Origin of the sequence: Candidatus Pelagibacter sp. HIMB1782 (genome assembly GCF_052047475.1) — a bacterium.
Taxonomy (GTDB): Bacteria; Pseudomonadota; Alphaproteobacteria; order Pelagibacterales; family Pelagibacteraceae; genus Pelagibacter.
Genome location: NZ_JBNAKE010000001.1, coordinates 171,172 through 226,957 on the forward strand (window position 1 = coordinate 171,172; position 55,786 = coordinate 226,957).

At 27.1% G+C, this 55,786-nt stretch carries 65 protein-coding genes and 1 riboswitch (2 of these 66 running past the window's edge); of the genes, 34 read left to right on the top strand and 31 right to left on the bottom strand.

Going from position 1 to position 55,786, the window contains the following annotated elements; translation table 11 throughout:
• Window positions 1-44 carry the 5' portion of a myo-inosose-2 dehydratase gene (iolE, locus tag ACTTAO_RS00930; RefSeq protein WP_440690439.1) on the bottom strand. Its footprint begins 859 nt before the window's first position, so only the first 44 of its 903 coding nucleotides appear in the window; it begins with the start codon at window positions 42-44; the stop codon falls past the left edge of the window.
• A 129-nt stretch (window positions 45-173) separates the two neighbouring features.
• Between iolE and iolG the strand changes: the two genes are divergently transcribed.
• Genes iolG through ACTTAO_RS00945 form a run of 3 tightly spaced genes read left to right on the top strand, consistent with a single transcriptional unit; the run spans window position 174 to window position 3,009 of the window.
• Window positions 174-1,175 (top strand): inositol 2-dehydrogenase, encoded by a 1,002-nt coding sequence (iolG, locus tag ACTTAO_RS00935; RefSeq protein ID WP_440690441.1) that lies wholly within the window; start codon window positions 174-176, stop codon window positions 1,173-1,175.
• Window positions 1,175-2,029, top strand: a complete 855-nt coding sequence (locus tag ACTTAO_RS00940) for an SDR family oxidoreductase (RefSeq protein ID WP_440690443.1) — start codon at window positions 1,175-1,177, stop codon at window positions 2,027-2,029. The genes iolG and ACTTAO_RS00940 overlap by 1 nt, the downstream gene beginning before the upstream one ends.
• A gap of 17 nt (window positions 2,030-2,046) precedes the next feature.
• Window positions 2,047-3,009 carry an aldo/keto reductase gene (locus ACTTAO_RS00945; protein ID WP_440690445.1) on the top strand — a complete coding sequence of 321 codons (963 nt, stop codon included), beginning with the start codon at window positions 2,047-2,049 and terminating at the stop codon, window positions 3,007-3,009.
• Window positions 3,010-3,044: 35 nt separating this feature from the next.
• On the opposite strand, the gene ACTTAO_RS00950 is transcribed toward ACTTAO_RS00945, so the two are convergent.
• Complete coding sequence (locus tag ACTTAO_RS00950) at window positions 3,045-3,884, bottom strand: phytanoyl-CoA dioxygenase family protein (protein ID WP_440690447.1); 840 nt, start codon at window positions 3,882-3,884, stop codon at window positions 3,045-3,047.
• Window positions 3,885-3,917: 33 nt separating this feature from the next.
• Here ACTTAO_RS00950 and moaA point away from each other — a divergent pair, with 33 nt between their 5' ends.
• From moaA to ACTTAO_RS00990, 8 genes are read left to right on the top strand one after another with little or no spacing between them, the layout of a single operon-like run.
• Window positions 3,918-4,910: a GTP 3',8-cyclase MoaA gene (moaA, locus tag ACTTAO_RS00955; protein WP_440690449.1), complete on the top strand. Its 993-nt coding sequence runs from the start codon at window positions 3,918-3,920 to the stop codon at window positions 4,908-4,910.
• Between the two features lies 1 nt (window position 4,911).
• Window positions 4,912-5,457, top strand: a complete 546-nt coding sequence (moaC, locus tag ACTTAO_RS00960) for a cyclic pyranopterin monophosphate synthase MoaC (RefSeq protein WP_440690451.1) — start codon at window positions 4,912-4,914, stop codon at window positions 5,455-5,457.
• A 5-nt stretch (window positions 5,458-5,462) separates the two neighbouring features.
• On the top strand, window positions 5,463-5,732 hold the full coding sequence (locus ACTTAO_RS00965) for a molybdopterin biosynthesis protein MoeD (protein WP_440690453.1): 270 nt from the start codon (window positions 5,463-5,465) through the stop codon (window positions 5,730-5,732).
• Entirely contained in the window at window positions 5,732-6,184 is a 453-nt protein-coding gene (locus tag ACTTAO_RS00970; RefSeq protein ID WP_440690455.1) for a molybdopterin synthase catalytic subunit, read from the top strand. The genes ACTTAO_RS00965 and ACTTAO_RS00970 overlap by 1 nt, the downstream gene beginning before the upstream one ends.
• Window positions 6,171-7,076: a protein-methionine-sulfoxide reductase catalytic subunit MsrP gene (gene msrP / locus ACTTAO_RS00975; protein WP_440690457.1), complete on the top strand. Its 906-nt coding sequence runs from the start codon at window positions 6,171-6,173 to the stop codon at window positions 7,074-7,076. The genes ACTTAO_RS00970 and msrP overlap by 14 nt, the downstream gene beginning before the upstream one ends.
• Window positions 7,076-7,660, top strand: coding sequence for a sulfite oxidase heme-binding subunit YedZ (locus ACTTAO_RS00980; protein WP_075506534.1), 585 nt, complete (start codon window positions 7,076-7,078; stop codon window positions 7,658-7,660). The genes msrP and ACTTAO_RS00980 overlap by 1 nt, the downstream gene beginning before the upstream one ends.
• Window positions 7,653-7,898 (top strand): DUF1244 domain-containing protein, encoded by a 246-nt coding sequence (locus ACTTAO_RS00985; RefSeq protein WP_440690459.1) that lies wholly within the window; start codon window positions 7,653-7,655, stop codon window positions 7,896-7,898. Before ACTTAO_RS00980 ends, ACTTAO_RS00985 begins: the two co-directional genes overlap by 8 nt.
• Before the next feature lie 21 nt (window positions 7,899-7,919).
• Window positions 7,920-8,336, top strand: a complete 417-nt coding sequence (locus ACTTAO_RS00990; RefSeq protein ID WP_440690461.1) for a YqaA family protein — start codon at window positions 7,920-7,922, stop codon at window positions 8,334-8,336.
• Here ACTTAO_RS00990 and ACTTAO_RS00995 read toward each other — a convergent pair.
• On the bottom strand, window positions 8,317-8,817 hold the full coding sequence (locus tag ACTTAO_RS00995; RefSeq protein ID WP_440690463.1) for a molybdenum cofactor synthesis domain-containing protein: 501 nt from the start codon (window positions 8,815-8,817) through the stop codon (window positions 8,317-8,319). The genes ACTTAO_RS00990 and ACTTAO_RS00995 overlap by 20 nt on opposite strands.
• 15 nt (window positions 8,818-8,832) lie before the next feature.
• On the opposite strand from ACTTAO_RS00995, the gene ACTTAO_RS01000 reads away from it, so the two are divergent.
• The 3 genes from ACTTAO_RS01000 (at window position 8,833) to ACTTAO_RS01010 (ending at window position 11,273) form a co-directional block, all read left to right on the top strand.
• Entirely contained in the window at window positions 8,833-9,579 is a 747-nt protein-coding gene (locus ACTTAO_RS01000; RefSeq protein WP_440690465.1) for a sulfite exporter TauE/SafE family protein, read from the top strand.
• Window positions 9,580-9,615: 36 nt separating this feature from the next.
• A complete protein-coding gene (locus ACTTAO_RS01005) occupies window positions 9,616-10,206 on the top strand; it encodes a putative 2OG-Fe(II) oxygenase (protein ID WP_440690467.1) in 591 nt (196 codons plus the stop codon).
• Window positions 10,207-10,297: 91 nt separating this feature from the next.
• A riboswitch (SAM riboswitch) is annotated at window positions 10,298-10,360 on the top strand.
• 7 nt (window positions 10,361-10,367) lie between these two features.
• On the top strand, window positions 10,368-11,273 hold the full coding sequence (locus ACTTAO_RS01010; RefSeq protein ID WP_440690469.1) for a homocysteine S-methyltransferase family protein: 906 nt from the start codon (window positions 10,368-10,370) through the stop codon (window positions 11,271-11,273).
• On the opposite strand, the gene ACTTAO_RS01015 is transcribed toward ACTTAO_RS01010, so the two are convergent.
• Window positions 11,266-12,147, bottom strand: coding sequence for a DMT family transporter (locus ACTTAO_RS01015; protein ID WP_440690471.1), 882 nt, complete (start codon window positions 12,145-12,147; stop codon window positions 11,266-11,268). The genes ACTTAO_RS01010 and ACTTAO_RS01015 overlap by 8 nt on opposite strands.
• Entirely contained in the window at window positions 12,144-12,626 is a 483-nt protein-coding gene (locus ACTTAO_RS01020; RefSeq protein ID WP_440690473.1) for a YbaK/EbsC family protein, read from the bottom strand. Before ACTTAO_RS01020 ends, ACTTAO_RS01015 begins: the two co-directional genes overlap by 4 nt.
• 140 nt (window positions 12,627-12,766) lie before the next feature.
• Here ACTTAO_RS01020 and glnA point away from each other — a divergent pair, with 140 nt between their 5' ends.
• Window positions 12,767-14,173, top strand: coding sequence for a type I glutamate--ammonia ligase (gene glnA, locus ACTTAO_RS01025; RefSeq protein WP_440635040.1), 1,407 nt, complete (start codon window positions 12,767-12,769; stop codon window positions 14,171-14,173).
• A 7-nt stretch (window positions 14,174-14,180) separates the two neighbouring features.
• Here the strand turns inward: glnA and ACTTAO_RS01030 are convergent, their stop codons facing one another.
• From ACTTAO_RS01030 to ACTTAO_RS01070, 9 genes are all read right to left on the bottom strand, one after another.
• The gene (locus ACTTAO_RS01030) at window positions 14,181-14,351 is read right to left on the bottom strand and encodes a hypothetical protein (RefSeq protein WP_262589515.1); all 171 of its coding nucleotides are present in this window, start codon (window positions 14,349-14,351) and stop codon (window positions 14,181-14,183) included.
• Between the two features lie 72 nt (window positions 14,352-14,423).
• Window positions 14,424-14,756 (bottom strand): HesB/IscA family protein, encoded by a 333-nt coding sequence (locus ACTTAO_RS01035; protein ID WP_075506524.1) that lies wholly within the window; start codon window positions 14,754-14,756, stop codon window positions 14,424-14,426.
• Window positions 14,756-15,055, bottom strand: coding sequence for an SUF system Fe-S cluster assembly protein (locus ACTTAO_RS01040; protein ID WP_075506523.1), 300 nt, complete (start codon window positions 15,053-15,055; stop codon window positions 14,756-14,758). The genes ACTTAO_RS01035 and ACTTAO_RS01040 overlap by 1 nt, the downstream gene beginning before the upstream one ends.
• 2 nt (window positions 15,056-15,057) lie before the next feature.
• Window positions 15,058-15,522 carry a Fe-S cluster assembly sulfur transfer protein SufU gene (gene sufU, locus ACTTAO_RS01045; RefSeq protein ID WP_262589517.1) on the bottom strand — a complete coding sequence of 155 codons (465 nt, stop codon included), beginning with the start codon at window positions 15,520-15,522 and terminating at the stop codon, window positions 15,058-15,060.
• On the bottom strand, window positions 15,519-16,739 hold the full coding sequence (locus ACTTAO_RS01050) for an aminotransferase class V-fold PLP-dependent enzyme (RefSeq protein ID WP_262589518.1): 1,221 nt from the start codon (window positions 16,737-16,739) through the stop codon (window positions 15,519-15,521). Before ACTTAO_RS01050 ends, sufU begins: the two co-directional genes overlap by 4 nt.
• Window positions 16,736-17,974: a Fe-S cluster assembly protein SufD gene (gene sufD / locus ACTTAO_RS01055; protein WP_440690475.1), complete on the bottom strand. Its 1,239-nt coding sequence runs from the start codon at window positions 17,972-17,974 to the stop codon at window positions 16,736-16,738. The genes ACTTAO_RS01050 and sufD overlap by 4 nt, the downstream gene beginning before the upstream one ends.
• On the bottom strand, window positions 17,974-18,708 hold the full coding sequence (gene sufC / locus ACTTAO_RS01060) for a Fe-S cluster assembly ATPase SufC (protein WP_440618646.1): 735 nt from the start codon (window positions 18,706-18,708) through the stop codon (window positions 17,974-17,976). The genes sufD and sufC overlap by 1 nt, the downstream gene beginning before the upstream one ends.
• Entirely contained in the window at window positions 18,709-20,151 is a 1,443-nt protein-coding gene (gene sufB / locus ACTTAO_RS01065) for a Fe-S cluster assembly protein SufB (protein WP_262589522.1), read from the bottom strand.
• A 1-nt stretch (window position 20,152) separates the two neighbouring features.
• Entirely contained in the window at window positions 20,153-20,578 is a 426-nt protein-coding gene (locus ACTTAO_RS01070; protein WP_440690477.1) for an Rrf2 family transcriptional regulator, read from the bottom strand.
• 148 nt (window positions 20,579-20,726) lie between these two features.
• Here ACTTAO_RS01070 and ACTTAO_RS01075 point away from each other — a divergent pair, with 148 nt between their 5' ends.
• Entirely contained in the window at window positions 20,727-21,371 is a 645-nt protein-coding gene (locus ACTTAO_RS01075) for an alpha/beta hydrolase (protein WP_440619478.1), read from the top strand.
• Here the strand turns inward: ACTTAO_RS01075 and ACTTAO_RS01080 are convergent.
• Window positions 21,368-22,513: an anhydro-N-acetylmuramic acid kinase gene (locus ACTTAO_RS01080; protein ID WP_440690479.1), complete on the bottom strand. Its 1,146-nt coding sequence runs from the start codon at window positions 22,511-22,513 to the stop codon at window positions 21,368-21,370. The genes ACTTAO_RS01075 and ACTTAO_RS01080 overlap by 4 nt on opposite strands.
• Before the next feature lie 45 nt (window positions 22,514-22,558).
• Here ACTTAO_RS01080 and tyrS point away from each other — a divergent pair, with 45 nt between their 5' ends.
• Window positions 22,559-23,788 (top strand): tyrosine--tRNA ligase, encoded by a 1,230-nt coding sequence (tyrS, locus tag ACTTAO_RS01085; RefSeq protein ID WP_440690481.1) that lies wholly within the window; start codon window positions 22,559-22,561, stop codon window positions 23,786-23,788.
• Here tyrS and ACTTAO_RS01090 read toward each other — a convergent pair.
• The 3 genes from ACTTAO_RS01090 to ACTTAO_RS01100 are packed head-to-tail and all read right to left on the bottom strand — an operon-like array spanning window position 23,785 to window position 29,849.
• Window positions 23,785-26,421, bottom strand: coding sequence for a hypothetical protein (locus tag ACTTAO_RS01090; protein ID WP_440690483.1), 2,637 nt, complete (start codon window positions 26,419-26,421; stop codon window positions 23,785-23,787). The two genes, tyrS and ACTTAO_RS01090, sit on opposite strands and share 4 nt — an antisense overlap.
• Window positions 26,418-27,509: a peptide chain release factor 2 gene (gene prfB, locus ACTTAO_RS01095; RefSeq protein WP_440691092.1), complete on the bottom strand. Its 1,092-nt coding sequence runs from the start codon at window positions 27,507-27,509 to the stop codon at window positions 26,418-26,420. Before prfB ends, ACTTAO_RS01090 begins: the two co-directional genes overlap by 4 nt.
• A gap of 3 nt (window positions 27,510-27,512) precedes the next feature.
• The gene (locus ACTTAO_RS01100; protein WP_440690485.1) at window positions 27,513-29,849 is read right to left on the bottom strand and encodes a penicillin-binding protein 1A; all 2,337 of its coding nucleotides are present in this window, start codon (window positions 29,847-29,849) and stop codon (window positions 27,513-27,515) included.
• A gap of 100 nt (window positions 29,850-29,949) precedes the next feature.
• Here ACTTAO_RS01100 and ACTTAO_RS01105 point away from each other — a divergent pair, with 100 nt between their 5' ends.
• Entirely contained in the window at window positions 29,950-31,758 is a 1,809-nt protein-coding gene (locus tag ACTTAO_RS01105; protein WP_440690487.1) for an Rne/Rng family ribonuclease, read from the top strand.
• Here the strand turns inward: ACTTAO_RS01105 and ACTTAO_RS01110 are convergent.
• Both ACTTAO_RS01110 and thiS read right to left on the bottom strand, forming a co-directional pair.
• Window positions 31,751-32,524 carry a thiazole synthase gene (locus tag ACTTAO_RS01110; RefSeq protein ID WP_440690489.1) on the bottom strand — a complete coding sequence of 258 codons (774 nt, stop codon included), beginning with the start codon at window positions 32,522-32,524 and terminating at the stop codon, window positions 31,751-31,753. The genes ACTTAO_RS01105 and ACTTAO_RS01110 overlap by 8 nt on opposite strands.
• Window position 32,525: 1 nt before the next feature.
• Complete coding sequence (gene thiS, locus ACTTAO_RS01115) at window positions 32,526-32,735, bottom strand: sulfur carrier protein ThiS (protein ID WP_440690491.1); 210 nt, start codon at window positions 32,733-32,735, stop codon at window positions 32,526-32,528.
• A 16-nt stretch (window positions 32,736-32,751) separates the two neighbouring features.
• Between thiS and aroQ the strand changes: the two genes are divergently transcribed.
• From aroQ to accC, 3 genes are read left to right on the top strand one after another with little or no spacing between them, the layout of a single operon-like run.
• Complete coding sequence (gene aroQ, locus ACTTAO_RS01120; RefSeq protein ID WP_440690493.1) at window positions 32,752-33,192, top strand: type II 3-dehydroquinate dehydratase; 441 nt, start codon at window positions 32,752-32,754, stop codon at window positions 33,190-33,192.
• Entirely contained in the window at window positions 33,189-33,623 is a 435-nt protein-coding gene (locus tag ACTTAO_RS01125; RefSeq protein ID WP_440690495.1) for an acetyl-CoA carboxylase biotin carboxyl carrier protein, read from the top strand. The genes aroQ and ACTTAO_RS01125 overlap by 4 nt, the downstream gene beginning before the upstream one ends.
• A 3-nt stretch (window positions 33,624-33,626) precedes the next feature.
• Window positions 33,627-34,964, top strand: coding sequence for an acetyl-CoA carboxylase biotin carboxylase subunit (gene accC, locus ACTTAO_RS01130; protein ID WP_440690497.1), 1,338 nt, complete (start codon window positions 33,627-33,629; stop codon window positions 34,962-34,964).
• Here accC and ACTTAO_RS01135 read toward each other — a convergent pair.
• Both ACTTAO_RS01135 and ACTTAO_RS01140 read right to left on the bottom strand, forming a co-directional pair.
• Window positions 34,961-35,362: a DUF2155 domain-containing protein gene (locus ACTTAO_RS01135; protein ID WP_440690499.1), complete on the bottom strand. Its 402-nt coding sequence runs from the start codon at window positions 35,360-35,362 to the stop codon at window positions 34,961-34,963. The two genes, accC and ACTTAO_RS01135, sit on opposite strands and share 4 nt — an antisense overlap.
• Window positions 35,325-35,684: an NADH-ubiquinone oxidoreductase subunit NDUFA12 family protein gene (locus ACTTAO_RS01140; RefSeq protein WP_440690501.1), complete on the bottom strand. Its 360-nt coding sequence runs from the start codon at window positions 35,682-35,684 to the stop codon at window positions 35,325-35,327. The genes ACTTAO_RS01135 and ACTTAO_RS01140 overlap by 38 nt, the downstream gene beginning before the upstream one ends.
• Window positions 35,685-35,798: 114 nt before the next feature.
• Between ACTTAO_RS01140 and ACTTAO_RS01145 the strand changes: the two genes are divergently transcribed.
• Window positions 35,799-36,614: a TSCPD domain-containing protein gene (locus tag ACTTAO_RS01145; protein ID WP_440690503.1), complete on the top strand. Its 816-nt coding sequence runs from the start codon at window positions 35,799-35,801 to the stop codon at window positions 36,612-36,614.
• Between the two features lie 2 nt (window positions 36,615-36,616).
• Here the strand turns inward: ACTTAO_RS01145 and aspS are convergent, their stop codons facing one another.
• From aspS to ACTTAO_RS01160, 3 genes are read right to left on the bottom strand one after another with little or no spacing between them, the layout of a single operon-like run.
• Window positions 36,617-38,401 (bottom strand): aspartate--tRNA ligase, encoded by a 1,785-nt coding sequence (gene aspS, locus ACTTAO_RS01150; RefSeq protein ID WP_440690505.1) that lies wholly within the window; start codon window positions 38,399-38,401, stop codon window positions 36,617-36,619.
• Complete coding sequence (locus tag ACTTAO_RS01155) at window positions 38,402-39,064, bottom strand: DNA replication protein (RefSeq protein WP_440690507.1); 663 nt, start codon at window positions 39,062-39,064, stop codon at window positions 38,402-38,404. It abuts the gene before it with no gap.
• Window positions 39,061-40,140 (bottom strand): DUF2066 domain-containing protein, encoded by a 1,080-nt coding sequence (locus ACTTAO_RS01160; RefSeq protein ID WP_440690509.1) that lies wholly within the window; start codon window positions 40,138-40,140, stop codon window positions 39,061-39,063. The genes ACTTAO_RS01155 and ACTTAO_RS01160 overlap by 4 nt, the downstream gene beginning before the upstream one ends.
• Before the next feature lie 11 nt (window positions 40,141-40,151).
• On the opposite strand from ACTTAO_RS01160, the gene purM reads away from it, so the two are divergent.
• Both purM and purN read left to right on the top strand, forming a co-directional pair.
• Entirely contained in the window at window positions 40,152-41,180 is a 1,029-nt protein-coding gene (purM, locus tag ACTTAO_RS01165; protein WP_440690511.1) for a phosphoribosylformylglycinamidine cyclo-ligase, read from the top strand.
• Window positions 41,158-41,739, top strand: a complete 582-nt coding sequence (gene purN / locus ACTTAO_RS01170; RefSeq protein WP_440690513.1) for a phosphoribosylglycinamide formyltransferase — start codon at window positions 41,158-41,160, stop codon at window positions 41,737-41,739. Before purM ends, purN begins: the two co-directional genes overlap by 23 nt.
• Here purN and ndk read toward each other — a convergent pair.
• On the bottom strand, window positions 41,729-42,130 hold the full coding sequence (gene ndk / locus ACTTAO_RS01175; RefSeq protein WP_440691095.1) for a nucleoside-diphosphate kinase: 402 nt from the start codon (window positions 42,128-42,130) through the stop codon (window positions 41,729-41,731). The genes purN and ndk overlap by 11 nt on opposite strands.
• Window position 42,131: 1 nt before the next feature.
• A complete protein-coding gene (locus ACTTAO_RS01180) occupies window positions 42,132-43,586 on the bottom strand; it encodes a leucyl aminopeptidase (RefSeq protein ID WP_440690515.1) in 1,455 nt (484 codons plus the stop codon).
• Window positions 43,587-43,647: 61 nt separating this feature from the next.
• On the opposite strand from ACTTAO_RS01180, the gene ACTTAO_RS01185 reads away from it, so the two are divergent.
• Genes ACTTAO_RS01185 through rsmA form a run of 6 tightly spaced genes read left to right on the top strand, consistent with a single transcriptional unit; the run spans window position 43,648 to window position 51,624 of the window.
• Window positions 43,648-44,793, top strand: a complete 1,146-nt coding sequence (locus ACTTAO_RS01185) for an LptF/LptG family permease (RefSeq protein ID WP_440690517.1) — start codon at window positions 43,648-43,650, stop codon at window positions 44,791-44,793.
• Between the two features lie 4 nt (window positions 44,794-44,797).
• Entirely contained in the window at window positions 44,798-45,871 is a 1,074-nt protein-coding gene (locus tag ACTTAO_RS01190) for an LptF/LptG family permease (RefSeq protein ID WP_440690519.1), read from the top strand.
• Window positions 45,861-48,971 (top strand): LPS-assembly protein LptD, encoded by a 3,111-nt coding sequence (locus tag ACTTAO_RS01195; RefSeq protein WP_440690521.1) that lies wholly within the window; start codon window positions 45,861-45,863, stop codon window positions 48,969-48,971. The genes ACTTAO_RS01190 and ACTTAO_RS01195 overlap by 11 nt, the downstream gene beginning before the upstream one ends.
• Complete coding sequence (locus ACTTAO_RS01200; protein WP_440690523.1) at window positions 48,955-49,890, top strand: peptidylprolyl isomerase; 936 nt, start codon at window positions 48,955-48,957, stop codon at window positions 49,888-49,890. Before ACTTAO_RS01195 ends, ACTTAO_RS01200 begins: the two co-directional genes overlap by 17 nt.
• Window positions 49,877-50,845 carry a 4-hydroxythreonine-4-phosphate dehydrogenase PdxA gene (locus ACTTAO_RS01205; RefSeq protein ID WP_440690525.1) on the top strand — a complete coding sequence of 323 codons (969 nt, stop codon included), beginning with the start codon at window positions 49,877-49,879 and terminating at the stop codon, window positions 50,843-50,845. Before ACTTAO_RS01200 ends, ACTTAO_RS01205 begins: the two co-directional genes overlap by 14 nt.
• The gene (gene rsmA, locus ACTTAO_RS01210; protein WP_440690527.1) at window positions 50,842-51,624 is read left to right on the top strand and encodes a 16S rRNA (adenine(1518)-N(6)/adenine(1519)-N(6))-dimethyltransferase RsmA; all 783 of its coding nucleotides are present in this window, start codon (window positions 50,842-50,844) and stop codon (window positions 51,622-51,624) included. Before ACTTAO_RS01205 ends, rsmA begins: the two co-directional genes overlap by 4 nt.
• On the opposite strand, the gene gmk is transcribed toward rsmA, so the two are convergent.
• Genes gmk through fabD form a run of 4 tightly spaced genes read right to left on the bottom strand, consistent with a single transcriptional unit; the run spans window position 51,617 to window position 54,206 of the window.
• Window positions 51,617-52,249: a guanylate kinase gene (gene gmk / locus ACTTAO_RS01215; protein ID WP_440690529.1), complete on the bottom strand. Its 633-nt coding sequence runs from the start codon at window positions 52,247-52,249 to the stop codon at window positions 51,617-51,619. The two genes, rsmA and gmk, sit on opposite strands and share 8 nt — an antisense overlap.
• 8 nt (window positions 52,250-52,257) lie before the next feature.
• Window positions 52,258-52,497, bottom strand: coding sequence for an acyl carrier protein (locus ACTTAO_RS01220; protein ID WP_440690531.1), 240 nt, complete (start codon window positions 52,495-52,497; stop codon window positions 52,258-52,260).
• Window positions 52,498-52,545: 48 nt separating this feature from the next.
• On the bottom strand, window positions 52,546-53,283 hold the full coding sequence (gene fabG, locus ACTTAO_RS01225) for a 3-oxoacyl-[acyl-carrier-protein] reductase (RefSeq protein WP_440690533.1): 738 nt from the start codon (window positions 53,281-53,283) through the stop codon (window positions 52,546-52,548).
• Complete coding sequence (gene fabD / locus ACTTAO_RS01230) at window positions 53,280-54,206, bottom strand: ACP S-malonyltransferase (protein ID WP_440690535.1); 927 nt, start codon at window positions 54,204-54,206, stop codon at window positions 53,280-53,282. The genes fabG and fabD overlap by 4 nt, the downstream gene beginning before the upstream one ends.
• An 86-nt stretch (window positions 54,207-54,292) precedes the next feature.
• Here fabD and rpsF point away from each other — a divergent pair, with 86 nt between their 5' ends.
• The 4 genes from rpsF to ACTTAO_RS01250 form a co-directional block, all read left to right on the top strand.
• The gene (gene rpsF / locus ACTTAO_RS01235; RefSeq protein ID WP_262589557.1) at window positions 54,293-54,646 is read left to right on the top strand and encodes a 30S ribosomal protein S6; all 354 of its coding nucleotides are present in this window, start codon (window positions 54,293-54,295) and stop codon (window positions 54,644-54,646) included.
• On the top strand, window positions 54,646-54,918 hold the full coding sequence (gene rpsR / locus ACTTAO_RS01240) for a 30S ribosomal protein S18 (RefSeq protein WP_440690537.1): 273 nt from the start codon (window positions 54,646-54,648) through the stop codon (window positions 54,916-54,918). Before rpsF ends, rpsR begins: the two co-directional genes overlap by 1 nt.
• On the top strand, window positions 54,918-55,376 hold the full coding sequence (gene rplI, locus ACTTAO_RS01245) for a 50S ribosomal protein L9 (protein ID WP_440652727.1): 459 nt from the start codon (window positions 54,918-54,920) through the stop codon (window positions 55,374-55,376). Before rpsR ends, rplI begins: the two co-directional genes overlap by 1 nt.
• Window positions 55,377-55,445: 69 nt before the next feature.
• On the top strand, window positions 55,446-55,786 hold the 5' end (the start) of the coding sequence (locus ACTTAO_RS01250) for a replicative DNA helicase (RefSeq protein ID WP_440677865.1). Its footprint extends 1,078 nt past the window's final position; the window shows 341 of its 1,419 coding nt (coding positions 1-341); the start codon lies at window positions 55,446-55,448; its stop codon lies off the right edge, out of view.

The following is a 55,786-nucleotide window of genomic DNA, read 5'->3' on the forward strand; positions in this document are numbered from 1 at the left end:
TCATTACTCCATGCAATTGGTGCTATTCCTAATTTTACTGACATACAAAATTTATTTAAAAGTTAGATGGTTTTTTAAATGATGATTTTATGTGCATCAAGAAAATTATATTTTTAATTCATCATTAAAAAATAGTTTCTTGATTTTGTTTTTTAATTCTGTTCTATATGCTTATGATTAACTTTTCTTTAATGGGTGCAGGACGGATTGGAAAAATGCATGCTAAATTTATAGCTGCACATCCAAATGCAAAATTAAAATACATATATGACGTTAACTCTCAATTTGCTGAAGAAGTAGCAAAATCAACAGGTTGTTCAATTGCATCATCACCAGAAGAGGCAATTAATTCAGATGATATAGATGCAGTTCTTATAGCATCTGCTACTCCAACCCATACTCTATTTATTACAATGGCAGCAAAAGCAGGAAAGGCAATTTTTTGTGAAAAGCCAATTGATTTAGATATAAATAAAGTAAATGAATGTATGGAAAATATTAAAGGAACAAATGTTCCTATTCAAATAGGCTTTAATAGAAGATTTGATGCTAGTCACTCAAAAGCACAACAAGCAAGAGAAAAAAAAGAAATTGGTGAATTAGAAATGGTTGTGATTACAAGTAGAGACCCTGAGCCTCCAGGTATTGAATATTTAAAAGCTGCAGGAGGATTTTTTAGAGACACTACTATTCATGATTTTGATTTAGCTAGATTTATATTGGGTGACGACCCTGTAATTCAAATATCTGCGTTTGGAGATGCTTTGTTTGATAAAAATTCACAACAAGTAAAGGATTTTGATACTGCAATGTTTATATTAAAATCAAAAAAAGGTGTTTTAATTCATATAAATAACTCCAGAAGAGCAGTTTATGGATATGACCAAAGGGTTGAGGTGTTTGGTAGTAAGGGAATGGTTATTTCAAATAATCAAACTCCTACTTCTTTAGAAAGGTACACAAATAAATCTACAAATGAAAAAGAACCAATACATTTCTTTTTTATTGAAAGATATGAGCAAGCTTACAGAGATCAATTTAATGAGTTTGTAAAATGTGTTGAAAATAAAACAAAACCTTTAGTAGGTTTTGAAGATGGTAGAAACGCATTGATAATAGCTAATGCAGCATATGAATCGTTTGAAAGTGGTAAAGTAATAGATATAAAATTCTAATGTCTAATAAATATATATCTGAACAATCTAATCAATTTAAAAATAAAATAATAATTGTAACTGGAAGTACTCAAGGGAGTGGAGCTGAGACTGCAAAATTACTAGCCAGCAGAGGTGCTAAGGGAATAACTATTTGTGGAAGAAATAAAGAGAAAGGAAATAAAGTAAAATCTGAAATAGAAAGTATAGGCGCGGAATGCTTATACGTTCAAGCAGATTTAGAAAAACTTGAAGATTGTAAAAAAATAGTTTCTGAGACTGATAAAAAATTCAATACTATTGATAGTTTTATCAATGTTGCTGCTTTTACTGAGAGAGGAACAATTTTAAGTACAACGGAAGAAAATTATGACAAAAATTTTAATGTAAATGTAAAAGCTCCTCTTTTTATGATGCAAGACGTTGTAAAAATAATGATTAGAGATAAAAAAAAAGGAACTATTGCTCATATTTTATCAATGGCTGGATATAGTGGTATGCCTTTCTTAACTGCTTACAGCTCTTCTAAAGCTGCTTTGGCGGTAATGATTAAAAATGTTGCAAATTCAGTTTCTGGTCATCAAATAAGAGTAAATGGTGTAAATCTGGGATGGACAGATACACCTGCAGAGACAGTAATCCAAAAAAAATTTCACAACGCAGATGACGATTGGTTAAAAAAAGCAGAAGCAAAAGTTCCTTTTAAAAGATTAAACAAACCTTTAGATGTTGCTAAGATTTTAGCTTTTTTGTGCTCAGATGAGTCAGGAATTATGACAGGAAGTATTGTTGACTTTGACCAAACAGTTGCAGGATGGCACTCATATTCGGCATATGATACAAAGATTTTAGATGATAGTATTTTAGGAGAATAAGATTAATAAATTTTTTTATGAAAAAAAATAAAATTAAACATACAGGTGTAGAAGTTACAGAGTTAAGTTTTGGAACATCTTCTTTAGGAAGCATGCCAGATACTTACGGCTATGAAGTGCCAGAACAAAGAGCTCAAGAAATGTTAAAAAGATTTTTTCAAGGTCCAGTAAATGTGCTTGATACCTCAAGAAACTATGCAATGGGAGAAAGTGAAAAAAGAATTGGTAAAGCAATAAAAGAAAATGGTGGTTGGCCAGAAAAATTTGTCTTATCAACTAAAATCGATAGAAATATGGATACTCTAGTTCTTGATAAAAAAAGAACAAGAGAATCTATTGAAGAAAGTTTAAAAACTTTAAATGTAGACTCTGTTGATATTTTATTTCTCCATGATCCAGAGTACGTAAAAGATATAAATGACATTACCAAAAAAGATGGGGCAATGGATGAGTTGTTTAAAATTAAAGAAGAAGGTTTAGCGAAAGCAGTGGGTCTTGCTATGGGAAAAATAGATATAATGTTTCCTATGTTAAAAAAATGGGACTTTGATGTTATGATAAATCATAACAGATACACTTTGTTAAACAGGGAAGCAGACGAGATGTACAGTTATGCTCATAGCAAAAATATATCTATTTTCAACGCTGCTCCTTACGCAGGTGGTGTTTTAGCAAAAGGACCAAGTAACTTTAAAAAAATAACTTATCAAGACGCTTCTGAAGAAAAACTTGCACCAGCAAGAGAAATAGAAAAAGTTTGTAAAAAATATAATGTTGAAATGGGTGCTGCAGCTTTACAGTTTTCAATGAAAGATAAAAGAATTACATCTACTATTTGTGGAGTTACTAGTGTTAACAGTATTGAAAAAACTCTTGCTTGGGCTGAAACAGATATACCGGAAGAATTTTGGGATGAAGTTTTGAAACTGCCTTATTCTACCAAAGATCCAGAGTCTGAGAGAATATTCACACCAGGTTAAATTATAAAAAGTTAAAAAATCTGTAAACTTTACACTTAATTAGAATTAAGTTCATAAAGAGTTGGAAACATTTTACCGTTTAAATTATCTCCATTTTTATATCCATTGGCTTCCATTATAGCTCTTTCTTCTCTAGCCCAATCACCTCTATAAATTATTTTTGAATTTTCTTTTGCCATTCTAAGTGTAAATCTATTTATATCAGATTTTGGAGTAGTTTCGTGCAGAGCTCCATGCAAAGTTCTAATATCAAAATATACACAATCTCCTACCTCTAAATCCCATTCTAAAAACTCATAACTTTCTTTATTAGAAATTATATCTGGAGTTAATTCATACTTAACGCCATTAACAACTCCTTCAGCTCCATCAACTTTATGACCGTCTTTAAAACGAGTTCTTAGAAATAATTTATTCCACAAATGAGATCCTTTTATCCAGGCTATAGAGTCTTCTTTTCTTACTGGCTCAAGAGGTATCCACAAAACACACATTGAACCTTCAAAATCAAAGTAAGAAATATCATGATGAAATGGTGGTTTAGATTTAGAGCCAGCTTCTCTAAAAAACCAATTATCCATTACTAAATTAATCTGCTTAGCATCTAGTAATTCAGATGCAATTTTAGCTGTAGGTGAATTAAAAACAAAATTTTCAAATTCTTTATGTAAGTTCCATGTCCAAAAATCCTCTAAATAACAAGGTAAATTTGGATCTGTGGTATGATTAGTAAACCTTGGGCTTGGATTGTTTTTTGCTTTATTTATTCCAGATCTTAAAAGCTCAATCCATTTTATATCAAATTTATTTCTTAAAAATACCGCCCCATCTCTTTTAAATAGTTCGATCTCATTATCATTTAAAATTTGACTCATAGATTATTTAAGAAATAATACTTAATATATCATATGAATATTCTCAAAGATAGTTTTGGGCGGAGGTTTCCATACATAAGATTGTCAATATCTGATGTATGTAATTTTAAATGTGGCTACTGTTTACCTAATGGTTATAAAATTGATAAAAGTGATAACAGAACCTTTATCACTAAAGAAGAAATTGGAAGACTTGCAAAAGCTCTATCAGAATTAGGTGTATCTAAAATAAGATTAACTGGAGGAGAACCTACCGTTAGAAAAGATTTTTTAGAAATCATTAAAATAATTAAAAAAAATTCAGGAATTAAAAAAACTGTAATTACTACTAATGGATATCACTTAGATAGAATTGCATATGATTTAAATGAAAGTGGTCTTGATGGCATAAATATAAGTATTGACAGTCTTGATCCAAAAACTTTTAAAAAAATTACCGGACATGATAGATTAAATGAGATTTTGGAAGGAATTAAAAAATTACAAAAACTAAATTTTAAAAATATTAAAGTTAATGCAGTTCTTCTTAAAGGAGTTAATGATAAAGAAGAAGATTTTAAAAGTTGGGCTAATTTTATAAAAAATAATCAAATTGATTTTAGATATATAGAATTAATGCAAACTGGAGATAATTTAGATTATTTTAATAAGTATCATGTGTCTGCAAATAAATTTACAGATTATTTAAATAAAAATAATTGGGTAATTCAAACATTTGGTAAAGATGCTGGTCCTTCCAAGAATTATATAAATCCTGAATACAAAGGAAAATTTGGTGTTATTGCACCCTACTCAAAAGACTTTTGTAAGAGTTGTAACAGACTAAGAATAACTGCCAAAGGTGATTTAAGATTGTGTTTATTTGGAAATACTGGAATAAATATTAGGCACTTGATGCAAAGAGATGACCAAACTGAAGAGCTAAAAGATTTAATTTTGAAACAATTAAATTATAAAAAAGAATCTCACTATTTAGAAATTGGAGAAACAGGATTAACAAAAAATCTATCAACAACAGGTGGATAAGATGAAAAATTTAAAAATTTTAACTAATAACGATTTAAAAAACTGGGCAAAAGAAATTTTTGAAAAAAATTCATTTAAAATGATTGATGTTTCTGAAAAAAAAGAAACATTCCGTAGAGCTTTGGCATCAGGCAAAATATATGTTGGCAAAGAAGTATTTGAACTTATTAAAAATAAGGAGATGCCTAAGGGTGATCCAATTACTTTAGCAGAGGTTTCGGCAGTATTAGGTGTTAAAAAAACAAGTGAATTAATACCTTTGTGTCATCCTCTTCCAATAGATCATACCGCTACTAAAATTATAATGAATAAAAAAGATAGTTCTCTAGAAGTATACTGTGTGGTTTCTACTTATGCCAAAACAGGTGTAGAGATGGAAGCAATAATGGGTGTAAATGCAGCTCTGATTACAATTTACGATTTAAGCAAAATTGTAAATCCTCATCTAAAAATAGATAATGTAAAATTATTAATTAAAGAAGGTGGAAAAACTGGATTATGGAAAAATCCAGATGGACTTCCAAATTTTTTAAAAGATTTTTTCTAAACTTTATGAAAGTCAAAATTGAGTTGTTTGGTGCTGCAAGAGATTTTAATGACCAAAATTTATTAGAACTAGATCTGGGTCACAAGACAACAATCAAGGATATAAGGAATAAAATAATTCAATATGTAGAGCAGAAATTTAATGGAAATGAAAATTACATAAAAATCATCAACTCTTCAGCTTTTTGTTCAGAAAAAAATAATATTGTTAGCGACAATTATAAAATCACAAATAATGAAAAAATTGGTATTATTCCTCCAATTGGAGGAGGTTAATGCTTCATACTGACATTGTAGATAGTAAAGTTAAAAAATTATCATTAATTGATGCTGAAAAATTTATAGCATCTAATGATTTTGGAGCTTCATTAATTTTTAGTGGGACAGTTCGTAATCAAAATAATAATAAAAGTGTTTTAGGTATTACATATGACAGTCATGATGCTTTGGTAATAAAAAGTTTTGAAGAAATTTATAGTGAGGCTGAAGAAAAACTAAATATAAAGAATAAGAGTGTTTTTATTGAACATGCTAAAGGTTACTTAAATTTAGGAGAAATTAGTATTATTATAGCAGTTGCATGTAAGCATAGAGATGAGGCTTATGTTCTATCAAGATATACAATAGAAGAAATTAAAAAAAGGTCTCCTATATGGAAAAAAGAACATTACACAAATAATCAAAGTGATTGGCTAAAAGGAAATCCTATTATTCATGAAAAAAATTAAGTATTCAGAAATAACACCAGAGAAAATTTATAAAAATAGAAGATCTTTTGTTAAATCTCTTGGGTATGGTGCAAGTTCTTTAGCATTAGCCACAATTCCTTTTGCAAGTCAATCTCAAGCTGATGATAGGAATGAGCTTACAAGTTTCAAAGACATAACAACTTATAATAATTATTATGAGTTCGGTACTTCAAAGAGTGATCCCTATGTTAATTCACAAAATTTTAAAACATCACCATGGACACTAAGTATTGAAGGAGAAGTTGAAAAACCTATCAAAATTTCTATGGAAGAAATAACCGAAACATTTGTCTCTGAAGAAAGAATATACAAATTAAGATGTGTTGAAGGATGGTCAATGGTTATTCCATGGATGGGTTTTTCGCTAAGTAAATTATTGTCAAAAGTAAACCCAACTAGCAAAGCAAAGTATATTGAATTTGAAAGTGTTTATGATCCTGAACAAATGAAAGGTCAAAGATATCCGGTTTTGAACTGGCCTTACAAAGAAGGATTAAGAATTGATGAAGCAATGCACCCTTTAACTACAGTTGTGACTGGTTTGTATGGTAAAAAACTTCCAAATCAAAATGGAGCGCCTCTGAGAATATTTATCCCTTGGAAGTATGGTTTCAAAAGTGCAAAAGCAATTGTTAAGATAAAATTCGTAGAAAAAATGCCAACTTCATCATGGATGTGGGCATCTCCACGAGAATATGGATTTTACTCTAATGTTAATCCTAATGTAGATCATCCTAGATGGTCTCAAGCAACAGAAAGAATAATTGGTAAAGATATTTGGGTGCCAAGAGTAAAAACGCTTATGTTTAATGGTTACGGAGATGAAGTTGCAAATTTATATACAGGGATGGATCTAAAAAAATATTTTTAATGAGAAAATATTTTAAACCAGGTGTATTTATTTTAAGTACAATTCCATTTTTATTAATTTTTTACAAAATATACTTCAACAAACTCGGACCAGAACCTGTAAAAGAAATTACTCATTTTACTGGAGAGTGGACTCTAATATTTATCTGTCTAACATTAAGTATGACGCCACTTAAAAGGCTAACTAATTTAAATATTTGGATAAGTTTTAGAAGAATGTTGGGATTGTTTGTTTTTTTTTATGCATCTCTTCATCTCCTTACTTACGTAGGTATAGATTATAGATTTAATTTACAGCCGATAATTGATGATGTTCTGAAAAAAAAATACATCTTTATTGGATTTGCAGCATGGGTATTACTACTTCCATTGGTAATTACATCTTCTCAAATGATGATAAAGTTGCTTAAAAACAATTGGAAAAAATTACACAGATTAATTTACGTAATAGCGATATTTGGAGCTCTTCATTATATATGGTTATCTAAAACAATTTTTTTTAGACCACTAGTATATTTGGTAATAATACTTGTTTTACTTGCTTTAAGAATTAAAATTAAAAATAGGAACGTAAATTATGGATGATAATCTAAAAAAAGAAATTCAATCAGCTACACTTGAAAGATTAATGAGACATTTAGATGAAAGAAAAGATGTTCAAAACATTGATTTAATGAATTTAGCTGGATTTTGCAGAAATTGTTTGTCTAGATGGTATAGAGAAGAAGCTGAAAAAAAAGGAGTAGAAATATCAGATCCTGATGCAAAGCAGCATATTTATGGAATGCCCTACTCTGAATGGAAAGAAAAATACCAGAAGTAACTTTCTATTCAATTCTAGTTAATGTTTGCCTATTTAAGTCTATTTATTGTTTCATTTTTAGCTGCAACAATACTTCCTTTTTCATCTGAGGCTATATTAGCAACTTATCTGTTATCAGAAACTTATAACAAATTTTTGTTAATATTTTTTGCAAGTTTTGGAAATATTTTAGGATCTATCTTCAATTGGTTTCTAGGAATTTATTTCTTGAAATTTCAAGATAAAAAATGGTTTCCTTTTACTAACATACAAATTGATAGATCATCCAAGTGGTTTAAAAAGTATGGTAAATGGTCTTTGTTATTTGCGTGGGTACCAATTATTGGTGATCCAATTACTTTTATTGCTGGAACGATGAGAATTAAATTTTTAATTTTTTTATTGCTTGTGAGTTTTGGAAAAATAATGAGATATTTTTTTATTTCTCTTTTAGTCTAGGAAACAATTCAACAAAATTACAAGGTTTATGATTAATATCTAATTGATGTTTAAGAATACCGTCCCAAGCATCTGTCACTCCTCCTGAGGATCCTGGTAAGGCAAATATGTATTTACCATTTGATAGAACCGCACAAGCTCTAGATTGAATTGAAGATGTGCCAACTGTTTTTAAACTAATAGTTCTAAAAACTTCACCAAATCCTGGAATATGTTTATCTGCTATTTCATCAACAGCTTCGGGTGTAATATCTCTTCCAGTTAAACCTGTGCCACCAGTTGTTATGATAACATCAATATCTTTATGATTAGTCCAGTCTTTTAGAATTTTAACTATATCTACTTTATTATCTTTACAAATTTTTCTATCAATTAATTGATGATTGGCCTCTTTAATTTTTTCAACCAAGATCGCACCAGATTTATCGTTATCAATTGTTCTTGTATCTGTTACAGTTAGTAAAGCTATATTTACAATCATAAATAATTTATTTTAATGATTATACTTACAATATTTTTTTTTATAACTGCAGCATTATATTCAAGTATAGGATTTGGTGGTGGCTCAACTTATCTTGCTTTACTTTTAATTTGGGATGTCCCTTACTATATTTTTCCAATTTTAGCTTTGATTTGTAATATTATTGTAGTTTCAGGAAATTCTATAAATTTTTTAAAATCAAAGAATATTAATTTTAATTTACTTTATCCTTATTTAATTGGTTCTGTACCTCTTTCTTTTATCGGAGCATCGATCTCTATTGACAAAAATTTATTTGAAATCTTACTTTTCTTCATTTTAATATTAGCTGGAGTTTTTTTACTTATTGAAAGCAAATCCTATAACAAACAAAAAATTGTAATTAAAAAAATACCCCTAGTTTTATCAATATTAATAGGATCAATAATTGGTTTTATATCTGGTTTGGTTGGAATTGGTGGTGGGATATTTTTAAGTCCTATTTTATTTTTGATGAAAGCAGGATTGCCAAGGCATATAACAAGTACTGCATCTTTATTTATTTTAGTAAATTCAATTTTTGGTATAGGTGGACAATTAACAAAGGATATAGTCTTCAACGAATTTTTAAATTACTGGCCACTATTTGTTGCTGTCTTAATTGGTGGTCAAATTGGAAGTTTTTTAAATATAAAATTCCTATCTAACAAAATATTAGCCCTAATGACTGCATGTTTAGTAATTTTTGTTGCTATAAGAATGGGCATAACACTTATTGCATAAGTTGAATTAATTATTTTTTGATATATTTAATCTCTCATGAAAAATTTTAAACCATTTGGGCCTTCAATAGGAAAATCTAAAATTTCTAAAAAATTTTTAGAAAAACTTAACAAAGAAGTTGATACAAAAATCTTCTCAAAATCAAATGATTATAGTTCAAAATTAGCAAGTCAAATTAGAAAAGAAGTTCAAATTTCTAAAAGTTTTATAAAGAAAAATTTAGAAAAAGAATTAATAAAAAATATTAAAATTTTTCTAACTAAAGAACATATTAAAAAAATTAAAGAAATTAGAATTTTAAACCTATGGGTCGTTAGCCAATATAAAAATGAGTATAATCCTATACATTATCATGAAGGGGACTTATCAGGTGTTGGTTATTTAAAAATTCCAAAACATATGACAAAAAATAAAAATGTTAAAAATAAAAAAATAAAAACCAATGGAACAATTGATTTTATTAATGGACAAAAAGCTTTTCTTTCAAAAAGTATTTTTAATTTGATACCAAAAAAAGGTGATCTTTTAATATTTCCCAATTACTTAATGCATACAGCCTACCCATTTAATATTGAGGAAGAAAGAAGATCATTTTCTTTCAATGCTAAAATAATTTTTATTAAATAATTTACAAATTTTAATAATATTATATAAATCTATTTGCCGATTTGATCCTATTGCGGGCATAAACTGCTAAAATGGAAATTCTCAATAGATCTAATTAGCAAGGTAGTTGAACTATATTGTGCACCTGCATGTAGCTTAAGCACTAAAAAAGTGAGGATAAAATGAATAAGGATTTTTTTAAAACAACAAAAATTTTAGATGGTGGAATGGGTCAAGAATTATTGGCCAGAGGCATGGAACCCAAGGGAACTTTGTGGAGTGCAAATGCTTTAATTGAGGAAAAATACCACGACTTAATACTTAATATTCATAATGATTTTATTAAATCAGGAGCTGATGTAATTGTAACTACAACTTTTACAACGAGAAGAAAAAGATTGAGAGAAAATGGAATAGAAGATCAATTTAAATTCTTAAATCAGAAAGCCTGTGAAATTGCACAAAAAGCTAAATTAAATAATTCTCATATTAAGATTGCAGGAGGACTCCCGCCTCAAGATTTGACATATGAAGAAGACAAGAGAAGTGAAAAAGAAATTACAAAAGATCATTTGGAATTAGCAGAAATACTAAATCCTTCAGTAGATTTTTTCTATTTTGATGTATGGAGCAGTATCAAAGAAATTAGATGTGGAATAGAAGCTATTAAGAAATTTAATAAACCATACTTAGTTGGGGTTCATATTTCTGAAGGAAATTCTTTACCAAGTGGAGAAAAAATTTCTGAAATTAATTCAATAATTACAGAAAATTGCTTAGGAGTAATTCTAGCATGTGTTTCGCCTGAAAATTATGAAAATAATTTAGATGAAATTCAAAAACTTAAAGTTCCATTTGGTTTCAAATTAAACGGATTTATTACAACCAAACCTAAAGGTGGTTATACTTCTCAGTATAAAGAGAATGATGGATCTAACCCCAATAGTTTTTTAGGTCAAAGAAAAGATTTAGATCCTGAAAAAATATCAATTTTTGCAAAAAAATTTAAAGAAAATGGAGCCACTATTCTCGGAGGATGTTGTGAAACTCGCCCTTCTCATATAGAGGCAATAAAAAACATTATTTAAATTTTGTACCTTTTCTTACAAAATAGATACCTGTAGCAACTGCAATCAATGAAATTATAACTTTAGTAGTAACCAATTCTTTTAAAAAGATATAACTTAAAATGGTACCAAATATTGGAATTAAATAAGATACTTGAGATTGAAAAATTAAACCATTGTTAATTAAAATTCTAAATCTCAATAACCAAGCAATTCCAGTAGATACCAACCCAAGATAAATAACTGAAATAGTAGAATCTAATCTTGGAACAGTTTTCCAAGGTTGTTCAATCAAACATACTAAAGGTAATAATATAATAGTAGCCCAAATCAAAATTGAACTGGTTACATTTTCATTTTTTTTCTTACTTATTTTTAATGTTAAAAGACCTCCAATTACATAACAAGTAGCACCTAACAAAATTAATAATGCTGAAGTAAAGTTATTTTCATTAATTAATAAATTATCTGAAAATAAATAAACTATTCCTGAAAATCCAATTAGAACTCCTATTGTTCTAATTAAATTAAATTTTTCATTTTTGGTGTAAAAATGTCCTAGTACTACTGAGCTAAGTGAAGTTGATGACATTAAAATTGCCGCTAAGTTACTTTGAACAGATTTAACTCCATATGCTATTAAAAAAAATGGAGCCACTAAATTTATAAATCCAATCATTGCAAACCAATGCCAATCTTTTGAAAATGCCTCGATTTTTATTTGTTTGTAAAAACAAAGTAGTAAAACTGGAATTGAACCAAAAAAAACTCTTAGAAATGCAATCGTAACAGGACCAAATGAATAGGTTGCAATTTTAATATTAAAAAAAGCAGATGCCCAAATCAATGCTAACAACGTTAATAAACTATAATCAATTAGTTTTGGTTCTCTCATTCAATAATATCTTCTGGTGTTCCGTTTGTTATTTCAATTAACTTATTATAATTTATCTTGAATACAGCATTTGGATGTCCAGCTGCACCAAATATATCTGGGAATCTTTCAAGACTTTTATCAATAAAGATTTTACATTGCTTTAAGTGACCTACTGGTGACACTCCACCAATTGTATATCCAGTATTTTCTTTAACGGCTTCAGGAGATGCCATGGACACGTCTTTTTCATTAATAATTTTTTTTAACTTATTTAATGAGCAACGCTTGTCCCCAGATACCAAGCTTAATATATAGTTGTCACCTGCCCTAAAAAGTAAACTTTTAACAATAGCACCAACGTTGCAACCCAAAGCTGTAGCAGCATCATTGGCTGTTCTTGCTGTTTTTTCTAATACGATAACATTTAAATTTTGATCGAATGATTTAAGAGCTTTTTCTGCCCTTTTTACTGGTTCTTTATCTAGTATTGATTCCATGGAATTTATTAAATTCTTTAATTTGATTGAGTAGATACACTACTTATGTAAAAAATGCATAGGTGTTATTTATTAAATAAGCATTATTTTTTAACTTTTTTTTGCTAATTAGGCTCCATCAAAATTACATAGGAGACAAAATGAGTGCAGAAAACGTTTTAAAGTTTATTAAAGAAAAAGAAGCAGAATTCGTAGATCTAAGATTTACTGATCCAAGAGGAAAGCTTCAACATTTAACTATGGATGCATCAATAGTTGATGCTGACATGCTTAATGAAGGAGTGTTTTTTGATGGTTCATCTATTGCTGGATGGAAAGCAATTAACGAATCTGACATGATTTTAAAACCTGATACTGCAAGAATGTTCATGGATCCTTTCACGTCTCATAATACTGTAGTTTTGTTCTGTGATATTTTAGATGCAATCAAAAAAGATCCTTACGAAAGAGATCCAAGAGGAGTTGCAAAAAAAGCAGAGGAATATTTAAAAGCATCAGGTATTGGTGATAAAGCGTTTTTTGGACCTGAGCCAGAATTTTTTGTTTTCGACGATGTAAGAATTAAAAATGACATGAATGAAAGTGGATTTAAAATTGATAGTAAAGAAGGTCCATATAATTCAGGTAAAGAATATGAAAATGGAAATATGGGACATAGACCTCAAATCAAAGGAGGTTATTTTCCTGTGCCACCTGTAGATAGTGAACAAGATATGCGTGGTGAATATTTAAAAAACTTAAAAGAAGTTGGTATCAAAGTTGAAAAACACCACCATGAAGTTGCTCCAAGTCAACATGAACTTGGTATGTATTTTGGAACTTTAGTTGACCAAGCAGATAACGTTCAACTTTATAAGTATGTAGTTCAAATGGTGACACATTCTTTTGGAAAAACTGCAACTTTCATGCCAAAACCAGTTGCAGGTGATAATGGTTCAGGTATGCATATTCACCAATCTATTTGGAAAGGTGATACCCCTGTATTTTCAGGTGAAGCATATGCAGGACTTTCAGAAACTGCACTTCATTATATTGGTGGAATTTTAAAACACGCTAAAGCAATTAATGCTTTTGCTAACTCTACTACGAACAGTTACAAAAGATTAATTCCTGGATTTGAAGCACCAGTATTATTAGCTTACTCTGCGAGAAACAGATCTGCATCATGTAGAATTCCAATTACTTTAAGTAAAAAAGGTGCAAGATGTGAAATTAGATTTCCAGATGCAGCAGGTAATCCTTACCTAACGTTTGCAGCAATGTTAATGGCAGGTATCGATGGAATTAAAAATAAAATACATCCAGGTGAGTCTTTTGATAAAGATTTATATGAATTGCCACCAGAAGAAGTAAAAGCTATACCAACTGTTTGTGGATCTTTAAGAGAAGCGATGGAAAGCTTAGATAAAGATAGAGAGTTTTTAACTCAAGGTGGTGTATTTACTGATGACCAAATCGATGCTTATATAGCTCTTAAGTTTGAGGAAATTCATAAATTTGAACATGCACCTCATCCTGTAGAGTTTGAGATGTATTACAGTAGTTAATATTTAATTACTGTTTGGTTGTTGCAATTGTATCTTTGTTAATACCTTTTTTAACAACGTAATCTTGAGTACCGTTTGCACCGGTCTCAACTTCTTTACGTAAATCTTTAAAGAAAGTTCTTTCTTTAATTGTATCTTTTAGGTTTTTAACAAGATTTTTAAATTCAAATTTGTTCATACCTAAATATATATACTAGGTATGCGTATGATGCAATACTGATATGCGTTAAATGGGAATATTCAACTTTTGCTAGATTTTAAAGGATTCTCCACATCCACATCTTTCTGTTTCGTTGGGATTATTGAATACAAACGAAGAAGATAGTTCTTCTTTTTTGTAATCCATTTCTGTTCCAAGCAAATACATAATAGCTGCAGAATCGACAAATACTTTTACACCTTTTTCCTCAATGACTTCATCATTTGGATTTACTTCTTTGGTATACTCCATAACGTAAGACATACCAGCGCAACCTCCTGATTTAACTGAAACTCTTACACCTAAAGAATCTTTTTCTGCATTAGACATAATTTCTTTAATTCTTTCCGCAGCATTATCACTTAATTTAATAATTGGATTCATTATAAATTTAACTCCAGTTTTGCAGCTTCTGACATCATGTCTTTATTCCAAGGTGGGTCCCAAACTAATTCAAGATCAACGTCTTCAATACCCTCAACTTGCATTGCACCATCTTTAACTTCTTTAGGTAAACTTTCAGCAACTGGACAATTAGGAGTGGTCAAAGTCATTTTAATTTTTGCAAATTTATCATCCTCAACTTTTATATCATAAATCAAACCTAGTTCATAAATATTCACTGGTAACTCAGGATCGTAAATTTTTCTAATTTCTTCAATAATTTGATCTTTTTTCGACATAATTAATTTTCTGTTTTAACCTCATCAGTTTTATTATCAAAAGCTGAGACTAGTGTATGCCAAGATAGTGTGGCACACTTTACTCTCATTGGATATTGTTTTACTCCAGATAAACACATTAGTTTTGTTTTTTCATCTTCTTTAAGATTTTCTGATTTAAGTTCAGGATTTTCTTTAATCATCCCCAAAAAATCTTCAACAATTTCTTTTGCTTCATTTTCATTTTTGCCTTTAATTAAATCTGTCATTATTGATGCAGAAGCCATAGAAATTGCGCAACCACTACCTTCAAATGAAATATCTTCTACAATTCTTTGACCATTTAATTTTAAATAGACATGAACGTTATCACCACACAGTGGATTGTTGCCTTTGGCATCTTTATTAAAATCTTCTGTCTTACGAAGATTTCGTGGATTTTTTCCATGCTCTAAAATTATTTCTTGATATAATTCTTTTAAATTCATTTTAAATTAAATATTTTCTTACAGTTATTTATTGCATCATTAAGTTTATCTAAATCTTCTTTGGTATTATATATTCCAACGGAAGCTCGTGCGCTCGCTGGTATATTAAGTTTGTCATGTAAAATTTGACAGCAATGATGACCAGCTCTTATTGCAACTCCGTCTTCATCTAAAATTGTTGCGATGTCATGAGGATGCACACCTTCTAAAGTGAAAGACAAAACTCCACCTTTATTTTTTGGGTTTCCAATTAATTTTACTGAATTATTTTTTTTTAATAATTCTTGTCCATACTCAACTAATTCTGCTTCATGTTTCATAACATTTTCAATACCTACGCTCTCCAGAAATTTAATTGATTGATCAAAAGCAATAACTTGCGCTGTAGCCATGGTTCCAGCTTCATATTTATTAGGTAAATCGCCATAGGTAATTCTATCTTTTTTAACCTCTCTAATCATTCCGCCACCACCTTGGTAAGGAGGAAGTTCATCCAGCCACTTTTTCTTACCATAAAGAACCCCTAATCCTGTAGGGCCATACATTTTATGACAAGAAATTGCATAAAAATCACAATCTAAGTCTTGCATATCTAGCTTTAAATGAGGAGCTCCTTGGCAACCATCTACGACAACTATTATTCCTTTTGAATGTGCTAAATCAGTAATTTCTTTTACTGGCAATATTGCTCCAGTCACATTTGATAAATGAGTAATTGAAATAACTTTTGTATTAGGAGTAATTTTCTTTTCAATTTCTTCTAGTGTAATTTCACCTTCTTCATTTATTTCTGCAAAATTAATTTTTATATTTTTAGATTTTCTTAAAAAATGCCAAGGTACATAATTTGAATGATGTTCTAATTCGGTAATTAATATTTCATCACCTTCGTTTAAATGATTTTGACCCAATGTATTAGCAACAAGGTTTAATGCTTCGGTAGCACCTTTGGTAAATACTATTTCATTTTTATCTTTAGCATTAATATATTTTTGAACTGATGTTCTAGTATTTTCATATAAATTTGTTGCAGCAACCGCAAGATAGTGAACACTTCTACCAACATTAGAAAATTGTTTGGTATAAAATTCATTAATTCTATCTACCACTACTTTTGGTTTTTGTGATGAATTTGCACTATCCAAATAAACCAAATCATTATTTTGGATTTTCTCATCAAATATTGGAAATTCTTTTTTAACTTGATCTATGTTCATACATTTATACCTGATAATTTTTTAACTAATTTTTTTACATCTTCATTAGAAATTTTTTCAATTACCTCGTTAAGAAAACCATTTGTTAATAATTTTTTTGATTCTGAATAACTGAGACCTCTAGACATTAAATAAAAAATTGAATTTTCATCAATATTTCCTGATGTAGATCCATGTGAACATTTAACATCGTCTGCATATATTTCTAATTCTGGTTTAGCATTAAATTCAACACTTTCATTTAACAATAAAGCTCTACTTAATTGGTATCCATCTGTTTTTTGTGCTTCAGGACTTACAAAAATTTTACCTTGATAAATACCTTTTGATTTATCATTCAATACACTTTTAATTAATTGATAACTTTTACAATTTTCTTTTTTATGATTAATTACAGTTTTTATTTCATGATGTTTTTCATTTTCTAAATTGATAATTCCATTTAATGCAATAGAACCATATTCGTCATCTAGATTGCAATTGATATCTTGTTTTATAAATTTTGAACCTTCTGATAAAATAAAATATTCTAAATGACTATTTTTGGATAAATTAATATCTTTGTTGAAATACTTTATATTTTCTGAAGTATTTGAGTCTAGACTGTAATTTTTTAAAATTGAATTCTCTCCAATCTTAATTTTTTGTCTAAAATTAATGAAATTTTTTTCAGAATTTTCATTTAAAAAATGAACTACACACAATGAACTGTCATCTTCTAAATTAATATCTACTCTAGAATTAATTGCAGAAGATTTTAAACCATCACTTAAATAATTAAATAAAATCAAAGGTTTTTTAACATTGTAACCTTTTTTAATAGTAATTTTCGAAACACTAGTAAGAAATGCTGAATTCAAATTTAAAAGAGTATTTTGATAAACAGTATCATCTAAGTCTAAATTCTGATCGACTAAGATTTTATCTTTGGCTTCGTGTTTAAAATCAAAATCATATAATTTTCCATCAACAAAACTTATTTTATTATGTTCAAATTCTAGTGGAAAATCTTTTTCTTCAAAAATTTTATTTTGATCAACAATAAAGTTTAAATTATCAAAATTTTTTGAAATAATTTGATTTATATCTGAAAATTTCCAATCCTCATTTCTTTTATTTGGTAAGCCTTTTTCAAAATAATTATTAAAATTTTCTTGTTTAATTTTTTTCTGACTATCAGAAAAATTATTTAAACTAATAATTTTATCAAAATTTAATTTAAGTTCATTTTGCATTAATTAAAATCCTCATAACCTACTTTTTCCAATTCTTTTGCTAATTCAAAATCACCTGATTTAATAATTTGTCCATTTTTAAGAACATGAACAAAATCAGGTTTGATATAATCCAACAATCTTTGATAATGAGTTATTATTAAAAAAGAATTGTTTTTATTTCTTAGTGAATTAACTCCTTCTGAAACTATTCTTAAAGCATCTATATCTAATCCTGAATCTGTTTCGTCTAGAATTGATAATTTTGGATTTAGGATAGACATTTGTAAAATTTCATTTTTTTTCTTTTCTCCACCCGAAAATCCAACATTTAATTGACGGTTTAAAATTTTTTCATCAAATTTTAGTTCTGCAGATTTTTCTTTTATTAATTTTAAAAATTCAATTGCATCTAACTCTTTTTCGCCTCTAGCTTTTTTAATTGCATTTATTGATGTTTTTAAAAAAGTGTTTGTATTAACACCTGGTATTTCCATTGGATATTGGAACGCTAAAAAGATTCCCTTATGAGCTCTTTCTTCTGTTTCTAATTCTAATAAGTTTTCTCCATCAAATGTAACTTTACCATTTATTTCGTAACCTTTTTTGCCTGACAAAATATTTGATAATGTGCTTTTTCCAGATCCATTTGGACCCATAATTGCATGAACTTCTCCTGGTTTAATATCTAAATTTAAACCTTTTAATATTTCTTTTTCATCAATCTTTGCTTTAAGATTTTCTATTGATAACATCTATCCAACACTCCCCTCTAAACTAATACCCACAAGTTTTTGTGCTTCTACTGCAAATTCCATTGGCAACTGCTGCAGAACTTCTTTACAAAAACCGTTTACAATTAAACTAACTGCCTCTTCTTGATTTAATCCTCTTTGATTACAGTAATATAGCTGTTCATCACTAATTTTTGATGTTGTTGCTTCATGTTCTATATTTGATTTAAGATTTTTATTCTTGATATAAGGAATTGTATGAGCTCCACATTTGTTGCCCATTAATAAAGAGTCACATTGAGTAAAGTTTCTAGAATTATCAGCTTTTGAAGATATATCTACTAATCCTCTGTACATCATATCTGATTTACCTGCTGAAATTCCTTTTGAAATTATTTTACTTTTTGTGTTTTTTCCTAAGTGTATCATTTTAGTTCCAGTGTCAGCTTTTTGATGATTGTTTGTAATTGCTATAGAATAAAACTCACCGACAGAATTATCACCTTTCAAAATACAACTTGGATATTTCCAAGTAATTGCTGAACCAGTTTCTACCTGGGTCCAAGAAATTTTAGAATTTTTACCTTTGCATAACCCTCTTTTAGTAACAAAATTATATATTCCACCTTTTCCATCCTTATCTCCTGGATACCAATTTTGAACTGTTGAATATTTTATTTCTGCATCGTCAAGAGCAATTAATTCAACATTAGCTGCATGCAATTGATTTTCATCTCTCATTGGAGCTGTACATCCTTCTAGGTAGCTTACATAACTTCCTTTATCAGCTATGATTAATGTTCTTTCAAATTGTCCTGTTTCTGATGCATTGATTCTAAAGTAAGTAGACAATTCCATAGGACATTTAACATTTTCTGGAATGTATACAAATGAGCCATCAGTAAAGACTGCAGAATTAAGAGTTGCAAAAAAATGATCAGTTGTAGGAATAACTGATCCAAGATATTTTTTAACTAATTCAGGATGTTTTTGAATAGCTTCAGACATCGAGCAAAATATAATTCCTTGCTTAGTAAGTTCTTCTTTAAAAGTAGTTGCAACAGAAACAGAGTCGAAAACTGCATCCACAGCAATACCATTTAATCTTGCTTGCTCTTGAAGGGGAATTCCTAATTTTTTATATGTCTCTAATAATTTAGGATCAAGATCATCTAAACTTTTTGGTTTATCTTTCATGCTTTTAGGAGCTGAGTAGTAGTAGAGGTCCTGATAATCTATTTTAGGATATTTTGGTTTCTGCCAATCAGGCTCTTTTAGTTGTTTAAATCTTTCAAAAGCTTTTAATCTAAAATCTAACATCCATTGAGGCTCTTTTTTAATATTGGAGATAAATTTTATTACATCCTCGTTCAAACCCTTAGGGGCTTTTGTATTTTCTATATCTGTTGAAAAACCATATTTGTAATCTTTCAAACTATCTATTTCTTTCTGCCTACTATCCATACTATACTCTGTTCTCTTTATTATTTTTTAATAAGTCGTTTAAGCTTTTATTTTCAAAGAAAGTATTAATATGAACCTCGAGTTCATCCCATAGATTGTGTGTAATACATTTCGTAGCTTTACCGTTACAACCTTTTTTAGACTCTTTTTTACACTGAACAGTCTTAACTTTCTCATCTACTGCATTGAAAATATTTGTAAGTTTTACTTCACTAGGGTCTTTTGATAAAATGTAACCTCCTTGATTACCTCTAATACTTTTCACAATTTGATTTTTTTTAAGTTTTGAAAATATTTGCTCTAAAAAATCTAATGAAATTCCTTGTCTTAAAGAAATGTCTCTTAATGATACAGGTTTGATATTATCAAACCTTGCTAGATCAACTAATGCCATTACGGCATATCTTCCTTTTGATGTTAGTTTCATTTTTACCCTTAAAATGTGGCTTTTTATACATACCCGACTAAAATGGTCAAGTTTATAAAGTAAAAAAAGACTACCATTTTGTCGCTCAGTTGTGATAAACGTACATTTTTTTTGAGAACAATAATCAATTGCATATATGGATAATAAAATTTTAGAAATTTTTATACCTGGACCTGCTGGTAGATTGGAAGCTAAATATTATAAAAGTAAAAAAAATACTTCTCCTATTGCATTAGTCCTACAGCCTCATCCACAGTATGGGGGAACTATGAATAATAAAGTAGTTGTAGATACATTTCATACATTCATGGAAAATGATTTTTCAGTTTGCAGAGTAAACTTTAGAGGAGTTGGAAAAAGTGATGGAGAATTTGATAATGGTCAGGGTGAACTGGCAGATGCTGCAGCAGCACTAGATTGGTTGGAAAGAGAAAATTTTGATAATTCGCAATGTTGGGTATCAGGATTTTCTTTTGGTTCTTTGATTGCAATGCAGCTGCTAATGAGAAGACCGGAAATAAATAGATTTATAGCCATATCTCCACAACCTAATGTCTATGATTTTTCTTTTTTATCTCCATGTCCAACATCTGGGATGGTTGTTTATGGAAAAAAGGATGAATTGGTACCTGTAGAATATATTACTGAATTGGATAAAAGATTAAGCGCTCAAAAAGGTATCAAAGTTGAATTTCAAACAATAACTGAAGCAAATCATTTCTTTTCTAAAACTGATGATGCTTTAACAAAAACTTTGGATAAATATATAAAAAAAGAAACAGCTTTATATTAATAATTATTTACTAGTTTGCCTCCAATGACTGGGGCATTACATCTTGTCGTACTTGGAAAAGAAATAGGTAAATTTAATTTAGATCTGATTGCTAAATAAGCAAACGCTTGGGACTCGATATAATCTCCATTCAGATGAAAATTATCTATCATATCAAAATTATTTTTATTTAAATTTGAATTTCTAATAATTGATTCAATCAAAAATTTGTTCTTTCGACCTCCTCCACAAAATAAATATTTATTAGAATTATTTTTATTTAAAAATTTGATTCCTTCTGCAATCAAATATGCTGTGAATTCTGTAATTGTTGAACACCCATCTTCTAAAGATAAACCTCTTGCAAAAGAAATATCAAATTCTTTTACATCAAGTGATTTTGAATAAGTTTCAATTTTGAAATTATCTATTGCTTGATTTAGAATTAATTGATCAATTTTTCCAGATTTTGCAATCTTACCATCCTCATCAAAAGTTAAATTTGAATTATTCCTGATCCATTCATCTATTAAACAATTACCTGGACCAATATCATAAGCTATCAAATCATTTTCTATATTGTTGGATATATCATTTATTATTGTAGCGTTGGATATTCCTCCAATGTTAACAATGCAAATAGGTTGAGCTGAATTATCTTTTTCTTTATTTAAAAAATTATTAACTAATAATCTGTGGTAAATTGGTGTTAGAGGTGCTCCTTGACCATTGTTATCAATATCTGCTTGTCTGAAATCATAAATAACTGGTTTTTTTAATAATTGAGATAATAAATTTCCATCACCTAGTTGTTTAGTAATTTTAATCTGAGGGTTATGAAAAATTGTTTGACCATGAAAACCTATAAGATCAATTTTTATTCCATTTTTTAATACAATTTTGCTAATTTTTTCAGCATGAAAAATGGTTAAAGCCCTCTCTAAATCACTCAATTCTTTAGAATATTTTGTCAAATCTTCACTACTTTTAATTTTGTCTCTCAAAGTTGATAATTGCCTATAGAGATCAGTATCGTACTCAAAGTATTGATCCAAAATTAGTTCTACCTCGTTATATCCATCAGATTTAATTATTGAAACATCTATCCCATCCATGGATGTGCCACTCATTAAGCCCATAGCTGAAAATAATTTTTTTTTCATTGATATTATTTTTAAAAAAAATTTGTATATAGTAAATATAGTCTTATGAATAAATTTTTAAAAGAATTTAAAGATAGAGGATATTTCTATCAATGCACAAGTGAAGCTGACTTATCTAACTTATTAGATAAAGAAAAAATTAAAGCTTACATAGGATTTGATTGTACTGCTGAAAGTTTACATGTTGGTAGTTTATTACAAATTATGTGTTTGAGGTTGTTACAAAAAAATGGACATCAGCCAATTGTATTGTTAGGAGGGGGTACAACAAGAATAGGTGATCCCTCAGGAAAAGATAAAACAAGAAAAATTTTAGAAGAAAGTGAAATTGAAAAAAATATTAAAAATATTCAAAATATTCTAAAAAAATTTCTAGATAATGATGATCCAAAAACAAAACCTATATATGTCAATAATTACAACTGGCTTAAAGATTTAAATTATATTTCTTTTCTAAGAGATATAGGAAAACATTTTACCATAAATAGAATGCTTACATTTGATAGTGTAAAGCTAAGATTAGAAAGAGAACAGTCGCTTAGTTATATGGAATTTAATTACATGATACTCCAAGCCTACGACTTTTTAGAATTGAATAAAAAAGAAAATTGTGTTCTGCAAATAGGTGGTTCCGATCAATGGGGAAACATTGTAAACGGTGTCGAGCTTATTAAGAGATATTCTAATAACCAAACATACGGATTAACAACGCCATTAATTACTTTAGCCTCAGGTGCAAAAATGGGAAAAACTGAAAACGGTGCTATTTGGTTAGACGAAAAATATTTATCAGCTTATGACTATTGGCAATTTTGGAGAAATGTTGATGACAGAGATGTAATGAAATTTTTAAAAATGTTTACTGATGTTGAAATAAGTGAAATCAATGCTTTAGAGGAAAAAAATATTAATGAATTAAAAATATTATTAGCAAACAAAGCCACAGCTATGTTACATGGAGAAGATGCTGCTCAAAATTCTGAGCAAGCAGCAAAAGAGGCATTTTCTGGAAATTCTTTAGGCTCTAACTTACCTGGCGTTACAATTGAAGCAAAACAATTAGAAAATAAAATCAATATAATTGACTTAATAATTTTATCTAAATTAGAAAATTCAAAAAGTGAGATAAGAAGATTAATTAAGGGTAAAGCTATTAAGATTAATGATGCTGTAGTTTCAGACGAAAAATTTATTATTAATCAGGAGCTATTCACAGAGAATTATTTAAAACTTTCTATAGGCAAAAAAAGACACATTAAAATTGAATTAAGTTAGTTTCTTTTAATTTTTTCTAGAGTTCTAGTTATAAATCTTGGAGTTAATGTTTTTATTGGGTTTACTGAGGTTTCAAGATCTTTTGGGGGTCCTTTTATTTTAAAACTAACCCCAAAAACACCCTCTCCTGTTTTATCACCAACTAAAATTTTACCTAATAATGGAATTTTACTTATTGTTTTATTTATAGTTGTTGCTGGCACCAAAGTCCCTCTTAGACTTACCAATTTTTCTTCTTCCACATAACCACTCATTAATATCGAAATAGCTGGGCCAATTGCATAAAGTTCATCTATTGTCATAAGATTTTTTTGGTTATTGAATTTCATTTCAAACTCATCAAATCTTATTCCTTCTCCAGTTAAAATATCAGCAATTCCTTGTAAGGAAGCTAGTGTTAGAAGTTTTGTTAATGCTGGGACCTCTTTTAACTTAAAGTCATATATTTTAAGATTTGATACTGATTTTTCATTTTTTTTTGTTGATATGAAATCTAAGTCGCCTTCATCAAATCCTTTTATAAATTTATATCTTTTCACCAATGGTTTTGCTTTAGATGAATAAAGTTTAGTTATTTTTTCACCGTTATTCTTTGTTTCAATAGAAAAAGCTATGTTTTTATTATTTTCAAAATTTGCAGATAAATTTGTATCTACAACTTCATTATCTTTAATAAAAATTAACCCTTGTAAATTTTTAACAAAATAAATTTCATCTATATAAACTTCATTCAGATTTATTTTTAAATTAAAATTGTTCTTAAAAATTTTATTTTCTTTTTCCTTTTTACTTTGAAGTAAATTTGTTACTATAGAATTAGCATTCAAGAACAATCCATTTAATTTATAATCGTTTTGTTTTTGTCTTTGAATAATAAATTGATTATCTTTATTCTCAGTATCAATATAATCAAAATCAATTTTATCAAATCTATCTATTAAATAATCTTTATCTAATATTAAATTATTGATCTTAATTTTATTTCTCTTATCTAAAATACTAATATTTTCAAAATTTAAATTTTTTGAACTTTTTAATATTCCAGCAACTGATAAATTTGTTTTTTCATTTATATTTTTCTTATAATTTAAATTTTTAATTTCAAAATCTGTTTGATTTAAAATTAGTTTTAAATCAAAATTGGTTTTTTCTTTATCATTAAGAACAAAGTAATTTATTTCATCATAGTTTTTATCAATTTTTATATTTCCATTACCTGAAAAAGTTAATGAACCATTTTTATATTTGATATTGAGTTTGTGATTTTGAAGGTTAAGAAATTTTTTAGTAGATGGAAAAAATTGTTTTAAGAATTCTTGATTTTTTAAATCAACACTTTTTAAATTAATGTCAGATATGAATTCAAAATCCTTATCATTTTTGTTATAAAAATATTTAAAATAATCAAAATCTTTATTAAGTTTTACTTTACCTTCACCTTTGAGGGTAAAATCTTTGTTTTTATACTTTAAATTTATTTTATGATTTTCGATATTTATTTGGTCCTTAATAAGTGGAAAATATTCTTGGATAATTTTTTGATTTTTTAATGTTCCTTTTTTAATATTTAAATTAGTTTCAAATTCAATATCATTTTGATCTCTTTTAAAAGTATATTCAATTTTATTTGTTTTATTATCTAACTTAAATTCACCTGCACCATCAGCTATAAGAGCTTTGTTTTCATAAATTAATTTTAATTTATGATTATCTAATAAGATTTCACTATTTTGATTTGAAAAATAATTTGGAATTAAATTATTGTCATAAATAACTTTTTTAAAATTTATGTCAGAGTCTATTTTTAAATTAGTTAATTTAAATTTATTAGTTATTTCAAAATTAAAAATATTCTCAGAACTAAACTTAGTATTTTTTAAATTAAAGTTATTTAAATTTAAATTTAATATATTAATTAAATTATCTGATAAAACTGCCTCAGAATTTTGAATTTTGCTTTCTACATAGTAATTATTATTCTTTTTGCTAATTTTTAATAATTTAGATGAAAAATCAATTTGATCTGATGCAAATTTAATATCTTCAAATAAATATTTGTCTTTTTCTATATTAAATAAAAAATTAATATTATTAAAATCTAGTCCATTAAAAAATTTAAATTTTCCATCTTTCAATAATCCTTTGATTTTATAATCATTTTTAATTTTTCCATTTTGATCTAAGTTAAGATTTAAATCTAAAATTACATGTCCTTTTTTAATTAAAGTTTCCAAAATTAATAATTCTGGTTTGTTACTTGTGGCTCTTATAAATTTTACAAAATCCTTTAATAATATTGACTTTGTTGCCACCTCCAAATTAGAGGAAACTAATTTATTTTTAAGAAGAGAATCAAGTGATACTTGAGTTTTTATATATTCGAGCTCAAGTGGTCTATTTGCATAATAGATGTTTGCACCAATAGTTTTTGCATTTATTTTAAGTTTAAGTGGATCAAGAATTAATTTTACTTTTTTTAAAGATACATCCAAATTATTATTGCTTTGAACAACTGTGTCTTTTATCTGCTGATTAAATTTGTCGGTCTCTATTCCAACAATGCTTAAATAAAATATTAGTGATATTAAAAATCCTAGAGATAATAAAAAGTATTTAAAAATGTTTATTTTCATTTAATTTTGTAAAGAGATTGTTCTAAAAAATCATCTAATTCTCCATCAAGAATTTTATCTGGACTTGTGCTTTCAAAATTTGTTCTGTTATCTTTTACCAATCTATAAGGTTGCAAAACATATGATCTTATTTGATGCCCCCAACCAATTTCTGACTTACTGTTTTCTGTACTTTGGTTCTCCTCTTCTCTTTTTTTAATTTCAAAATCGTACAGTCTTGCTTTTAACATATTCATACAAGTTTCTTTATTTTTATGTTGCGATCTTTCATTTTGACATTGGACTACTATTTTCGATGGAATATGAGTAATTCTTACAGCGCTATCAGTTGTATTTACATGCTGTCCACCAGCACCACTTGATCTATAAGTATCTATTCTCAAATCTTTCTCTAAAATCTCAACATTTATATTTTCATCCACTACTGGGTAAATCCAGACACTTGCAAAACTTGTGTGCCTTCTTGCTCCTGAGTCAAATGGAGAAATTCTAACCAAACGATGAATGCCTGATTCTTTTTTCAACCAACCAAATACATAATCACCTTCAATTTTTATTGTTGCTGATTTAATGCCAGCTTCATCTCCTTTGTGCTCACTAATTAAATTTGATGTAAAACTTTTTTTATCAGACCATTTCAAATACATCCTTCTCAGCATATCTGCCCAATCTTGACTTTCAGTGCCTCCAGCACCTGCATGTATTTCTATGTAGCAATCTAATGCGTCTGCTTCGTCTGATAAAAAACATTTGATTTCATTTTTTTTTACTTCTTTTTTTAAATCCTTAATATTTTGTAAAGTTTCTTCCTGAACTGCTAGATTATTTTCCTCAAAAGCAAGCTCATTCAAGTCATCAAAATCATTTAACTTTTGAATAGACTGATTTAAAGAATTTACTAAATCTTCGTAGAGTTTTTTCTCTTTTATAACTTTTTTTGAATTATCTTTATCTTGCCAAAAATTGGCATCCAACATTTGAGAATTTAATTTTTCAAGTTTTGAGTAAATTTTATTGTTTTCAAAGATACTCCTTAATTCTTTGATTAATTTTATTAATTTCTTCTTTGTAATGTTGGTAATTGTTATCCATTAGTAAAACTTTAATATGTTGTTTATATCCATTCTATCAGAATTTGAATAAAGAACTTTACCATCTACAACATTTTTCTTTTTAAAAACCTCAATTATTGTATTTTCAGATGTAAATTTAGCTTTTTGGCCTGTTGAGGGATCCACAACCATCATAATTGTATCTTTTGCAGCTTTAAATGGTCTAGCCTCAGACTTTTTAACAGAATTTTTTATAAAATTTTTAAATATAGGTAGGGCAGTTTTTGATCCTGTTTCAAATTTACCAAGTGGTGTTGGACTATCCATTCCCACATAAACACCTACTAATAAGTTTGATGTAAAACCAATGAACCAGGTATCAGTATTATTATTCGTTGTTCCAGTTTTTCCTGCAATATTTAATTTTAAATCTCTTAATTTTTTTGCAGTTCCTCTTTGAACTACCCCTTCAAGAATTGATGTCATTTGATAAGCAGTTTCTTCAGAAAAAATTTGTATATATTTGTTTTTTAACTCAGGATAATCATCACTAAGATAGGATATTGAATCACAATTCACACAAGATCTCTTATCATTACTATAAATAGTATTTCCCTCACTATCTTGAATCCTGTCAATCAAAACAGGTTCAACAAGTTTTCCTCCATTAACAAAAACAGAATAAGCAGATGTAAGCTGCAACAAAGTAGTTTCAGCAGAACCTAAGGAAATTGACAAAAGTTCCTCAGGATTTTTGTAAATTGAAAGTTTTTTAGAATAGTTGATAATTTTATCTAACCCTAAATCTTGAGCTATTCTAACTGTCATTAGATTTCTTGATTTCTCCAACCCAGTTCTAATTGTAGATGGACCGTAAAATTTTTTTCCATAATTTTCTGGTTTCCACAACTTCAAATCATCTCCTTGATCTAAAACTAATGGTGCATCCAAAACCAATGATGTAGGTGTATAATTATTTTCTAAAGCAAGAGCATAAACAAATGGTTTGAATGCAGACCCTGGTTGTCTTTTCGCTTGTGTGGTTCTATTAAACTCACTTTTTTTAAAACTGAAACCACCATTAAGAGCCAAAACTCTTCCTGTATAAGGATCCATTGCAACAATTCCTCCATTTATTTTTGGCAGTTGTTGTAAACTGTATTTTTTATCTTTTATTTGTTTCACATAAATTATATCGCCAATTTTTAATAATTGGTTAAACTCTTTTTTTGTCCAAGAAATATCTTTATATTCAATAACACCATCATTTTTATCAATCGTTTCTACAATTGCTGAAAATTTATTTAATTTTTTTACAATTGCTAATTTCCAATTAATTGATTTTTCAAGTTTGTATTTATCTAAATCTTTGTGCCAGTTCGAATTGTAAGGTTTGTTAATTAGTGCTCCCCTCCAACCTTTTCTTTGATCATAGGAAATTAATCCAGATCTCAGAGAATTAGTTGCAATTTTTTGTAAATATAAATCTATTGGAGTATTGATATTTAGACCTTGTTTATAAACTTTATCGTAGGTCAAACTTTCTATGACATTTTTTCTAACGTCTTCAATATAATATTGCGCATCTTCTAAGTATATTTTTTGTTTTTTCTTTAATTTAATTTCTTGATTGCTTAATTTTTCTAACCACTCAGATGTAATATAATTATTTTCATATAAATTTTTTAAAACTAAATTTCTTCTAAATTTTGCTAAATTTATATCTTTATAAGGATTGTATTTACTGGGTGCTTTAGGCAAAGCAGCTAACAATGCGGCTTCTGAATAATTAAGTTCTCTTATAGATTTATCAAAATATTCCAAACTTGCAGCAGCTACACCATAGGCTCCACTACCAAGATAGATTTGATTTAAATAAAGTTCTAATATCCTTTCTTTAGACAAAGCTCTCTCAATCCTAAATGCTAATATTGCCTCTTTTATCTTTCTATTTAGACTTACTTCATTTGTTAGTAAAAAATTCTTTGCTACTTGTTGAGTAATAGTTGAGGCACCTTCCAATCTTTTAGAAGCCATTATATTTGAAATATTATTGATAATTGCTCTTAGAACACCTTTCGCATCTATACCGGGATGAGAGAAAAAATTTTTATCTTCTGCAGATAAAAATGCGTTAATTACGTTCTTTGGTATAGCATTGTAAGGAACAAAAACTCTTTTTTCTTTTGAAAAATCTGCAACTAATTCTCCATTTCTTGAATAAACTTTGCTCGAAACTGGGGGCTTATAACTCTTTAGAAATTTATAATCTGGGATATCATTGGAGTATTTCCATAAAATACTAAATATTAAAATACCTAATAATATTAAAATAGTTGAGCAAAATAATAGAATATTTGTAAATAATTTACTCATTTTATTTCCATTATATCTTGGAATTTGTTAAAGATAAGGCATCAGAATTAAACAAAATTTATTACTAAAAAAAATTAATGAACTTAAAAATCAACATAATATGGAAAAAAATTTATATATCGATGCATCGCATCCAAATGAAACTAGAGTTGTACTTAAATCAGGCGAAAATATTGAAGACTACGAGTACGAAGGTTTAAAAAACAATTTAATTAAAAATAACATTTATTTAGGAAAGGTAAGTAGAATTGAACCTTCTCTCCAAGCAGCCTTTGTTGACTTTGGAAGAGAAAGACATGGATTTTTATCATTTAATGATATTCAATCAGATTATTATCAAATACCAAAGGCTGACCTAGAAAAAATAAAAGAAGAAGAGGAAAAAGCAAGAGAAGAGCTTTCAAAACAAGTTGAGGCAAAAGAAGAAGAAAATATTGCTGAGGGCAAACTTGAAATAGATGATCCAATAGAGGAAAAAGTTCAAGATGTAGAATCTGATAAAGAAGAAGTAGAAACAAAAGAAAATTTAGATACAGAGGAAAAAACTGAAAAAAAACCTGAAAAAAGATTCAAATTTAAAAGATACAAAATTCAAGAAGTTATTAAACCTAATCAAGTAATTCTTGTCCAAGTCATCAAAGACGAAAGAGGTCAAAAAGGTGCTGCGCTAAGTACATTTATTTCAATTGCAGGAAAGTACATAGTTTTGATGCCTAACACACCTAAAGGTGGTGGAATTTCTAGAAAAATATTTAATCCTGCAGATAGAAAAAAAATTAGAACTATTTTAAATGAAATTGAAATTCCTAAAGAGATGGGTTTAATTGTAAGAACAGCAGGAAGTAATAAAACAAAAAATGAAATCAATAGTGACTTAACAACTCTTATTAATACTTGGGGACAGATAAAAGATAATGCAATTAATTCTATAGCTCCATCTTTAATTCATCAAGAAAGCGAAATAATTAAAAGAACTTTAAGAGATATGTACGATGATAGTACTAACCAAATTATTGTTGAAGGAAATGAAGGTTATAAAAAAGCTCAATCTTTTATGAAAACAATGATGCCATCAAGTGTAAAAAAAGTTAAAAAATATAGAGGAAGAACACCACTATTTATTGAGGAAAATATTGAACAAAAATTAAATCAAATTTTTGACTCAGAAATTAAACTCAAATCAGGAGGATATTTAGTTATTAATCCTACCGAAGCGCTTGTATCAATAGATATTAACTCTGGTAGTTCAATTAAAGGTAAAAATGTTGAGAGTACAGCCTTAGATACAAATATTGAAGCTGCAGAAGAAATTGCGAGACAGATAAAAATAAGAGATTTATCAGGATTAATAATTATAGACTTCATCGATATGCTTAGTTTTGGCAACCGACGCTTAGTAGAAAGAAAGCTTAAGGAAAAATGTAGATCTGATAGAGCGAGAATTCAAATAGGAAGAATAAGTAATTTCGGCCTTTTAGAAATGTCTAGGCAAAGATTGAGAGAAAGTGCTGTTAAATGGAAGGTAACTTTAACAGACGAGTCTTTTGCTCAAAAATTATTAAAAATTGTTGAATTGAAGGCTGTAACTAATAAAGCAAAATTTGTTGAAGTAAAAGTCTGTGAAAAAATTTCAGATTTTCTAAAAGAAAATTTTGTCAATGATTTAACTTACTTTGAAAAAAAGAATAAAATGACAATTGATATAATCAGTGACAACACTCTGATAATTCCAGAATATATTATCAACATTCAGAATAAATCCAAAAAAACTATTGAACTTGTTGAGTATTATGAAAAATTAAAAAACTTAGAAACCCAAAATAAAGAAGATAAGATTTCTCAAAAAAAAGAAGTTAAGAAAATTAAAAAAAATTATAAAAAAAAAAAATTTTTTAAAAAGGCTAAATAATACCCTTAAGAGGAGAGGAAGGATTTCCCATTAAGGTTTTATCTATTCTTCCTGAGTTGTATGATTGTCTTCCAGCAATAACAGCATTTTTAAATGCAAGAGCCATATCAAATGGTTTTTTTGCTTTTGCAATTGCAGTGTTTACCAAAACTCCATCACAACCCAGCTCCATTGCAATTGTAGCATCTGAAGCTTGTCCAAGACCTGCATCAATTATTAATGGAAGTTTTGTTTGCTTCCTGATTATTTGAATATTAATTTTATTTTGTATTCCTAAACCTGATCCAATTGGTGCTGCTAGTGGCATTATCGCAGCAGCTCCAACATTTTCTAATCTTTTTGCCATTAATGGATCATCGTTACAATAAACCATAACTTTAAATCCCTCTTTAGTAAGAACTTCAGTAGATTTTAAAGTTTCAATCATATCTGGAAATAAATTCTCCTTATCTCCTAAAACTTCTAATTTAACCAATTTCCACCCACCTATTTCTCTTGCCAATCTCAAAGTTCTAAGAGCTTCTTTAGAATTAAAACAACCCGCTGTGTTAGGTAAATAGGTAATCTTTTTTGGATCTATATAATCCATTAACAAAGGTTTGTTCTTATCAGAAATATTTACTCTTCTAACTGCAACAGTTACTATCTCTGCTCCTGACAATTTGATAGCTTTGGCACATTCAGACATAGTTTTATACTTTCCAGTACCAACAATTAATCTAGATTTAAATTTTTTTTTAGAAATGATGAGATTATCTTTTTTCATGCTACCCTCCTCCTATAAAATGAACAATCTCAATTTTGTCGTTTTGTTTTAATTTAATTTTGTTAACATTTTTTTTATCTATTATTTCTTCATTAAGTTCAATTGCTACTTTTTTCATAGGAATTTTAAGGTGTTTTATTAAATTTGAAAGTTTATATGTTTCAGAAATTGATCTGTTTTTACCATTTACTTTGATTTTTATTTTTTTCATCGTATATAAAAGCTGAATGAATAATAAAATAATTATTATTAACGGTCCAAATCTTAATCTATTAGGTGAAAGAGAACAATCACAATATGGATCAGGTAACTATCAACAACTTAAAGAAAATTGTTTAAAAAAATCAAATGAAATTGGGCTAGACTGTCAATTTATCCAATCAAATTTGGAGGGAGATTTAGTAAATACAATTCAAGATGCACGTAAAACTTATGATGGAATGATTATAAATGCTGCCGCATTTACACATACTTCAGTTGCAATAAGAGATGCACTTGAATTGTTCAAGAAACCAATAATTGAAATGCATATATCAAATATATATAAAAGAGAAGAATTTAGACATAAATCACTTATTAGTGGAGTTGCAACAGGTGGGATTTTTGGATTAGGCACTGAAGGATATATTTTGGCCATAATTTCATTACAAAAGCTTTTACAAAAATGAAAATAGATAAAAACATAATCAAAGAACTTAGTAATTATTTAGATGAGTTTAATTTAACTGAAATAGAAATTACTGAAAAAGATACTAAAATTAAAGTTTCAAAAAATAACGTATCAATTAGCAATCAAACAATTCCAACATCTGTAAACAAAACAGATTTAACTGCTGCTTCCCAATCTGCTGAAAGCGTTAAATCTGGTACAGAAATTACTTCTCCAATAATTGGAACTGCTTATCATGCGCCAGAACCTGGGGCAAAAAAATTTGTTGAAGTTGGTAAAAAAATTAAAAAAGGTGACACAATAATGATTGTTGAGGCAATGAAGACTATGAATCACGTCCCTTCAACGCATGATGGTATCGTAAAAGAGATTTGTGTTGATGATGGTCAGCCAGTTGAGTTTGGTCAAACAATTCTTGTTTTAGAATAAGTAATGTTCAAAAAAATTTTAATTGCAAATCGTGGAGAAATTGCAGTTAGAATTATAAGAGCATGTAAAGAATGGGGTATAGCAACAGTTGCGGTCCATTCAGATGTTGATAGAGAAAGTATGCATGTAAGAATGGCAGACGAAAGTATCTGTATAGGTTCTCATCAACCAGCTAATAGTTATTTAAATATTCCTGCGTTAATGTCTGCAATAGAACTGACTAATGCAGATGCTGTTCATCCAGGATATGGCTTCTTATCAGAAAATGCTAACTTTGCTAAAATTTTAGAAGAAAATAAAATTAAATTTATTGGTGCATCTTCAAAACACATCGAAATGATGGGAGATAAAATTCAAGCTAAAAGAATAGCTAAAGAAAATGGTTTACCAGTTATTGAAGGATCTGAAGGTGGTGTTAGGGATATTAATGAAGCAAAAGATCTTTGTAAAAAAATTGGTTTTCCTGTTCTGATTAAAGCCTCAGGTGGGGGTGGTGGAAAAGGTATGAAAATAGTACACAAAGAAGAAGAATTCGAAACATTGTTTTCCACAGCTAAATCGGAGGCACAAAAATATTTTGGTAACGATGAGGTGTATATTGAGAAATTCTTTCAAAATCCAAGACACATAGAAGTTCAAATATTAGCAGGAAAAAATAGAGTTGTGCATTTGCATGAAAGGGATTGCTCTGTACAAAGAAGACATCAAAAACTTATTGAGGAAACTCCTAGTCCTGTTTTGAATGATGAAATTAGAAAAGATCTTTTTGAAAAAACTGTAAAAATGGTCTCTAAAATTGGGTACATGGGGGCTGGTACAGTTGAGTTTATCTATGAAGATGGAAAGTTTTACTTTCTTGAAATGAATACAAGAGTTCAAGTAGAACACCCTGTTACAGAAATGGTGACAGGAGTAGATATTATCAAAGAACAAATTTGGATAGCGTTTTCTGAGGAAACAGCACTAAAGCAAAGCGATATAAACCCAAGAGGTCACGCAATTGAATGTAGAATAAATGCTGAAGATGCCAGTAAAAATTTTCAACCTTCTCCAGGAATTATAAGCATGTGCCACCAGCCATCAGGATTTAGAACAAGAGTAGACGGTGCTATATTTCAAGGTTACAAAGTTACTCCTTATTATGACAGTATGGTTTGTAAGTTAATTTGTCATGGAAGAAATAGAACTGAAGCTATTCAAAGAATGAACCGATCTTTAGATGAATTTGTTATTGAAGGTATTACAACTACTATTCCACTTCACAAAAAATTGTTAAATCATAAAAAATTTATCAATTCAGATTTTAATGTAAGCTGGCTAGATAAGGATACTATAGTTTAATAACATTTTATTAACCACACATCGTAAATTGGATGATCAAATGGAGTTATTGAAGGGCTTGATGAAAACATCCATCCATTAAACACAAAAACTTCATCATTGTTTTGACTCGATAAATCTCTGACTTGAATATAAGCAGTAATTTCTGGATTATCATCAAATTCAGAATTTTTACATTTTAAACTTTGAATTGATAAGTCTTTAAATTTTAGCAATTGGCCATTTTTAAGTTTTAATGAAGTATTTTTAGAACTAATTTTATCTAAAATCTTAATTTCTGTAAAAGAACCCTCAAGTTTACTTTTAGAATGTGAAATAGTTGTAAATAAAAAAAAGAGGATTGGTAAGTAAAGAAAAAAACTACTCTTTCCAACTAGTATATTTTTTTTTAACACCATCTTTGTTTTTATTTGGATAATATGCTTCTTCAGTTCCTGTTAAGTTTGATTGATGAGGTTTTTGCCAGTCATATTTTTCAAGCTCATGTTTTTTTTCTATTTTGTTAGGTGTAAAATGTATCCATGAATACCACTCAACTGGAATTTTTGATGCATCAATAACATCAGAATATATTACCCATCTCTTTCCTTTTTTATCTTCGTAATATTTGTTTCCAAACTGATCTGTTCCAGCAAGTTTTCCAAAAAAAATAGTTTTTAATCTTGTGCCAAAAGTATCTTGATTCCACCAAGTGAAAATTTTTTTAAAAAGTGTCAACATGTTATTTTATTTTTTATTTCAATTAGAAATTGTAAAAATTAAATTAGACTAAAATATGAATAAGTATATAAATTAAAAGAATCTATTTTCAAACTAATTTTAAACTGAGGTAAAATGGCAAAATATCTTGTAGAAACTTATTACACTTGTACCTTTAAGGTAAATCATTACTTAGACGATATTAATGAAACAGAGCTTAAAAACTTAGAAAAAAGAGACGATGGTAAATTCGAAGTTTTAGATGTCAAATTAGACAATAGAAAAACTAAAAGTTTAGACCCAAATAATAAAAAAGTAGTTGAAAATAAAAAAATTGAAATTGTCTCCAAAAGTACAAGTACAAATTCTATAAGTAAAGAAACCGTCGTTCAAAACTTAAACAAATCCTCAGAAAAAGGTGGCAAAAGATTTAGTATGCCTGACAGACGAAAAGGCTATATTCAAAAAGCCACAATTGGAGATCATAAAGTTTATCTTCATACTGGTGAATATGAAGATGGAAAAATTGGAGAAATATTTATCGACACAAGTAAAGAAGGAGAACTAGTTAAGGCATTAATGAATAACTTTGCTATAGCAGTATCTTTAGGTCTTCAATACGGAGTGCCATTAGATGAATTTATAAGTGCATTCGTGGGAACGAAATTTGAACCATCAGGTAAAGTACATGGAAATGATAGAATATTGAGTGCTACCTCTATTTTAGATTATATTTTTAGAGAGTTAGCTATATCTTACCAAAATAGAGAAGATCTTGCACATACTCCTGCAATTGGTGGAAACGATACGAATGATCAAGAAAATGAAGATCAAAATCAATTATTAAAAATTGTTAAAGATATTACTAGCAAAGGATTTGTAAGAAATAATTATAAAAAAAATCTAGTTGATTTATCTGATGTTAAAATAAGTCTTAAAGGTAAAAAATAATTTTATTTTTTATTTTTTAAAGACAGGTTCAACTCTTTTAACTGTTCAGGATTAACTTCAGATGGAGCGTTCATCATCAAATCCTGTGCATTTTGGTTCATTGGAAACATTGTTACTTCTCTAATATTTTTCTCATTAGCTAACAGCATAACAATTCTATCAATTCCAGGAGCAATACCCCCGTGAGGTGGAGCACCATAACTTAATGCATTTATCATACCACTAAATTTTTCATCTACTTTCTGCTTATCATATCCAGCAATTGAGAATAACTTATACATTAGTTCAGGTTTATGATTTCTTATAGCACCAGAGGATAATTCAATACCATTACAAACAATATCGTATTGATAAGCCAATAATTCTAGAGGATTTTCAAGTTCTTTTTCTGTCAAATCACCTTGTGGCATAGAAAATGGATTATGACTAAATTCAATTTTATTGGTTACTTCATCTCTTTCAAACATTGGATAATCAACTATCCAGCAAAATGCAAAAATATCTTCATCAATTAAATCTAAATCTTCTGCAATTTTATTTCTTGCCTGAGAAGTTATTTTTTCTAATTCATTTTGTTTGCCACAAGCTAAAAAAATACTGTCCCCTACTTCTGCATTAGTTAAGTTCATTATTTCTAGCAATGCTTCTTTGGTGAAAAATTTTCCTATAGGTCCTTTACCAGATAACTCAGTATTTTTCTCAAATGTAAAATAAGCCAAACCTGATGCACCTTGTTCTTTGGCCCATTTATCAATATTATCGAAAAAGCTTCTTGGTTTATCCTTAGTATTTTTTGTTATTATGCATCTTACTCTTGAACCAGATTTTACTAACTTTTTAAATATTTCAAAAGATACATCATCTCTTGTAAATATTTCAGTAATATCATTTATTATAAGTGGATTTCTTAAATCAGGTTTATCACTTCCATATTTTAACATTGCTTCTTTGTAAGAAATTCTTGGAAACTTATCGTTTAATAATTTTTTATTTGAAAATGTTTTAAAAGTATTAACCAATAATTTTTCAACAACATTAAAAACATCTTCTTGTTCTACAAAAGACATTTCTAAATCTAGTTGATAAAATTCACCTGGACTTCTGTCTGCTCTTGCATCCTCATCCCTAAAGCAAGGGGCTATTTGAAAATACTTATCAAAACCAGATACCATTATTAGTTGTTTAAATTGTTGTGGCGCTTGAGGCAAAGCATAGAACTTCCCTGGATTTAATCTACTTGGAACTAAAAAATCTCTAGCACCCTCAGGACTAGAGGATGTTAGTATTGGTGTTTGGAATTCCAAAAAACCTAATTTTGTCATTTCATTTCTTATGTAAGAAATAACTTTTGATCTTAAAATTATATTTTCATGTATTTTTTTTCTTCTTAGATCTAAAAATCTATATTTTAGTCTTATTTCCTCAGCATATTCTTGATCGCTAAAAACTGGCATTGGCAATTCTTTACAAGAACCTAGTTCTTCGTAAGTATCTATTGTTACCTCAATTTCTCCCGTACCTATTTCTTTGTTAATTGTATCTTCAGATCGAGCTACAACCTTACCTTCTATTTTAACTACAGTTTCTAATTGAGTTTTTTCTAAGTTTGTAAAATTTTTATTATCTTTATCAATAATACATTGAGTGACACCATAATTATCTCTTAAATCTATAAATAATAAGTTACCATGATCTCGTTTTTTATTGATCCAGCCTGAAAGAAATACTTTTTTATCAACGTCTTCTTTTCTTAGTTCATTACAAGTGTGTGTTCTATATTTACTCAATTAATCTCCTAAAGCTTCTTTAATAATTTTAAAATCGATTGGTTTTTTCCTTTTTAAACTAATTTCGTCGATCTTATATATGAATTCAGATATTTTGCCATAGGATCTATCTATTCTTTTTATAATGAAATCTATTAATTTCTTATCAATTGATATCTGACGATCAGAAAGATTTTTTAATATTAAAGCGTACAATAAATCATCCTCTGGTTTATCAATCTTTGATAAAAGAAAATTTTTAGCTCGAGAATTTAAATCATTTAATTCAAAAGTGTAATCAACTATTGGTTTGGTTGAAGTAACAATTAAATATTTGTTATCTTGCTCTATATTATTCAAAAAAGTAAATAATAACTTTTCATCAATATTTTTATTTAAATCTTCAATAATTATATTTTCATAGATTTTAATTTTTTGTAAATATTCATTGCTAATATCAGCTGCATTTATTTTTATACCTCTAAATTTATGAAGAAAAATATTAATTAAATGAGACTTGCCTGAAAATTTTTCACCAATTAAATTTATAAAATTTTTTTCCCATTTAGGCCAACTATTCAATAGTAAAAATGAAAATTCATTAGATTTTGATACATAAAAATCTTGATCTTGAAAGTTTTGATCGTAATCAAATTTTAAGATTTCCTGGTTTAAAGATTTCATTTTAATAACCAAATTTTATTTTTAATTTCAAAAAAATAATCATAATCTTCCATCACATCCAAGAACCGATCTCGGGTTCCATTAAAGATTATTTTATAAATGTTTTTTTTATTATCAAATTTAAATATATTAAATTTATTAACCAATTCTATGTTTGAAAGTGTTTCTTCAAACTGATCAATCCTAATTATATTGCTATTATCAACTGAGATTGTTAAGTTCAATTTGATTGATGTATTTGTTGTGTTTTTTAATTTCCAATAATCTTCAAAAACTAATTTTTGTTCACCTATAAATTTTTCAACATCGTCCAACTTTGCAAAATTAATATTTTTGAATTTAAAGTTTTTTAAATTTTGATTATTATTAAATACTATTTGATTGAGAACTCGAATTTCTTCATTATTTTTAAAAACAATCATAATAATGAAATCTTCAAAATTATATTTTTTTGAAATTTCTCTAAAATCAAAATCTTCTAAATTGTTAATATTTTTTTTTATTGTATTATAATCATCAATATCTTCGTTAGGTAAAATATAATTTAATTGATGATATTTTTCTTTTTTTAAGTTCCAATTTTTAAATAATTGACTCTCCGAAAAAAGATATATTTCATTTTTCTCTTCATCTACTTCTATTGGAAAAAAAATTAAATCTTTTCGAATAATAGATGAAGGAAATACATTTTTTTTTTCTAATAATTCAAAAAAACTTTTTTTATTAAATTCTACATTTAAAGTAAGATTATATATTTCATCAACAAAGTTTTCCTGAACAATTGAAAATGTTTCAACTAAACTTTTAACTTCTTTAGTTGAAGAATTTTGAAGTTTTTTTTGATCTTTGCTTTGGGCAATGGTTAAAATAAGTTCTTCAAATGCTTTGGCAAAACCATCATTTATGATCTTATTTTTATCAAATGAAGCATCATATGGAGTTGAAATTTCAATTTCTTTTATAGAAAATGTTTTTGCAACACTATTTTCTGTGGAAAAAAAAATATTTAATAAAGCAAGAAATAGAAAAAGATTATATAAATTCCTCAGTTTAATTAATTTTGAAAAACACCTCATAAAATATTGTAATGAATAATAAAAATTTTACCTATAAAAAAAGTGGTGTAAACATTAAGGCCGCTGATAAGTTTGTAAATTTCATTTCATCAGTATCATCAAAAAAAAAGGGCAAAAAAAAGTTTTCTAATATTGGGGGATTTGGTTCTATTTCAAATATTCCAAGTAACATAAAGCAACCTCAAATAGTTGCTTGTACAGATGGTGTTGGGACTAAAATTGAAATAGCTAATACTTTAAATAAATTTGATACAATCGGTATTGATCTTGTAGCAATGAGTGTGAATGATTTAATTGTTCAAGGTGCAAAACCTTTGCTTTTTTTAGATTACATTTCAATAAACAAGATTGATTTAATTAAACTTAAATCCATTATCAAAGGAATTGTTAAAGGATGTAAATTATCAAATTGTGAACTTGTAGGTGGAGAAACAGCAGAGATGCCTGGCACTTATTCTAAAGGTAAATTTGATATAGCTGGTTTTGCTGTTGGTATTGTTGGTAAAAATAAAATCTTAAATAAAAATAAAATCAAAAAAAATAATTTGATATTAGCAATTCCATCTAGCGGATTACATTCAAATGGGTTCTCACTTGTAAGGTATTTAATAAAAAAAAAAAAAATTAATATAAATAAAAATAAATTTTTAAAATCAGAACTTTTAAAACCAACAAAAATTTATGTGAAAGAAATAATCAATTTAATTTCCAAAAATCTTATTAATGGTTGTGCAAATATAACAGGAGGAGGACTTGCTGATAACATCAAAAGAATTATACCAGATAACATGGTAGCTGATATTGATTTAAACAAAATTAAAAATTTAAAAATTTTTAATTGGCTTAAAAAAAATGGAATATCAGAAAATGAAATGTTAAAAACATTTAACTGTGGTGTTGGTTTTTGTTTAATTATAAATAAAAAAAACTTGAATAAAGTTCAAAATTATTTTCCAAAAGAATATAAACCATATGTAATTGGAAAAATTATAAGTGGTAAAAATAAAGTAAAATTAAATGGTTCTATCAACTGGAACTAATAAAACTAAAACTGCAGTATTTATTTCTGGAGCGGGTAGTAATTTAAAATCACTGATTAAATTTTCTAAATTAAAGAAATCTCCTATTTCTGTTAACTTAATTATTACTAATAATAAATTAGCAAAAGGTTTGAAATATGGAACTATTTTTAAAATTCAAAAAAAAATAATTAGTTTCAAAAATAAAGATATTGCTGAAAAAAAAATACTTGAAGAACTTAAAAAAAATAAAATTGAATTAATTTGCTTGGCAGGATTTATGAAAATACTTTCTAAAAATTTTATTAAAAATTTTAAAGGTAAAATTTTAAATATTCACCCATCTCTGTTACCAAAATACAAAGGTTTAAATACTCATCAAAGAGCTATAGATAATAAAGATAAATACTCAGGATGTACTGTGCATTTTGTTAATTCAAAATTAGATTCTGGGAAAATAATTCTTCAAAAAAGAGTTAATATTCACAAAAATGACAGCTCAGATAGTCTTGCTAAAAGAATTTTAGCTCAAGAGCATAAATTATATCCTAAAGCTATTTTGAAAATCTTTAATCTTTAAAAAAGAAATCAATTTCAATTTTTGCATTTTCAACACTATCAGACCCATGGACAGAGTTTTTATCTATTGAAATACCATATTTCTTTCTTATTGTGCCTTCTTCGGCGTCTTTAGGATTTGTTGCACCCATCAATTCTCTATTTCCCAACACAGCATTTTCTTTTTCTAGTACCATTACTACAATTGGACCTGAAGATAGATATTCACATAAATCATTATAAAATGGCTTTGTTTCATGAACTTTATAAAAATTTTCAGCCTCAGATTTTTCAATTTGAATTTTCTTTTCTTTAACAATTGAAAAACCATTATTTTTAAACATTTCTTTAATCTCATTTTCTAGATTTCTCTCAACAGCATCAGGTTTTATTATTGATAAAGTTTGTTCAATATTACTCATAATTATCCTCTATTAGTTTGTTTAATAATCTTACTCCGTAACCTGTGGCTCCTCCTGAGTTTAATGCACCTCCATACTTTGAAAATGCCATACCAGCAATATCTAAGTGAGCCCATGGTGTTTTATTTAATATAAATCTTTGCAAAAACTGAGCAGCAGTTGTTGAGCCTGCGCCACCAACATAATTAATATTTTGCATATCAGCATTTTTCGAGTCAATTAACTTATCAAAATTTTTATTTAATGGCATTCTCCAAACTTTTTCTTCAACATTTTCTCCAGCATCAATTAATTGTTTAGACAATTTGTCATCGTTTGAAAATAAACCAGCATACTCAGATCCTAGTGAAACAATAATTGCACCAGTTAAAGTTGCTAAATCAACAATAAATTTAGGTTTAAATTTTTCTTCTGTGTAAGTAAGTGCGTCTGCAAGAACCAATCTTCCTTCTGCATCAGTATTTAGGATTTCAACAGTTTTTCCGCTGTAAGATTTAACTATGTCTCCTGGTCTTTGAGCATTTCCACCAGGCATATTTTCAACTAAACCAACCACACCAACAGCATTTATTTTTGCTTTTCTAAGTGCTAAACTTTTCATTAAACCTACTACAACTGCTGAACCAGCCATATCATAGGTCATATCTTCCATAAATTTAGCAGGCTTAAGTGAAATACCCCCAGTATCAAAACAAACTCCTTTTCCAACAAATGCTAAAGGTTTTGATTTATCTTTCAAACCTTTCCATTCCATAGTAACTAAATAAGAGCCTCTTATGCTACCTTGACCAACACCTAATAAAGTATTCATCCCTAATTTTTTTAATTTTTTTTCATCATATACTGTAATTTTCAATCCAAATTTTGATAAAGTTTTTAATCGTTTTGCATACTCATCAGGATGCAAAACATTACCAGGTTCAGAAACTAAATCTCTAGTATAGAAAGTTCCTTCTTCTATTGCGTTAAATATTTTCTGTTCTTTATTGGAAGGCACATTCTTACCAGATACATTGATAATAATATTATTTTTATTTTTTTTAGTTTTGTATTTGTCAAACACATAAGATTTAAGCTTTAAACCATGTAGAAAATGACCTATTAATTTTTTTTGATTTATTGGAAGAACTTCTGAATTAATATAAAATTCTTTCTGTTTGAAATTTTTTATATCATTAAAGAATTTAGCGCCTAAGTTTTCTGTTTCAGAAGTGTTAATATTTTTCTTTACAGATATTAAAAAAATTCTTTTTTTTGAATTTAGATCAAAACTGATTATGTTTTTAGTTAAATCATGAGAAGATATTATATCTTTTATGAACCGATATTCAGATTTAATTAAATTTTTCTTTAAACTGGTTAATGTATATTTTTCATCAACAAAAAATATGAATTTTCCAGAGTTATTTTTTGATGAATTATTTTTATAATTAATTTTAATTGACATAAATTTTTAATACAAACTGTTAATGATGGATGCTATATATGAATAAAAATACCTTATTTCAATGAAAAAAATACTCTTTCGAAAGTTTATTTACGATTGCACATTTTTCTTTTTCATTTCTCTTATTTCAGCAGCAATTATCGTTTGGGTATTTCAGGCAGTTAATTTTCTAGATTTAATGGTTGAAGATGGCAGAGATTTTTTTCTTTATTTAAATTATACACTTTTAAATTTCCCAAAAATAATTAGTAAACTTTTACCCTTTGCTCTTTTCTTTAGTTTTTTTTATGTGATTTCAAAATATGAACTTAATAATGAACTGATAATTTTTTGGAATTTTGGTGTTTCAAAAAAACAAGTAATAAATTTTTTTATTAAATTTTCTATAATTTTTATGTTATTTCAAATTTTACTTGTTTCATTATTGGTGCCTACTACTCAAAATTTTTCTAGAAATCTCATTAAAGACTCTAATATAAATTTTTTTGAAAGCTTTATTAAACCAAAAAAATTTAATGATAATATTAAAGGATTAACCCTATTTGTTGATGAAAAAAAAAACAATGGTGAACTGATTAATATTTACCTTAAAAAAGAGACTGATAAAGGAAATTTTCAAATTACATATGCAAAAAGTGGTTTCTTTTTATCAAAAAATAATAATCAAACTTTAGTATTAAAAAATGGTCAGACAATTAATAAAATTGGAAATGATCTTACTACATTTAATTTTAAAGAATCTTCTTTAAATATGTCTGATCAAGATTCGGGGATTATAAAAGTTGATAAAATTCAAGAAACGTCAACATTAAATTTATTGCTATGTGTAAATAGATTTGAAAAGATTTTTTCAAATAATTTAATCAAATCAGAAAAAATCTTTATTCAAAATTGTACAAAAGAAAATTTAGATAATGTTTTCAAAGAAATCTATAAAAGGTTTTTAGTACCAATGTATATCCCATCATTAATATTATGTGCTTTAATATTAATAATTTATTCTAAAGAGAACATAAATTATACAAAATTTAGAGTTTTTGTTTTTTTAATAGGTTTTACATTAATAGTTTTTTCTGAAACAACTCAAAAATTAATTCAAGAAAATTTGAATTTTAATATTATTGTTTTTTTAATCCCATTTATAATTTTTTTATTACTTTTAATTTCAATTAATAACAAAATTAAATTTAAGGCTAAAAATAATTAATATCATGAAAACATATTATAAATTTATTCTTGGTACTTTTTTGAAGTCATTTGTGTTTGTTTTTTTAGTAATGTTTAGCTTGGTTATAATTTTAAATATTTTGAGTGAGATTGAATTTTTTAGAAATACAAATGTGAATGTTTTATTTCCACTATACCTCTCGCTTCTTAATTCACCTGCATTAATATTTGAAATGTTTCCATTTATCTTTCTCATAGGAACACAACTTTTTTTTATAAACTTATTTAAAGATAATCAAATTCAAATATTTAAATATTCAGGATTAAAAAACTCCAAGATTTTAACCATCATAAGTCTATTTACTTTTTTTCTTGGTTTATTCATCATATTAATTTTTTATAGTTTTTCTTCTAATTTAAAAAATTTCTACTTAGAACTAAAAAATAATTACACAGCTGATGATGAATATTTAGCGGTCGTAACCAAAAATGGATTATGGATAAAAGATAATGTTGATGGAAAAGTAAGCATCATTAATGCATCAAAAATAGATAATAATTATTTGATAAACACATTTATTACTCAGTTTGACAATGAGTATGAGGTTTTGAACAATGTTCAAGCAGATAAAATAGATATAACAAATAATAATTGGATAGCTTACCAAGTTAAATTATACAAAAATAATCAAAGTGAAAAAAAAGAAACTTTTACAATAAAATCGAATTTTAATTATGAAAAGATTCAAAGCTTGTTTTCAAACTTATCATCATTATCAATTTTAAAATTACTTGATCTGAGAAAAAACTACCTTTCTTTAAATTATTCAATTATTGAAGTTGATTTAGAGTTAAATAGAATTATTTCATATCCAATATTTCTATCATTAATGACTATCTTGTCTGCTATATTAATGTTTAATATTAAAAGATTTAGTAGCACTACATTCAAAATAGCAATTGGTCTTTTTTTATCAGTTGTAATTTATTATCTTAATAATTTTTTCTATGTAATGGGTAAAACTGAAAAGTTTGATGTTTCTGTAGCTATTTGGTTCCCCCTATTGGCAATATTAATATTAAATCTTACAATGATTTTTAAAATTAATGAAAAATAGAATTTCTATAATACTTATTACTATTCTGATTTTAGTTAATTGCCAATTAAGTTTGGCTCAAGAACAATTTGAATTTAATGTTACTCAAATAGAGGTTTATGAAAATGGAAATATATTTAAAGGACTTAAAAGAGGTGAGATAAATACAGATAGTAATATTAATTTAGAAGCTGATCAATTTGAATATAATAAAATTACCAACATACTAGTTGCAAATGGCAATGTGATAATAAAAGATCTTGTAAATGATATCTTCATTGAGACTGAGAGTGTGACGTACAAAAAAAATGAAGAATTAATTTTTACAAATACAAGATCAAAGGCAACAGGAAAAAATACAATCATAAATGCTGATAGTTTTAAGTACAATAAAAAACAAAATGAACTATATGCAAATGGGAATGTAATAATTGATGATTTGCTTAATGATATTTTGATTGAATCTGATGATTTAAATTATTTAGTTAATAAAAATATAATTTTTACAAATACAAGATCAAAGGCAACTGGAAAAAACACAATTATAAATGCTGATAGTTTTAATTTCAATAGATCAACCAATGAATTAAAAGCGCAAGGTAATGCAGAAATTAAAGATTTAGTTAAAAAAATAATTGTTCAATCAGACAGAATTAATTTTTTCAAAAATGACGAAAGGTTCGATTCAAAAGGAAAGTCAAAAGCTTTTGATAATGGACTTACAATTAATGCTGATGAATTTGAGTATAACAAAATCTTAAATATTGTGAATGCATACAAAAATGTAGTTATAAATGACGAAATTCAGGATGTAATAATATTTACAGAAAACTCCACATACTTTAGGAACAAAGAGAAAATTATCACAGAAGGAAAAACTGAGGCAATATCAGAAAATAAGTATAACTTTAATTCTAAAGATACTGTATTTTTGAGAAATAAAGGTGAATTAAGTTCAGAGTTTAATACGATTATAACTGATGATGATAATAATTTTTATAACTTAAAAAATTTTAATTATCTAACAAAGACAAAACTATTACGTGGTAACAATATAAAAATAACAACAAACTATAAAAAAGAAAAAAGTGATAATTTTATATTTTCAAATGGGATATTTGATTTAGAAAAAAAGGAATTTAAAGGAAAAGATACAAAAGTTTTTTTGCACAATAACATTTTTCAAAAAGAGAAAGAAAAATTTTTGGAATTAATTGGAAAAACTGAAATAAATAAACTTGTTGATGAGGATAAAATATTTGAGAATAAGCCAAGATTATTTGGTGCTTCGTCTAGTGGAAACCAAGACAAGACGGTTATAAATAAAGGAATTTTCACAAGTTGTAAAAATAGTAAAGACGATTGTCCCTCTTGGAGTATGAGGTCAAAAAAAATAACCCATGACAAAGTAAAACGTCAACTCATCTACGAAAATTCAGTACTTAATTTGTATGATATGCCAGTTTTTTATTTTCCAAAGTTTTTTCATCCTGACCCAACAGTTAAAAGACAATCTGGATTTCTAAGACCTCAGTTAAATCGATCCAAAACTCTTGGAACATCACTTTACCTGCCCTATTTTAAAGTAATTTCTGATAATAAAGATTTTACTTTTAAGCCACAAATATTTGATAGCGAAATTGAAATGTTTCAAAATGAATACAGACAAGTAAACAAAAATTCTTCGTTTATTGCAGATTTTGGGATTACAAAAGGTTATCAATCATCTATTAATGGAAGTAGAAGAAATAGCATTGGTCACTTATTTGCTAAATATGATAAAGATTTAGAAATTGAAAATTTTGATAACAGTGATTTAAAAATTACAATTGAAAGTGTTACTAACGATACTTTTTTAAATGTATTCAAAAATAACCTAATTAAATCCTCAGTAAAACCCAATAGCTTAAACAGTCTTGAGTCTGGCATAGATTTTTATATAGATAATGAAGATTATAATTTTTCTACTGGGCTTGAAGTTTATGAGAGTTTATCTGGAAAAGACAGTGATAGATACCAATATAACTTTCCAAATTACGCTTATTCAACTAATTTTTCGAATGAAATATTTAATGGAACTTTTGGTTTTTCTTCTTCTGGTAATAATGTTTTGAATAATACAAACGTTATGAAGACTACTATAAATAACGATTTAACATATTCAAGTTTAGATTATTTTTCTAATTTAGGTTTTCAAAATAATTTTAGTATATATTTTAAGAATTTAAATACTGTAGCAAAAAATCATAGTAATTATAAAAATAATCCGCAATCACAAATTATGAGTCTATTTGAGGCTAGATCAAGTTTCCCATTAGAAAAAATTTCTAAAAATTTTAACGAGAGTATAACTCCAAATTTTTCTTTTAGATTAAATCCTAGTCATATGAAAAGTTTAAGTAATAGAAATGTAAATGTTGATAATATTTTTAGTATAAATAGACTGGGTATCAATGAAGCTTATGAGGAAGGAAAATCTTTAACTCTTGGTCTAAATTATTTAAAAGAAAAAATTCTAACAGATGAAGAAATAGCATTTAATGAAGAAAACGAAAAAAATAAAATAGAAAAATTTTTTGAATTTAAATTAGCTGGTGTACTAAGAGATGTTAATGAAGATAAAATTAGCTCATCGACTACACTTAATAGAAAAGCTTCTAATCTCTTTGGGTCTATAACAAATAAATTGTATGAAAAGATCCAGTTAGATTACAACTTTGCTATTGATAATGATCTAAGTACTTTTGAAAGTAACGAAATTAATTTACGTTTTCATATCAATAATTTCATCACAACTTTCGATTTTTCTGAAACTAACGGTGAAATGGGAGATTCTAATCAGATATCAAATTCTACTTTGTATAAGTTCAATGATAATAACTATCTTACATTTGGTACGAGAAGAAATAGAAAAATTAGTTTAACTGAATATTATGACCTAGTTTATGAGTATAAAAATGATTGTTTAACAGCAGGTATTAAGTATCAAAAAACATATTATTCTGATAGAGATGCAAAACCAACAGAGGACTTAATGCTTACACTAACGCTGTTTCCTTTGACAACTTTAGAGCAAGATGTAGAACAAAGTTTCTATAGAGATAATGATTTATTTAACTAATATTTATAAAAAAATTTTATTAATAATTTTTTTTTCGTTATTTATTTTAAGTGCTGAAGCTTTAAATAATAAGATAGCATATAAAATCAATAATCAGATAGTAACAAACTTTGATATTACAAAAGAATTTAGATACTTAGCTATTATTAATCCAAAATTACTAGATTTGACAAAAGATGAGATATTTAAAATTTCAACAAATTCCATAATTAAAGAAAAAATTAAAAAAATTGAAATTTTAAATCACGTTAAAGAAATTAAATTAAATGAAGATTATATGAACTTATTGCTGAGTCAAAATTATGAAAGATTTAAAGTTGAAAATAAAACAGAGTTTGAGAAAAAAATTAATTCAATTGGTTTTGACTTAAGTGAATTTAAAGAAAAAATGTCAATAGAAGCATTATGGAACCAAATTATTTATGAAAAATATTTAGACAAAGTTAAAATAAACAAAAATCAACTTAAAGACGAAGTTTTAAAAAGTGAGGAAAAATTCGAGTACAACTTATCAGAAATACTGTTTGAAGCAGATAATAAAGAAAATTTTGTTAAAAAATTAAAATTGATAAAAAATGAAATTTCTAATCGAGGTTTTGAAAGTGCTGCTCTGTTACACAGCATATCTGACAGTAAATCTTCTGGTGGAGAATTGGGCTGGATAAATGAAACCTCAATAAATAAGAATTTAAACAATAAAGTTAAAAAATTAAAAATTGGTGAATATACAGAACCAGAAGTAATACCTGGTGGATTTTTAATATTAAAACTTAACAAAATAAAAAAAACAAAAGTTTCAATAAATATAGATAATGAATTGAATAAATTAATCCAATTAAAAACTAATCAGCAGCTTAATCAATTTTCGAGTATTTACTTTAATAAAATCAAAAAGAATATAAAAATTGAAAAAATATAAACCAATAATCATAGTCTTTGGCGAACCGAATAGCGTATTTTTAGAAATCTTATTCAAATCATTAAATAAGAAAATTTTAAGCCCGATTATTCTAATCGGTTCCAAAAAAATTTTAGAATTTCACATGAAAAAATTAAATTTTAAAAAAAAAATTATTGATATGAATTATGATAAAATAGGAAATTACGCCTTATCTAAAAAAACTATCAACTTAATTGATATACACTATAATTTTAAAAATAAATTTGAAAAAAAAATATCAGATAATTCAAAAAAATATATTGAAAAATCTTTTAAGATAGCTTTTCATTTAATACAAAAAGGAATATCAAACAAATTAATAAATGGACCAATATCTAAAAAAAATTTTTTAAATAAAAAATATTTAGGTATGACAGAATATATTTCAAAACACTTTAAAGTTAAAAATCAGGCTATGTTAATATATAATAAAAAATTGTCTGTATGTCCTGTTACTACACACTTGCCAATTAAATCTGTATCAAGTCAAATTTCAAAGGATAAAATTGTAGAAAAATCAAAACTGATAAATGATTTTTATAAAAAAAATTTCAATAAAAAACCAAAAATCGGAGTGATTGGACTTAACCCGCATTGTGAAAGCATACATAATTTCAATGAAGATGAAAAAATTGTAAAGCCAGCAGTTAACTATTTGAAAAAAAAAAATTATTTAATTTTTGGTCCATTTTCAGCTGATACTATGTTTTTAAAACAAAATAGATCTAAATATGATGTAATATTAGGCATGTATCACGATCAAGTTTTAACTCCAATTAAAACATTAATGGAATATGATGCAATTAATATTACTCTTGGTTTACCTTTTACTAGAATTTCTCCAGACCATGGTCCAAATGAAAAAATGTTGGGAAAAAATATATCCAACCCATTAAGTTTAGTGAGAGCAATCTCTTTTTTAGATAAACATTGATAAAGGCAAAAAAAAGTTTAGGTCAAAATTTCTTAATTGATAGAGGGGTTTTAGCGCAGATTGTTGATTGTGTAAAAATTGAGAATAAAATTATTTTAGAAATAGGTCCAGGGACAGGCAATCTTACAAAATATATTTTAGAGAAAAACCCAAGAAAAGTTATTGTTGTTGAAAAAGACAATGACTTAGTGGAAGATTTAAAATTAAAGTTTAAAGAAAAATTAAATATAATAAATGATGATATTTTAAATGTAGATGAAACTTCTTTATTTAAAGAAAAAACACTAGTATTTGGAAATCTACCTTACAACATATCTACTGAAATATTGAGCAAATGGATAATAAACCTAAAGGAGAACTTTTGGTTTGAACATCTTATTTTAATGTTTCAGAAAGAAGTGGCTGATAGAATAATAGCTGATTACAATAACTCAAATTATGGAAGATTATCCATTTTAGTCAATTGGAAATTAACTGTTAAAAAAGTATGCGATATTAAACCTAAAGCGTTTAACCCAAAACCAAAAGTAGATAGTAGCTTACTTATATTTAGTCCTAAAAAAAACTTTTATAAATTAAAAGATCCCAAAAATTTAGAAAAAATAACAAGAATTTTTTTTAACAATAGAAGAAAGATGATTAAAAAACCTTTTAATCAAATTTTTAATGGTAATTTAAATATTTTGGAAAAACTCAATATACAATTAAATCTAAGACCTCAAAATTTAAATTTTGAAACATACTACAAAATTACTGAAGAGTATGAAAAATTTATTTAGTTAATTTTTCTATATGATTTCTTATGTAATTTAAATCATAGTCTTTGGAGCCATCATTTAGCTCTGCTTGAATAAGATTGTTAATTTTATCAAAACAATTTTCTATTTTATCATTTATCACTACATAATCGTAATTTATCCAATGCAAAACATCTCTTTCAAACTGCTTCATTCTTTCTTCTGCAATTAATTTATCTTTCATGTCTCTATTTGAAAGTCTTTGAAATAAAACTTCTTTACTAGGAGGTAGAATGAAAAAAGAAATTAATTTGTAATCTAATTTTTTATTTTTAATTTGATCTGCACCTTGCCAATCAATATCAAATAAAACATTTTTACCTTTATTTAAATTGTCTATTACAGGTGTTCTTGTTGTACCGTATAAATTGTTAAACACTTTTGCATATTCTAAAAATTCTTCATTCCTAATCAATCTTTCAAATTCATCGTCATTAACAAAATAATAATCTTTTTTATTAATTTCTCCTGGGCGAGGATTTCTAGTCGTATGAGAGACAGAAACTACGTAATTTTCTTTTTTTGATAATAGATTTACTAGTGTAGTTTTTCCTGCTCCAGAAGGAGAGGAAAGTATAATCATAACCCCATCTTTTTCTGAGGGCATTAATATTTTTAGTTTGCTTTTCCTTCGATAAATTTAACTGCGTCTCCGACAGTTAAAATTTTCTCTGCTTCGCTATCTGAAATTTCAGATCCAAATTCTTCTTCGAAAGCCATCGCTAACTCAACAGTGTCTAAGCTATCAGCTCCTAAATCATCTATAAAACTAGATTCTTCTGTTACTTTAGCTTCATCTATACCTAAGTGATCTGCTACAATTTTTTTTACTTTGCTTGAAACGTCTTCTGACATATTGATCCTTTTTGTTATATTTCGTTAATAGTTTAAAAAGTTATTTTGTCAAGCCATATACATGCCACCATTAACATGCAGGGTTTCTCCATTTATGTAGCTAGATTGATTTGAACATAAAAAACCTACAGCATTTGCAATATCATCAGGATCTCCAAGTCGTGCTGAAGGTATTTTTGATATTATAGTTTCTTTGAATTTTTCATCTATTTTATCTGTCATAGCAGTTTTAATAAATCCTGGTGATATACAATTTACATTAATGTTTTTCTTGGCATATTCAATTGCTAAACTTTTGGACATTGCCACTATTCCTGCTTTTGATGCAGTATAGTTGGCTTGACCTAAATTTCCTGTATGACCTACAACAGAAGTAATGTTAACAATTTTTCCAGATTTATTTTTTAACATTTTTTTTATGGCAAATTTACTCATCAAAAATGTCGACGTTAAATTAATTTCAATTACCTTTCTCCATTCATCCAAACTCATTCTGATTGCCAAGTTATCTTGAGTAATACCAGCATTATTAACAATACAATCCAAACTACCACCAAGTTCTTTTGTTGCATTTTCAATGAATTCCTCAATTTTTTCACTTTGAGATATATCAAACCTTAAAATATTTATTTTTTCGAATTCTTTTTTTAATTCTTCTAGTTTCTCAATTCTTGTTCCTGAGGCTAAAATATTAGCACCACTTTCATATAATTTTTTTACAATAGAATTTCCTATTCCTCCAGATGCACCTGTAACAATTATATTTTTATCTTTTAAATCATTCATATTTTTAAATTTTCAATATCCTCTTGACTGTTTATAGTGTTAATTTTCACTTTTCTATTAATTCTTTTTACCAAACCTGACAGAACTTTCCCAGGTCCAATTTCTATAAAATGATCAACATCATTATTTATCATATTTAAGACACTTTCTCTCCATCTTACTCTATTTTCAATTTGTTTTATTAAAAGTGATTTTAAATTTTCAGAATTTAAAATCACTTCAGCTGTTACATTTGATATCAACTTATTACTTCCATCAGAAAATGAAATCTTGTTTAATTCTTGTGTCATAATCTCTGTAGCTTTATTCATAAGACTACAATGAAAAGGGGCACTAACTGGAAGCTTTATATTTTTAATAGAGTTTCCTTTTAATACTTCAATTAATTTTTCTAAATCTTCAGTTTTTCCACTTAAAACTATTTGCCCTTCCGAATTATCATTTGCTATTTGTACTATAAATTTGGATTCGTTATCTTTTAGTATCTTTTCTATAATCTCAACAGTTGATCCAAGAACTGCAACCATACCACCCTCACCCTTTGGCACAGAATTTTGCATAGCATCACCTCTGATTCTTAAAATTTTTAATGTTTCTGCAAAGTTTAAATATCCAGCACAAGATAAAGCAGAATATTCACCTAAAGAATGCCCTGCAAAATATTTTGCTTCATTTAAATCAATATTAAATTCTTTTTTAATAACGTTAAATATAGAATAGCTTATTAAAAAAATTGCTGGTTGAGTGTTTACAGTTAAATCAAGCTCTTCTTTAGGCCCCTCTAATATTAGCTTTGATATTGAATAATTTAATGTCTCATCTGCCTCTTTAAATAGGCTTTTCACAAGCTCAAATTTGTCGTAGAACTCTTTTCCCATTCCAACTATTTGAGATCCCTGACCTGGAAATATTACTGAAAACATATAAAAATATTACTAATTTTGTGTTTTTATCTATTGTAATTGAACTTTTATAATAGTATATCCTCACTTTTTATTAAAGAACTTAAATGAACTTATACGAACATACTATTATAGCTAGACAAGATACATCTCCAAGTGAGTTAAAGCAGTTAACTGAAAAATATTCTAAAATTGTAGAAAAAAATGAAGGTGAAGTTGTAAAAACTGAAAACTGGGGCCTTCTAAACCTTTCTTATCTAATTAAGAAAAATAAAAAAGGTAGTTACATACACTTTAAAATTAAAGGTAAAGGTAAAGTAGTTGAAGAACTAGAGAAAAACGAAGCTATTGATAAAAAACTACTAAGATATCTTACTGTTAGAGTAAAAGAATTTGATTTAGATACTAACTACTTTGGAAAAAAAGAAGATAGTGAAAATAAAGAAAGTGCTAAAAACTAATGCCAAAAAGACAAAATGGAAATAAAAAAGGAAAACAAAGCAATTTTGCAAAACTAAGTATTTTCCAACCAAATAAATATAAATTTAAAAAAACTTGCCCACTTTCAGTAAAAGGTGCTCCTAAAGTTGATTACAAAAATATCAAACTTTTAAAAAGATATGTTTCTGAAAATGGTAAAATTTTACCATCAAGAATTACAAATGTTTCTCAAAAGAAACAAAGAGAATTATCTCTATCAATTAAAAGAGCAAGAAATCTAGCATTATTATAATGAAAGTTATTTTATTAGAAAACGTTAAAAGAATTGGGTCTGTAGGAGAAGTAATAGACGTAAAAAGAGGTTTTGCTAGAAACTTTTTGATTGCAAATAAAAAAGCTCTTTATGCCTCTAAAGAAAATATAAAAGAAGTTGAAAAAATAAAAGCTGATTTATCTAAAAAAGACAATGAGAGAAAACAAGAAGCAGCTAAAATAGCAGAACAAATCAATAATAAAGAGTACTCAGTTCAAAAATTAAGTACTGAAAATAACGAACTTTATGGTTCTGTTAAACCAACTGAAATTTCTAAACTTATTCAAGAAGAAAATAAAATTGAAATCAAACCTTCAATGATACAACCAGTTGAAGAAATTAAATCTTTAGGAAAATTTAAAGTTAAGATTTCTTTACACTCAGAAGTTGATGCTGAAATAATTGTTAATGTTACATCAGCAGATACAATTCAATAATTATACATTCTTTTCAACAGCTAAAAATTAAAATTTAAATACTAAATTTTTTTCTATAAATTCATAAATATGGAAAGCAATTTAAGTATCGTTAAAGATAAATTCAAAGAATTACCAAACAACATTGAAGCAGAACAAGCTGTAATTGGTTCGATACTAGTGAGTAATGATATTTTTGATGAAGTTAATACAATTATTTCATCTATTAATTTTTATGATCCTATGCATCAAAAGATATTTGATGCTATTGAAAGCCTTATCTATAAAGGTATGCTTGCCAATCCCATTACTTTAAAAAATTATTTTGAAGATGAAAAAGATGACATTAATGTTCCAGAGTATTTAGTTAAAGTAACTAAATTTTCTACACCTGTAAGACAAGCGGTAGAATATTCAAAAATAATATATGA

What these genes read in the sequence shown, in the direction of transcription:
- iolG (WP_440690441.1), top strand. Translation starts at nt 174, where the DNA reads ATGATTAACTTTTCTTTAATGGGTGCAGGACGGATTGGAAAAATGCAT.
- ACTTAO_RS00940 (WP_440690443.1), top strand. Translation starts at nt 1,175, where the DNA reads ATGTCTAATAAATATATATCTGAACAATCTAATCAATTTAAAAATAAA.
- ACTTAO_RS00945 (WP_440690445.1), top strand. Translation starts at nt 2,047, where the DNA reads ATGAAAAAAAATAAAATTAAACATACAGGTGTAGAAGTTACAGAGTTA.
- ACTTAO_RS00950 (WP_440690447.1), bottom strand. Translation starts at nt 3,884, where the DNA reads ATGAGTCAAATTTTAAATGATAATGAGATCGAACTATTTAAAAGAGAT.
- moaA (WP_440690449.1), top strand. Translation starts at nt 3,918, where the DNA reads ATGAATATTCTCAAAGATAGTTTTGGGCGGAGGTTTCCATACATAAGA.
- moaC (WP_440690451.1), top strand. Translation starts at nt 4,912, where the DNA reads ATGAAAAATTTAAAAATTTTAACTAATAACGATTTAAAAAACTGGGCA.
- ACTTAO_RS00965 (WP_440690453.1), top strand. Translation starts at nt 5,463, where the DNA reads ATGAAAGTCAAAATTGAGTTGTTTGGTGCTGCAAGAGATTTTAATGAC.
- ACTTAO_RS00970 (WP_440690455.1), top strand. Translation starts at nt 5,732, where the DNA reads ATGCTTCATACTGACATTGTAGATAGTAAAGTTAAAAAATTATCATTA.
- msrP (WP_440690457.1), top strand. Translation starts at nt 6,171, where the DNA reads ATGAAAAAAATTAAGTATTCAGAAATAACACCAGAGAAAATTTATAAA.
- ACTTAO_RS00980 (WP_075506534.1), top strand. Translation starts at nt 7,076, where the DNA reads ATGAGAAAATATTTTAAACCAGGTGTATTTATTTTAAGTACAATTCCA.
- ACTTAO_RS00985 (WP_440690459.1), top strand. Translation starts at nt 7,653, where the DNA reads ATGGATGATAATCTAAAAAAAGAAATTCAATCAGCTACACTTGAAAGA.
- ACTTAO_RS00990 (WP_440690461.1), top strand. Translation starts at nt 7,920, where the DNA reads ATGTTTGCCTATTTAAGTCTATTTATTGTTTCATTTTTAGCTGCAACA.
- ACTTAO_RS00995 (WP_440690463.1), bottom strand. Translation starts at nt 8,817, where the DNA reads ATGATTGTAAATATAGCTTTACTAACTGTAACAGATACAAGAACAATT.
- ACTTAO_RS01000 (WP_440690465.1), top strand. Translation starts at nt 8,833, where the DNA reads ATGATTATACTTACAATATTTTTTTTTATAACTGCAGCATTATATTCA.
- ACTTAO_RS01005 (WP_440690467.1), top strand. Translation starts at nt 9,616, where the DNA reads ATGAAAAATTTTAAACCATTTGGGCCTTCAATAGGAAAATCTAAAATT.
- ACTTAO_RS01010 (WP_440690469.1), top strand. Translation starts at nt 10,368, where the DNA reads ATGAATAAGGATTTTTTTAAAACAACAAAAATTTTAGATGGTGGAATG.
- ACTTAO_RS01015 (WP_440690471.1), bottom strand. Translation starts at nt 12,147, where the DNA reads ATGAGAGAACCAAAACTAATTGATTATAGTTTATTAACGTTGTTAGCA.
- ACTTAO_RS01020 (WP_440690473.1), bottom strand. Translation starts at nt 12,626, where the DNA reads ATGGAATCAATACTAGATAAAGAACCAGTAAAAAGGGCAGAAAAAGCT.
- glnA (WP_440635040.1), top strand. Translation starts at nt 12,767, where the DNA reads ATGAGTGCAGAAAACGTTTTAAAGTTTATTAAAGAAAAAGAAGCAGAA.
- ACTTAO_RS01030 (WP_262589515.1), bottom strand. Translation starts at nt 14,351, where the DNA reads ATGAACAAATTTGAATTTAAAAATCTTGTTAAAAACCTAAAAGATACA.
- ACTTAO_RS01035 (WP_075506524.1), bottom strand. Translation starts at nt 14,756, where the DNA reads ATGAATCCAATTATTAAATTAAGTGATAATGCTGCGGAAAGAATTAAA.
- ACTTAO_RS01040 (WP_075506523.1), bottom strand. Translation starts at nt 15,055, where the DNA reads ATGTCGAAAAAAGATCAAATTATTGAAGAAATTAGAAAAATTTACGAT.
- sufU (WP_262589517.1), bottom strand. Translation starts at nt 15,522, where the DNA reads ATGAATTTAAAAGAATTATATCAAGAAATAATTTTAGAGCATGGAAAA.
- ACTTAO_RS01050 (WP_262589518.1), bottom strand. Translation starts at nt 16,739, where the DNA reads ATGAACATAGATCAAGTTAAAAAAGAATTTCCAATATTTGATGAGAAA.
- sufD (WP_440690475.1), bottom strand. Translation starts at nt 17,974, where the DNA reads ATGCAAAATGAACTTAAATTAAATTTTGATAAAATTATTAGTTTAAAT.
- sufC (WP_440618646.1), bottom strand. Translation starts at nt 18,708, where the DNA reads ATGTTATCAATAGAAAATCTTAAAGCAAAGATTGATGAAAAAGAAATA.
- sufB (WP_262589522.1), bottom strand. Translation starts at nt 20,151, where the DNA reads ATGGATAGTAGGCAGAAAGAAATAGATAGTTTGAAAGATTACAAATAT.
- ACTTAO_RS01070 (WP_440690477.1), bottom strand. Translation starts at nt 20,578, where the DNA reads ATGAAACTAACATCAAAAGGAAGATATGCCGTAATGGCATTAGTTGAT.
- ACTTAO_RS01080 (WP_440690479.1), bottom strand. Translation starts at nt 22,513, where the DNA reads ATGAAAAAAAAATTATTTTCAGCTATGGGCTTAATGAGTGGCACATCC.
- tyrS (WP_440690481.1), top strand. Translation starts at nt 22,559, where the DNA reads ATGAATAAATTTTTAAAAGAATTTAAAGATAGAGGATATTTCTATCAA.
- ACTTAO_RS01090 (WP_440690483.1), bottom strand. Translation starts at nt 26,421, where the DNA reads ATGAAAATAAACATTTTTAAATACTTTTTATTATCTCTAGGATTTTTA.
- ACTTAO_RS01100 (WP_440690485.1), bottom strand. Translation starts at nt 29,849, where the DNA reads ATGAGTAAATTATTTACAAATATTCTATTATTTTGCTCAACTATTTTA.
- ACTTAO_RS01105 (WP_440690487.1), top strand. Translation starts at nt 29,950, where the DNA reads ATGGAAAAAAATTTATATATCGATGCATCGCATCCAAATGAAACTAGA.
- ACTTAO_RS01110 (WP_440690489.1), bottom strand. Translation starts at nt 32,524, where the DNA reads ATGAAAAAAGATAATCTCATCATTTCTAAAAAAAAATTTAAATCTAGA.
- thiS (WP_440690491.1), bottom strand. Translation starts at nt 32,735, where the DNA reads ATGAAAAAAATAAAAATCAAAGTAAATGGTAAAAACAGATCAATTTCT.
- aroQ (WP_440690493.1), top strand. Translation starts at nt 32,752, where the DNA reads ATGAATAATAAAATAATTATTATTAACGGTCCAAATCTTAATCTATTA.
- ACTTAO_RS01125 (WP_440690495.1), top strand. Translation starts at nt 33,189, where the DNA reads ATGAAAATAGATAAAAACATAATCAAAGAACTTAGTAATTATTTAGAT.
- accC (WP_440690497.1), top strand. Translation starts at nt 33,627, where the DNA reads ATGTTCAAAAAAATTTTAATTGCAAATCGTGGAGAAATTGCAGTTAGA.
- ACTTAO_RS01135 (WP_440690499.1), bottom strand. Translation starts at nt 35,362, where the DNA reads ATGGTGTTAAAAAAAAATATACTAGTTGGAAAGAGTAGTTTTTTTCTT.
- ACTTAO_RS01140 (WP_440690501.1), bottom strand. Translation starts at nt 35,684, where the DNA reads ATGTTGACACTTTTTAAAAAAATTTTCACTTGGTGGAATCAAGATACT.
- ACTTAO_RS01145 (WP_440690503.1), top strand. Translation starts at nt 35,799, where the DNA reads ATGGCAAAATATCTTGTAGAAACTTATTACACTTGTACCTTTAAGGTA.
- ACTTAO_RS01155 (WP_440690507.1), bottom strand. Translation starts at nt 39,064, where the DNA reads ATGAAATCTTTAAACCAGGAAATCTTAAAATTTGATTACGATCAAAAC.
- ACTTAO_RS01160 (WP_440690509.1), bottom strand. Translation starts at nt 40,140, where the DNA reads ATGAGGTGTTTTTCAAAATTAATTAAACTGAGGAATTTATATAATCTT.
- purM (WP_440690511.1), top strand. Translation starts at nt 40,152, where the DNA reads ATGAATAATAAAAATTTTACCTATAAAAAAAGTGGTGTAAACATTAAG.
- purN (WP_440690513.1), top strand. Translation starts at nt 41,158, where the DNA reads ATGGTTCTATCAACTGGAACTAATAAAACTAAAACTGCAGTATTTATT.
- ACTTAO_RS01180 (WP_440690515.1), bottom strand. Translation starts at nt 43,586, where the DNA reads ATGTCAATTAAAATTAATTATAAAAATAATTCATCAAAAAATAACTCT.
- ACTTAO_RS01185 (WP_440690517.1), top strand. Translation starts at nt 43,648, where the DNA reads ATGAAAAAAATACTCTTTCGAAAGTTTATTTACGATTGCACATTTTTC.
- ACTTAO_RS01190 (WP_440690519.1), top strand. Translation starts at nt 44,798, where the DNA reads ATGAAAACATATTATAAATTTATTCTTGGTACTTTTTTGAAGTCATTT.
- ACTTAO_RS01195 (WP_440690521.1), top strand. Translation starts at nt 45,861, where the DNA reads ATGAAAAATAGAATTTCTATAATACTTATTACTATTCTGATTTTAGTT.
- ACTTAO_RS01200 (WP_440690523.1), top strand. Translation starts at nt 48,955, where the DNA reads ATGATTTATTTAACTAATATTTATAAAAAAATTTTATTAATAATTTTT.
- gmk (WP_440690529.1), bottom strand. Translation starts at nt 52,249, where the DNA reads ATGCCCTCAGAAAAAGATGGGGTTATGATTATACTTTCCTCTCCTTCT.
- ACTTAO_RS01220 (WP_440690531.1), bottom strand. Translation starts at nt 52,497, where the DNA reads ATGTCAGAAGACGTTTCAAGCAAAGTAAAAAAAATTGTAGCAGATCAC.
- fabG (WP_440690533.1), bottom strand. Translation starts at nt 53,283, where the DNA reads ATGAATGATTTAAAAGATAAAAATATAATTGTTACAGGTGCATCTGGA.
- fabD (WP_440690535.1), bottom strand. Translation starts at nt 54,206, where the DNA reads ATGTTTTCAGTAATATTTCCAGGTCAGGGATCTCAAATAGTTGGAATG.
- rpsF (WP_262589557.1), top strand. Translation starts at nt 54,293, where the DNA reads ATGAACTTATACGAACATACTATTATAGCTAGACAAGATACATCTCCA.
- rpsR (WP_440690537.1), top strand. Translation starts at nt 54,646, where the DNA reads ATGCCAAAAAGACAAAATGGAAATAAAAAAGGAAAACAAAGCAATTTT.
- rplI (WP_440652727.1), top strand. Translation starts at nt 54,918, where the DNA reads ATGAAAGTTATTTTATTAGAAAACGTTAAAAGAATTGGGTCTGTAGGA.